General features: G+C 63.3%; 59 protein-coding genes and 5 tRNA genes (1 of these 64 running past the window's edge). 31 read left to right on the top strand and 33 right to left on the bottom strand.

Annotated features, from left to right (window positions below):
* The first annotated feature begins 104 nt into the window (after positions 1–104).
* From BLR19_RS03895 to BLR19_RS03885, 3 genes are all read left to right on the top strand, one after another.
* Positions 105–899: a 2-keto-4-pentenoate hydratase gene (locus tag BLR19_RS03895; protein WP_255366421.1), complete on the top strand. Its 795-nt coding sequence runs from the start codon at positions 105–107 to the stop codon at positions 897–899.
* A gap of 88 nt (positions 900–987) precedes the next feature.
* Positions 988–2,274, top strand: a complete 1,287-nt coding sequence (locus tag BLR19_RS03890; RefSeq protein ID WP_091747388.1) for an MFS transporter — start codon at positions 988–990, stop codon at positions 2,272–2,274.
* Positions 2,275–2,370: 96 nt separating this feature from the next.
* Positions 2,371–3,357, top strand: coding sequence for an alpha/beta hydrolase (locus BLR19_RS03885; RefSeq protein ID WP_091747385.1), 987 nt, complete (start codon positions 2,371–2,373; stop codon positions 3,355–3,357).
* Here BLR19_RS03885 and BLR19_RS03880 read toward each other — a convergent pair.
* Entirely contained in the window at positions 3,354–4,817 is a 1,464-nt protein-coding gene (locus BLR19_RS03880) for a carboxylesterase/lipase family protein (RefSeq protein ID WP_369818842.1), read from the bottom strand. The genes BLR19_RS03885 and BLR19_RS03880 overlap by 4 nt on opposite strands.
* Before the next feature lie 904 nt (positions 4,818–5,721).
* On the opposite strand from BLR19_RS03880, the gene BLR19_RS14580 reads away from it, so the two are divergent.
* The gene (locus BLR19_RS14580; protein WP_143007328.1) at positions 5,722–7,080 is read left to right on the top strand and encodes a hypothetical protein; all 1,359 of its coding nucleotides are present in this window, start codon (positions 5,722–5,724) and stop codon (positions 7,078–7,080) included.
* Positions 7,073–7,432: a HigA family addiction module antitoxin gene (locus BLR19_RS03870; RefSeq protein WP_091747376.1), complete on the top strand. Its 360-nt coding sequence runs from the start codon at positions 7,073–7,075 to the stop codon at positions 7,430–7,432. Before BLR19_RS14580 ends, BLR19_RS03870 begins: the two co-directional genes overlap by 8 nt.
* Before the next feature lie 375 nt (positions 7,433–7,807).
* Here BLR19_RS03870 and BLR19_RS03865 read toward each other — a convergent pair whose 3' ends face one another.
* Both BLR19_RS03865 and BLR19_RS03860 read right to left on the bottom strand, forming a co-directional pair.
* Entirely contained in the window at positions 7,808–8,389 is a 582-nt protein-coding gene (locus BLR19_RS03865) for a hypothetical protein (RefSeq protein WP_091747373.1), read from the bottom strand.
* A gap of 398 nt (positions 8,390–8,787) precedes the next feature.
* Positions 8,788–11,082 carry an AAA family ATPase gene (locus tag BLR19_RS03860; RefSeq protein ID WP_091747370.1) on the bottom strand — a complete coding sequence of 765 codons (2,295 nt, stop codon included), beginning with the start codon at positions 11,080–11,082 and terminating at the stop codon, positions 8,788–8,790.
* Positions 11,083–11,174: 92 nt separating this feature from the next.
* Between BLR19_RS03860 and BLR19_RS03855 the strand changes: the two genes are divergently transcribed.
* Positions 11,175–12,779: an ATP-binding protein gene (locus BLR19_RS03855; protein WP_091747366.1), complete on the top strand. Its 1,605-nt coding sequence runs from the start codon at positions 11,175–11,177 to the stop codon at positions 12,777–12,779.
* A gap of 380 nt (positions 12,780–13,159) precedes the next feature.
* Positions 13,160–13,516: a hypothetical protein gene (locus BLR19_RS03850; RefSeq protein ID WP_091747364.1), complete on the top strand. Its 357-nt coding sequence runs from the start codon at positions 13,160–13,162 to the stop codon at positions 13,514–13,516.
* A gap of 95 nt (positions 13,517–13,611) precedes the next feature.
* Here the strand turns inward: BLR19_RS03850 and BLR19_RS03845 are convergent, their stop codons facing one another.
* The 18 genes from BLR19_RS03845 to BLR19_RS03765 form a co-directional block, all read right to left on the bottom strand.
* Entirely contained in the window at positions 13,612–14,052 is a 441-nt protein-coding gene (locus tag BLR19_RS03845; RefSeq protein WP_091747360.1) for a hypothetical protein, read from the bottom strand.
* Positions 14,053–14,322: 270 nt separating this feature from the next.
* The gene (locus BLR19_RS03840; RefSeq protein WP_091747357.1) at positions 14,323–15,048 is read right to left on the bottom strand and encodes a GIY-YIG nuclease family protein; all 726 of its coding nucleotides are present in this window, start codon (positions 15,046–15,048) and stop codon (positions 14,323–14,325) included.
* Between the two features lie 3 nt (positions 15,049–15,051).
* Positions 15,052–16,212: a DNA cytosine methyltransferase gene (locus tag BLR19_RS03835; RefSeq protein ID WP_091747354.1), complete on the bottom strand. Its 1,161-nt coding sequence runs from the start codon at positions 16,210–16,212 to the stop codon at positions 15,052–15,054.
* A 113-nt stretch (positions 16,213–16,325) separates the two neighbouring features.
* Positions 16,326–18,134, bottom strand: a complete 1,809-nt coding sequence (locus tag BLR19_RS03830) for a DNA/RNA helicase domain-containing protein (protein ID WP_143007327.1) — start codon at positions 18,132–18,134, stop codon at positions 16,326–16,328.
* A 361-nt stretch (positions 18,135–18,495) separates the two neighbouring features.
* Positions 18,496–19,443 carry a MobQ family relaxase gene (gene mobQ, locus BLR19_RS03825; protein WP_176758262.1) on the bottom strand — a complete coding sequence of 316 codons (948 nt, stop codon included), beginning with the start codon at positions 19,441–19,443 and terminating at the stop codon, positions 18,496–18,498.
* A 4-nt stretch (positions 19,444–19,447) separates the two neighbouring features.
* Complete coding sequence (gene traD, locus BLR19_RS03820) at positions 19,448–19,723, bottom strand: conjugal transfer protein TraD (protein ID WP_091747345.1); 276 nt, start codon at positions 19,721–19,723, stop codon at positions 19,448–19,450.
* Positions 19,724–19,943: 220 nt separating this feature from the next.
* Positions 19,944–20,651 (bottom strand): hypothetical protein, encoded by a 708-nt coding sequence (locus BLR19_RS03815; RefSeq protein ID WP_143007326.1) that lies wholly within the window; start codon positions 20,649–20,651, stop codon positions 19,944–19,946.
* Positions 20,644–21,147, bottom strand: coding sequence for a helix-turn-helix domain-containing protein (locus BLR19_RS14575; RefSeq protein ID WP_176758261.1), 504 nt, complete (start codon positions 21,145–21,147; stop codon positions 20,644–20,646). The genes BLR19_RS03815 and BLR19_RS14575 overlap by 8 nt, the downstream gene beginning before the upstream one ends.
* Positions 21,148–21,245: 98 nt before the next feature.
* A complete protein-coding gene (locus tag BLR19_RS03810) occupies positions 21,246–21,437 on the bottom strand; it encodes a MerR family transcriptional regulator (protein ID WP_091747337.1) in 192 nt (63 codons plus the stop codon).
* 71 nt (positions 21,438–21,508) lie between these two features.
* Positions 21,509–22,132 carry a hypothetical protein gene (locus BLR19_RS03805; protein ID WP_091747332.1) on the bottom strand — a complete coding sequence of 208 codons (624 nt, stop codon included), beginning with the start codon at positions 22,130–22,132 and terminating at the stop codon, positions 21,509–21,511.
* A gap of 37 nt (positions 22,133–22,169) precedes the next feature.
* Positions 22,170–23,351 carry a tyrosine-type recombinase/integrase gene (locus BLR19_RS03800; protein ID WP_091749077.1) on the bottom strand — a complete coding sequence of 394 codons (1,182 nt, stop codon included), beginning with the start codon at positions 23,349–23,351 and terminating at the stop codon, positions 22,170–22,172.
* A gap of 153 nt (positions 23,352–23,504) precedes the next feature.
* Positions 23,505–23,594 (bottom strand) — tRNA-Ser (locus tag BLR19_RS03795).
* 87 nt (positions 23,595–23,681) lie between these two features.
* Entirely contained in the window at positions 23,682–24,614 is a 933-nt protein-coding gene (locus BLR19_RS03790; protein WP_091747329.1) for an NUDIX hydrolase, read from the bottom strand.
* 4 nt (positions 24,615–24,618) lie between these two features.
* Complete coding sequence (locus BLR19_RS03785; RefSeq protein ID WP_017505221.1) at positions 24,619–25,260, bottom strand: YfbR-like 5'-deoxynucleotidase; 642 nt, start codon at positions 25,258–25,260, stop codon at positions 24,619–24,621.
* A gap of 94 nt (positions 25,261–25,354) precedes the next feature.
* Complete coding sequence (locus BLR19_RS03780) at positions 25,355–26,158, bottom strand: methyltransferase type 11 (protein ID WP_066551818.1); 804 nt, start codon at positions 26,156–26,158, stop codon at positions 25,355–25,357.
* 73 nt (positions 26,159–26,231) lie between these two features.
* Positions 26,232–27,092: an AAA family ATPase gene (locus BLR19_RS03775; RefSeq protein WP_017505219.1), complete on the bottom strand. Its 861-nt coding sequence runs from the start codon at positions 27,090–27,092 to the stop codon at positions 26,232–26,234.
* Positions 27,093–27,155: 63 nt separating this feature from the next.
* The gene (locus BLR19_RS03770) at positions 27,156–27,350 is read right to left on the bottom strand and encodes a hypothetical protein (RefSeq protein WP_066551817.1); all 195 of its coding nucleotides are present in this window, start codon (positions 27,348–27,350) and stop codon (positions 27,156–27,158) included.
* Positions 27,351–27,362: 12 nt separating this feature from the next.
* Positions 27,363–27,806: a hypothetical protein gene (locus tag BLR19_RS03765; RefSeq protein ID WP_066551816.1), complete on the bottom strand. Its 444-nt coding sequence runs from the start codon at positions 27,804–27,806 to the stop codon at positions 27,363–27,365.
* A 156-nt stretch (positions 27,807–27,962) separates the two neighbouring features.
* Here BLR19_RS03765 and flbT point away from each other — a divergent pair, with 156 nt between their 5' ends.
* A complete protein-coding gene (flbT, locus tag BLR19_RS03760) occupies positions 27,963–28,385 on the top strand; it encodes a flagellar biosynthesis repressor FlbT (RefSeq protein WP_045811316.1) in 423 nt (140 codons plus the stop codon).
* A complete protein-coding gene (flaF, locus tag BLR19_RS03755; protein ID WP_055808591.1) occupies positions 28,345–28,710 on the top strand; it encodes a flagellar biosynthesis regulator FlaF in 366 nt (121 codons plus the stop codon). Before flbT ends, flaF begins: the two co-directional genes overlap by 41 nt.
* A gap of 251 nt (positions 28,711–28,961) precedes the next feature.
* Here the strand turns inward: flaF and BLR19_RS03750 are convergent, their stop codons facing one another.
* From BLR19_RS03750 to BLR19_RS03720, 7 genes are all read right to left on the bottom strand, one after another.
* Complete coding sequence (locus BLR19_RS03750) at positions 28,962–29,726, bottom strand: exopolysaccharide biosynthesis protein (protein WP_218119310.1); 765 nt, start codon at positions 29,724–29,726, stop codon at positions 28,962–28,964.
* Positions 29,727–29,825: 99 nt separating this feature from the next.
* Positions 29,826–30,011 (bottom strand): DUF3008 family protein, encoded by a 186-nt coding sequence (locus tag BLR19_RS03745; RefSeq protein WP_039247297.1) that lies wholly within the window; start codon positions 30,009–30,011, stop codon positions 29,826–29,828.
* Between the two features lie 30 nt (positions 30,012–30,041).
* Positions 30,042–31,211, bottom strand: a complete 1,170-nt coding sequence (locus BLR19_RS03740; protein ID WP_091747322.1) for an isovaleryl-CoA dehydrogenase — start codon at positions 31,209–31,211, stop codon at positions 30,042–30,044.
* A gap of 43 nt (positions 31,212–31,254) precedes the next feature.
* Positions 31,255–32,400 (bottom strand): glycoside hydrolase family protein, encoded by a 1,146-nt coding sequence (locus tag BLR19_RS03735; RefSeq protein ID WP_091747319.1) that lies wholly within the window; start codon positions 32,398–32,400, stop codon positions 31,255–31,257.
* Between the two features lie 78 nt (positions 32,401–32,478).
* Positions 32,479–33,897 carry a magnesium transporter gene (mgtE, locus tag BLR19_RS03730; protein ID WP_091747315.1) on the bottom strand — a complete coding sequence of 473 codons (1,419 nt, stop codon included), beginning with the start codon at positions 33,895–33,897 and terminating at the stop codon, positions 32,479–32,481.
* A 64-nt stretch (positions 33,898–33,961) separates the two neighbouring features.
* Positions 33,962–34,046 (bottom strand) — tRNA-Leu (locus tag BLR19_RS03725).
* A gap of 86 nt (positions 34,047–34,132) precedes the next feature.
* Positions 34,133–34,384 (bottom strand): FliM/FliN family flagellar motor switch protein, encoded by a 252-nt coding sequence (locus BLR19_RS03720; RefSeq protein ID WP_017505209.1) that lies wholly within the window; start codon positions 34,382–34,384, stop codon positions 34,133–34,135.
* Between the two features lie 65 nt (positions 34,385–34,449).
* Between BLR19_RS03720 and lipB the strand changes: the two genes are divergently transcribed.
* The 4 genes from lipB (at position 34,450) to BLR19_RS03700 (ending at position 37,985) form a co-directional block, all read left to right on the top strand.
* A complete protein-coding gene (lipB, locus tag BLR19_RS03715) occupies positions 34,450–35,166 on the top strand; it encodes a lipoyl(octanoyl) transferase LipB (protein WP_091747312.1) in 717 nt (238 codons plus the stop codon).
* Between the two features lie 127 nt (positions 35,167–35,293).
* Entirely contained in the window at positions 35,294–36,778 is a 1,485-nt protein-coding gene (locus BLR19_RS03710) for a hypothetical protein (RefSeq protein WP_091747309.1), read from the top strand.
* 76 nt (positions 36,779–36,854) lie between these two features.
* The gene (gene msrB, locus BLR19_RS03705; protein ID WP_045811309.1) at positions 36,855–37,349 is read left to right on the top strand and encodes a peptide-methionine (R)-S-oxide reductase MsrB; all 495 of its coding nucleotides are present in this window, start codon (positions 36,855–36,857) and stop codon (positions 37,347–37,349) included.
* Between the two features lie 48 nt (positions 37,350–37,397).
* Entirely contained in the window at positions 37,398–37,985 is a 588-nt protein-coding gene (locus BLR19_RS03700) for a hypothetical protein (protein ID WP_218119309.1), read from the top strand.
* 66 nt (positions 37,986–38,051) lie between these two features.
* Here the strand turns inward: BLR19_RS03700 and BLR19_RS03695 are convergent.
* Positions 38,052–38,126: transfer RNA gene (locus BLR19_RS03695), tRNA-Thr, on the bottom strand.
* A 110-nt stretch (positions 38,127–38,236) separates the two neighbouring features.
* Between BLR19_RS03695 and BLR19_RS03690 the strand changes: the two genes are divergently transcribed.
* The 14 genes from BLR19_RS03690 (at position 38,237) to BLR19_RS03625 (ending at position 46,934) form a co-directional block, all read left to right on the top strand.
* Positions 38,237–38,449 (top strand): hypothetical protein, encoded by a 213-nt coding sequence (locus BLR19_RS03690; RefSeq protein WP_091747305.1) that lies wholly within the window; start codon positions 38,237–38,239, stop codon positions 38,447–38,449.
* Positions 38,450–38,551: 102 nt separating this feature from the next.
* Complete coding sequence (murA, locus tag BLR19_RS03685; RefSeq protein WP_091747302.1) at positions 38,552–39,841, top strand: UDP-N-acetylglucosamine 1-carboxyvinyltransferase; 1,290 nt, start codon at positions 38,552–38,554, stop codon at positions 39,839–39,841.
* Positions 39,831–40,316: a DUF2948 family protein gene (locus tag BLR19_RS03680; RefSeq protein ID WP_091747299.1), complete on the top strand. Its 486-nt coding sequence runs from the start codon at positions 39,831–39,833 to the stop codon at positions 40,314–40,316. Before murA ends, BLR19_RS03680 begins: the two co-directional genes overlap by 11 nt.
* Positions 40,313–40,780, top strand: coding sequence for a UPF0262 family protein (locus tag BLR19_RS03675; RefSeq protein WP_091747296.1), 468 nt, complete (start codon positions 40,313–40,315; stop codon positions 40,778–40,780). The genes BLR19_RS03680 and BLR19_RS03675 overlap by 4 nt, the downstream gene beginning before the upstream one ends.
* Before the next feature lie 103 nt (positions 40,781–40,883).
* Complete coding sequence (infA, locus tag BLR19_RS03670) at positions 40,884–41,102, top strand: translation initiation factor IF-1 (protein ID WP_008261544.1); 219 nt, start codon at positions 40,884–40,886, stop codon at positions 41,100–41,102.
* Positions 41,103–41,684, top strand: a complete 582-nt coding sequence (locus tag BLR19_RS03665) for a Maf family protein (RefSeq protein ID WP_091747293.1) — start codon at positions 41,103–41,105, stop codon at positions 41,682–41,684.
* Entirely contained in the window at positions 41,681–42,715 is a 1,035-nt protein-coding gene (locus BLR19_RS03660; protein ID WP_091747290.1) for a ribonuclease E/G, read from the top strand. Before BLR19_RS03665 ends, BLR19_RS03660 begins: the two co-directional genes overlap by 4 nt.
* A gap of 3 nt (positions 42,716–42,718) precedes the next feature.
* Entirely contained in the window at positions 42,719–42,919 is a 201-nt protein-coding gene (locus BLR19_RS03655) for a DNA gyrase inhibitor YacG (RefSeq protein WP_045811300.1), read from the top strand.
* Between the two features lie 27 nt (positions 42,920–42,946).
* Positions 42,947–43,022: transfer RNA gene (locus tag BLR19_RS03650), tRNA-Phe, on the top strand.
* A 532-nt stretch (positions 43,023–43,554) separates the two neighbouring features.
* Positions 43,555–44,436 carry a MotA/TolQ/ExbB proton channel family protein gene (locus BLR19_RS03645; RefSeq protein ID WP_091747287.1) on the top strand — a complete coding sequence of 294 codons (882 nt, stop codon included), beginning with the start codon at positions 43,555–43,557 and terminating at the stop codon, positions 44,434–44,436.
* Positions 44,437–44,441: 5 nt separating this feature from the next.
* A complete protein-coding gene (locus tag BLR19_RS03640) occupies positions 44,442–44,876 on the top strand; it encodes an ExbD/TolR family protein (RefSeq protein WP_017505196.1) in 435 nt (144 codons plus the stop codon).
* A gap of 14 nt (positions 44,877–44,890) precedes the next feature.
* Positions 44,891–45,610, top strand: a complete 720-nt coding sequence (locus BLR19_RS15045; protein ID WP_017505195.1) for an energy transducer TonB — start codon at positions 44,891–44,893, stop codon at positions 45,608–45,610.
* A 150-nt stretch (positions 45,611–45,760) separates the two neighbouring features.
* Positions 45,761–45,837: transfer RNA gene (locus BLR19_RS03630), tRNA-His, on the top strand.
* Positions 45,838–45,947: 110 nt separating this feature from the next.
* The gene (locus BLR19_RS03625; RefSeq protein WP_091747284.1) at positions 45,948–46,934 is read left to right on the top strand and encodes an aldo/keto reductase; all 987 of its coding nucleotides are present in this window, start codon (positions 45,948–45,950) and stop codon (positions 46,932–46,934) included.
* Between the two features lie 73 nt (positions 46,935–47,007).
* Here the strand turns inward: BLR19_RS03625 and BLR19_RS03620 are convergent, their stop codons facing one another.
* Both BLR19_RS03620 and ligA read right to left on the bottom strand, forming a co-directional pair.
* Positions 47,008–47,430: a DUF2147 domain-containing protein gene (locus BLR19_RS03620; protein ID WP_091747281.1), complete on the bottom strand. Its 423-nt coding sequence runs from the start codon at positions 47,428–47,430 to the stop codon at positions 47,008–47,010.
* Between the two features lie 122 nt (positions 47,431–47,552).
* A complete protein-coding gene (ligA, locus tag BLR19_RS03615; RefSeq protein ID WP_218119308.1) occupies positions 47,553–49,886 on the bottom strand; it encodes an NAD-dependent DNA ligase LigA in 2,334 nt (777 codons plus the stop codon).
* A 120-nt stretch (positions 49,887–50,006) separates the two neighbouring features.
* On the opposite strand from ligA, the gene BLR19_RS03610 reads away from it, so the two are divergent.
* From BLR19_RS03610 to BLR19_RS03600, 3 genes are all read left to right on the top strand, one after another.
* Positions 50,007–50,963, top strand: a complete 957-nt coding sequence (locus BLR19_RS03610) for a M28 family peptidase (protein ID WP_091747276.1) — start codon at positions 50,007–50,009, stop codon at positions 50,961–50,963.
* Entirely contained in the window at positions 50,960–51,457 is a 498-nt protein-coding gene (locus tag BLR19_RS03605) for a hypothetical protein (RefSeq protein ID WP_091747273.1), read from the top strand. Before BLR19_RS03610 ends, BLR19_RS03605 begins: the two co-directional genes overlap by 4 nt.
* Positions 51,458–51,536: 79 nt before the next feature.
* On the top strand, positions 51,537–52,199 hold the full coding sequence (locus BLR19_RS03600; RefSeq protein ID WP_218119307.1) for a sugar transferase: 663 nt from the start codon (positions 51,537–51,539) through the stop codon (positions 52,197–52,199).
* On the opposite strand, the gene rpiA is transcribed toward BLR19_RS03600, so the two are convergent.
* Positions 52,196–52,879 (bottom strand): ribose-5-phosphate isomerase RpiA, encoded by a 684-nt coding sequence (rpiA, locus tag BLR19_RS03595; RefSeq protein ID WP_091747266.1) that lies wholly within the window; start codon positions 52,877–52,879, stop codon positions 52,196–52,198. The two genes, BLR19_RS03600 and rpiA, sit on opposite strands and share 4 nt — an antisense overlap.
* Positions 52,876–54,228, bottom strand: a complete 1,353-nt coding sequence (gene glmU / locus BLR19_RS03590) for a bifunctional UDP-N-acetylglucosamine diphosphorylase/glucosamine-1-phosphate N-acetyltransferase GlmU (RefSeq protein ID WP_091747264.1) — start codon at positions 54,226–54,228, stop codon at positions 52,876–52,878. The genes rpiA and glmU overlap by 4 nt, the downstream gene beginning before the upstream one ends.
* Positions 54,229–54,292: 64 nt before the next feature.
* Here glmU and BLR19_RS03585 point away from each other — a divergent pair, with 64 nt between their 5' ends.
* Positions 54,293–54,376: the beginning of an HAD-IA family hydrolase gene (locus tag BLR19_RS03585; protein WP_091749071.1), read on the top strand. 630 nt of this gene lie beyond the right edge of the window; only the first 84 of its 714 coding nucleotides appear in the window; the start codon lies at positions 54,293–54,295; the stop codon falls past the right edge of the window.

The raw sequence follows: 54,376 nt of genomic DNA, 5'->3' as shown, positions 1-54,376 counted from the left end.
AAGCGCATTGACACCGGTTTCCTTCGTCGCTCTTATCGCAGCCTATTCACGAGGCGACACCTTTGACTTCGACCCCCTCTCTTGCGAGCCAGGACGACGCGCTGTTGGCCGATCCGGCGGCGATCGCACAGCAGTTCGTCGCCGCGCGTCTGGCGGCGCGCAGCACGCCAGACTATCCGGGCGTGATTCCCCAGAGCATGGCCGAATCCTACGCCATCCAGGACGCCGCCATCGGTCTGTTTCCCGATGAGGTCGTGGGCTGGAAGGTGGGCGGTGTCCCGCCCGAGCAGCAGCCGAAGCTGGGGATCCATCGTCTGGCCGGCGCCATTTTCGCGCGCAATGTCTGGCCGGCGCCCGGCGACACGGTCGTGCCTTTGCCCGAAATCGAGGGCGGGTTTGCAGCGGTTGAAGCCGAGTTCATTGCTCGGATCGGCGTCGACGCGGATCCCGCCAAGACAGATTGGACTATCGAAGACGCCATGGGCGTCGTGGACAAGGTCTTCATCGGCGTCGAACTGGCCGGCAGCCCGCTTTCGACGATCAACGACCTGGGATCAGCCGTGGTCGCCTCCGATTTCGGCAACAATGGCGGACTGATGATCGGTCCCGAGGTCGAGAACTGGCGCGAGCGTCTGGACGGCATCACGGTCGAGACGGTGATAAATGGCGCCAGCGTCGGCACCGGAGGGTCGCAGTCCCTTGCGGGCGGCGCGATGGAATCCGTGCGGTTTTTGCTGGAACATTGCGCGCGCTGGGGCCGTCCGCTGAAGGCGGGCACGCTGGTTTCGACCGGCGCTGTCACTGGCGTCCACCGTGTTCGCGCGGGCGACGAGGCCGTGTGCATCTTCAAGGGTATCGCAGAACTTCACTGTTCGGTCGTCAGGGCCGAAGCCCAGTAACATCATCGGACGCCTACCCCGCCGCCGTTCAGGGACGGAAAAGAGCAGGGACGTGTCGAGGAATATTCAGGAACGGGTTTTCATAACCATGTCAGACGCCTCCGTCGCGCCACCGATCCAGATCAAGGCGCCATCCCCCGGCAAGTATCGCTGGATCATCATGTGGCTGCTGTTCGCGGCCATGGTCATCAACTACGTCGATCGTCAGATGATCGGCTTCCTCAAGCCGACGCTGTCAGCCGAGTTCGGCTGGTCCGAAACGGACTATGCCGACATCGTCTTCTGGTTCCAGGCGTCCTACGCCGTGGCCTACCTGTTGTGGGGCCGGATCATGGACCGAATCGGCGCGCGCTGGGGGCTGGGGATCGCCTTCGGCATTTGGCAGATCGGCCATATCATGCACGGTGCGGCGCGAGACCTGTCACACTTCATGATGGCGCGGATGGTCCTTGGCGTCGGTGAGGCCGGCGGTTTCCCTGGCGGGATCAAGGCGGTCGCAGAGTGGTTTCCCAAGAAGGAACGCGCCTTCGCGACGGGCCTGTTCAACGCCGGCACCAATATCGGCGCCATTGTCACCCCTCTGATCGTTCCGGGCCTCGTGCTGGCCTTCGGCTGGCAGATGGCCTTCGTTATCACCGGGGCCTTGGGCCTGATCTGGCTGCCGATCTGGCTCTTGGTCTATCGCAAGCCGCGCGAGCAGAAGAAGCTGTCCGCGGCTGAGCTGGCCTATATCGAGCAGGACCCGGCCGACGTTGTCGAAAAGGTCAAATGGACCAAACTGCTGACGGTCAAGGAAACCTGGGCCTATGCTCTGGGCAAGTTCCTGATCGATCCGATCTGGTGGATGTTCCTGTTCTGGCTGCCGGACTTCTTGGGCAAGACCTATGGGCTGGATCTGAAGACCTTCGGCCCGCCGCTGGTCGCCATCTATCTCCTGTCCGACATCGGCTCGGTTGGCGGGGGCTGGCTGTCGTCGCGCTTCATGCACAGGGGCATGAGCATCAACAAGGCCCGCAAGATCACCATGTTGATCTGCGCCCTGTGCGCCGTGCCGGTGGCCTTCGCGGCCGAAGCGTCAAACCTTTGGCTCGCGGTCGGCATCATCGGACTGGCGACGGCCGCGCACCAGGGCTTTTCGGCCAATCTCTATGCGCTGCCGGGCGATGTCTTCCCCCGCTCGGCGGTGGGGTCGGTCGTCGGCATCGGCGGCATGCTGGGCGCCATCGGCGGCATGGCGATGGCCAAATACGCCGGCTACGTCCTGGAGAAGATCGGCACCTATACGCCCATCTTCATCGTGGCGGCCTCGGCCTATTTGATCGCGCTTCTGGTCATTCACCTGATCACGCCGAAATACGAACTGGCCAAGGTCTGACGAACGACTGAGTGGCTCAGCGCCGCGAAGTCATCAAGGATTGCGGCCGGGCGAGCGATCGTCCGGCCGTCGTCTTTTCAGGAAGAGAGAACCGTGATGGATTTGGAACGCAGGACGCTTTTGGGTCTGGCGATGGGGGCCTTGGTTGGCGCATCCGGGGCGAGAGCGCAGACAGTGGCGGACGGCGGCCGCGCCGGTCCGGCCGACCCAACCGAGATCATCCGCCTATGGCCCGACGGCGCGCCGGGCGGGCAGGGTGTGACCGTCACGCCGGTTGTGCCTGAGCGCTCGACCGATCCCGCCTTTCACGACCGCTACGCCCAGTACACGACCGACCCCATCCTGACCGTCTTTCTTCCCGAGCGGCCGCACGGTTCGGCGATGCTTCTTATCCCCGGCGGCGGCTATCGCTGGGCTGTGCTGGACAAGGAGGGGTATGACGTTGCGCGCGTCTTCGCGGCCAGCGGCACGACCTGTTTCGTTCTGCGCTATCGCCTGCCGGCTGACGGCTGGGCGGCCGGAGCCGATGCGCCCCTTCAAGACGCCCAGCGTGCGATCCGGCTGATCCGCAGCCGCGCCGCTGACTATGGCATTGATCCACATAAGATCGCCGTGCTGGGTGCCTCGGCTGGCGGCCATCTGGCGGGGCTGGCCAGCGCCCGGACGGACGCGACCTACGAACCGATCGACGTGGCCGACACGGTTTCATTGCGACCCGATTTGACCGTTCTGATGTATCCGGTCGCGACCATGGCGGACCCATACGTCCACGCCGGATCGCGGACGCATCTGCTGGGCGAGACGCCGTCGGCCGAGCGGATCGCGGCCTATTCTCTGGAGCAGATGGAGTGGCGCAATGCAGCGCCCGTCTTCCTGCTGCACGCCATGGACGACGCGGCCGTGCCGGTCGAGAACAGCCTGCAACTGCTGACCGCGCTCAAATCCGCCGCCGTCCCGACCGAGGCGCATCTGTTCCAAGAAGGCGGCCACGGTTTCGGCGTCCGCCTGATCCAGGGCAAACCCGCCCAGGTCTGGCCCGATCTGGTGCGCGCCTGGGCCGCCCGGCTGGATTTTCCGCTCTAGGTTCCCGGTTGGATATAGGGAATGGCCGCGAAGAAGGCCCGCTCGTCGCCGCGCGGATCGTCCACCATGCGCGGCTGGATATCCATCAACATTGTCTGGCGGCGAGGCAGTTCATAGCGGTCCCAGCGCGGCAGTCCGGTATGGTTCGGATCGCCGTCGCGGGCCAGTGCGATGAAGGCGTCGCTCATCCGGTCCGACATGATTTGCGCATCCGGCCCACGCGTCCGTGAGCCCGTCGCCTCGACATTGTCGAACACCAACGGAATGTCGGCGGTATGGAAGGCGCCCTTGCGACCCGAGGCCAGTTCGCCAGGGAAGTCGAGTTGATAGACCCAGGCTGGCGCCCCGGCCTTGGCCCGCTCCTCGGCCTCGATCACCGCGCCTCGCCAGGACCGCCCAGCCGTCGTCGCGGCGATCAGCACCTGGTCGGGCGACCATTCAGGATGCATGGCGCGATAGCCGGCGATCACGGCTTCGGGCGTGATGTCGATGCGCATGACGCCGGGCGACAGCCGCGCCGCCAAGGTGTCCCACGTCAGGCCGACGTTTTTCGGATCGTTGCCCATAAATCCTAGCGTTTCTTCGCGCGTGTTGCCGATGATCATGGGGATCGATCGGCCCAGCGGCGCCGCATCGGGATAGAAGGGGTGGCGGGGCAGGGTGCGGAAATCCAGCACCGGCCCGAAATACAGGCCGCCAAAGCCCAGGATCGGATCCTCGGCGCTCTGCGCCTCGAGCAGCCGCTCGACCGGCATCGTCGCCGCCTCGGCCGCCCGATCCGGCGTCAGGCCCAAGGCTTTCAGCCAGGTCGTCGCCCGCGTCGTGGCGTTGATCGGCCCGGACGCCGTTACCTGCTGACCGCTCATGGTCGCGGCGCGGTGGAACAGACCTTGCGCCGCCGGCGTCGCCATAAGGGTGGCGATCTTGGCGCCCCCGCCGGACTGACCGAACAGCATCACCCTGGACGGATCGCCGCCGAACGCGGCAATATTGTCCCGTACCCATTGCAGCGCCAGAATCAGATCCAGCTGGCCGACGTTGCCCGAATCTTCGAACCCCGGGGCCAGCCGCGCCAGATAGGCATAGCCGAAAACATTCAGCCGGTGGTTCAGCGTCACCACCACGACATCGCCGCGCGTCGCCAGACGCGTGCCGTCATACAGCGGATCCGATCCTGATCCGCTCGAATAGGCGCCGCCGTGGATATAGACCATCACCGGTCGCCGACCCGCGTCGGTCCCCGGCGTCCAGACGTTCAAGAACAGGCAGTCTTCGCTTTGATTCGGCTCATCGCCGCGCTGCGGACTGGCCGCGGCATAACGTGTTGCACGAACCGGGTCGCGCCATGGCGTCGGCTTCTCCGGCGGCCGGAACCGTCGCGTCGGCGCCCCATATCGCACTCCTTTGAAGACGCTAATCCCGTCCTGCCGCAGACCGATGACCGGCCCGGCTGTGGTCATCACGTGATTCGGCGCCGTGGCCGCAAGCACGCTGGAGGATGCCGAAAGCAGACCTGCGGTCGCCATGCTGTTCAGCAGCGCCTTACGTCGCGTGATCATCGATCGCCGTCCATCTGATATCCGACGAGACTAATACTGACACCGGTATCATAATCATTCAATGCGCAATGCCTGCGAGGCCGAGTTGCAGGCGCAGACACCCGATGAGAAAGGCCGAAGCCTCATTTCGATAATGTTGGAACTAGGCCTAGGCCTTCGTCAGGCCGGTGGCGGAGAGGGTGTCCGCTCGCGGCTGAAAATAACGCCATGGAAACAATGCGTTGCGGAGCTCTACTTCTGCTACCCACGAATTCACCCCCGGCCGACCATGTGAGGGTGCGCACGGAAACCTTATTCTAAAGGCCGTCCGCCACCTCGTCTAAAATCGGATTAGTGCCTCTCAGCAAGGTGCAATGTATTTGACACTTATTCGGCTGAATGGTCCTCCACTGACTGCGGGTTGGTGGAAGGCTGCAGCTACGGGGATATGTCGCCTTGTGACCAGCTGTCGATCGCGCTCTCGTAGAAGGCAAACTGTGTGTGCCGCTGGTCGATCGAACCCCGCGAGCGACAGGCGGTAAAAAACTGAGTGCTCATCCCCCGAGTGATCGTCGAGCTGGCTCGAGGCTATCGGCGCAATGGTCTCCGGTCTGGCCGAGTCTGCTGGTGCCAAGAAAATATGAGGAGTCGCTTTCACGCATGAGTCATTGCGGCGTCGACGTGCCTACGGTCCATCATTTCTGGATTTAGGGTGGTGCAAACTTTGACCTTAAGCCTCTCAACAAACTGGTCGATCTTGCTTCAGCGGCAACAAGTTTGAAACCTCTGTTTGACGCGTGTTGTGTTATGGACTACAGCAATCCACATGGTCGATCAGTTCGACATCGCTGTTCCGGCCTTATGCGCGTCCCGCTCCGCTGAGAGCGCGCCAATAGCGGCTGCTTGCTCGGCTCACTCTCGCGATGCCGTCGCGATCAACCTAAGGGCTGCTTTAGAGATCAATGTGTCGGAGCGCATTAGGGAGGCGGGAGCGACTTTGGCTGCACGGAAGGCCGTGGTTGATTCAGACAGCTTCGATTGCGCGCTGTTTTGGACCGGCTTAAGCAGTTCGTTGGGCGAGGTTGCGGTTGCTGCGTCGGGCGACGGGGATGCCGCGCAAAGTATTGCCGCCGGATCCGACCACGAAGTGGTAAATTATTGGGAACAGATCAACCAGTGTCTGGCCGTGGGCTACGATCGGCGTTCGCTGTTCGACCTTGATACGCCCTTTGGGCGTTGTGGCCTTGATGGATCTCCCTACCTGCATCGCACGCAAGCGCTCTTTTGGCGCAACTGCATACGATCGGCCCAGCCGCCCGTGCGACGTCGGTCGACTGTTGCGATCTCCCGCACGTGGTCGAGGATCGTTGAGCCCAAGGAACTCTGCTATCTCAGCGTGGATCCCAAGCCCAGCAGTTGGGATCTCGACTGGTTGTGGCCGTCGTCGTACGCGATAAGTGCGGCCCAGACGCGCGAAACGGACGCGTGGTTGAACAAAGTCCAAGCGTGGTCGCTGCTGGATGAGTTGTCGACAGACAAATCCAGCTTCTGGAGCGCCGCGAGTCGAATTGGGTCGGTAGAACGATCTTCGCGCTTCATCGTCGATGGACAGCATCGTCTGTCCGCAGTCATGGGGCTACAGCTATCGGCCGCCGCCATCGACCGGATCGTCGAGCGCCTCCGTGACATGGTGGTTGACCGGGCGGATGTAACGGTCAGCCTTCTCAAGCGAGCCCTAGACGACCTCATCCTCGCCAATGTCTGCCGACAGCCGCTCACCCTTACCCGGCCGTCGCTCAGGGTCGCCAGTCTAGTCCACGACCAGATTCTCAGTCATCAGCTCAGCACCGGAGTTCCTCCGCCGATGAGGGGACAGCTTTCGCTCTCCCCTATTTGGAATTTAAAGGAACACGCGCGTGCGCATCTCCGATCCCCGCGTCCAAGATATCTTGGATACCAATGCCTGCGCGGCCTTGCCAAAGGCCGTCGTAGGACCCGCTTATCGCCTCATCCGCCTTCTGCTCAACTGTCGTTGCTGGGCCGATGTGGCAACCTTCACCGCTGTCGCCCCATGGGCCGACGGCCGCTACATTGCGCCTGTCTGCGGCAAGTGGGGCCTGTCCTTCGAGTGGACCGGTTCCAGCGCCTGGCGACTCGCTCTCGAAAGGGTCTGACCAATGCCTGACCGCCCCTCCACGTGGACCCCTGCGACACCCGCCGAACTGTTACGCGGCAAGCTCGAGGGGCGGGATAGCCTGACCCAGGACCAACTGGCTCAGGCTCTCGGCGTAACGCGCTACAGCGTCAATCAGATTCTTAACGACAAGCGCAACATCACTGCGGAGATGGCGCTCCGGCTGGAACGGGTCTTCGGCGAGACCGCCGAGTTTTGGATGGACGTGCAGCGGGACGTCGATCTACATCGCGCTCGTCACCGGCTGGGTAAGACGCTCGATGCATTGCCGGTTGTGAAGATCGACTCCGGACCGCCGATCGCATCGCTCGACAGCCTGTTCCCTAAGGACGATGCAGCCTGACCTGGGACCGGTGCCCGCAGCGCCGCAACCCAGGGGGCTGGAAAGTGCAGCGTAAAAGGCCGACCAGTTCGTCAACATCGATGTAAGTTCGTTCGGATCAAACCTATCGTGAAGACGCACTACGCTGGTCGTCGCCTTGTCCAATGTCGCTTTCGTTGTGGCGTAGACACTCGGCTGCCTTTGGGCGTGGGGGCGGCGTGGATGTCATCGATCCAGCCAGGTTTCAATGTTTGGTGATGGGGTCTTCGACATCACCAGACGAAGGAAGGAAAAGTTGGTCCCCATGCAACTGCGCAGTTGCGGGGCGACACTCTTTCTATGCCGGCGCCGATCGTATTAGCGAAGCGCAGTCGAAGCGTTCTGAATAAACCCGCATCAGCGTGCCCTCCGACGAAACTCGACCAAATACGCATTGGCGATCGCCGAGAACGGCGCTCGCGGATCTGCCATTGATGTCATCTCGGCAAGGACCTTGCCTTGCAGGTGGCGAAGCCCGGCGACGGCCTCTGTAACCTCGTGATGACTGCCGAGATGCGGCTTGTCCAAGCCAGCGGCGATGCGACCGAGATCGCGTAACAGGGCCTCCAGGAACTGAAGCCGGCGCACGATGCCGGCGCGCTCTTGAACAAGGCGAAGGCGATTCAAGCCATAAACTTGGATTGAAACGGCACCTCTAGTGCTCAGGCCCGCCCGTGCAGCTCGTTCGGCCACAACAACCTGACTCTCGCTCAAGGCAGGGAGGTGTGTCGGCTCCATCGCTCCAGAAGCGACCGGATAAACGATCCCCGCTCCCTGCCCATTACCGGTGTAGAAGGCGATATGCTCGCTAGGATCGTCCCGCGTAGGGTCCAGAAGCAATGGCAGTTCGCCCACGAGATCCGAGACGTCATCCCTCGCGCGGACGCCGTTGATCGGGAACGCGTCCTGCTTACCCGTCTTCATCGTCTGCGCGAGCACGCGAAGGTCCGAAACAACCGAAGGCGTCTGCTGACGTCTCCGTCGATTACAGTCGATGCAACTCGGTAGGAGGTTTTCCCAGTCCGCAGCAAGCCACCAATACCCGCTGTGTCCAGGGTCACCCTCTACACTGCCTTTTGGACGGTAGTGTTCGACATCGACCGGCGCCTGTGAGGCGTAATTGCTTTCGCAGTAAGCGCACTTCCCGTGAAACAAACTTTCCAAGCGAAGTTTGACGTCGTCTGCCTTGTATGCGGCGTATTTGAAGGCTGGCCGCGTACCGTTCGGTGGAAGCGGCTTGCTGCGATGGATCCGCACTCGATCAAGCTCGGTGTGACCGTCTTTGTTCCGTCTGCTCAACGATGCGGGAGGGGGCTTAGCGCCTCGAGAGACCTGCCTCATGGAAGGTACGAGCCCAAGGCGTCCGCTATAAGCCGCTTTGTTCCCTCTTCCAGCTCATCACTGTCAGCTGACTGGCGCCCCGATCTTTCGTCTAGGTAAATCGCGACTGCGTCCAAAATCATGCTTTGCACCTTGCTGGTCCCCAACGGTAACGCGGATAGGACCTCACGCTCAAGCGACTGCAAACGAGCTTTCTCGGCTGGCGTGAGCGGCCCTCCTGTCGCGCGTAGAGCCAAAAGGCTGCTCAACTCGGCAGTGCTGGTTTCCATCTGCACGGAGTCCGTAGAGAACATGTCGAATAGGTCGGAGGTCAGCAGCTGCTCGATCGTCAACGTGTCGATGTTTGGAAGGTCGGTTATACTTTCGATGAAGACCGGCAGATGGTCTCCCCGTTCGTCGTCGCCACTGACCGCCTGACGAAGGACGGCGACTTCGCCGTCGTGCATCCCTCTGAGACAGAGCGGATCGTGCGACGTGAAAATGAATGTCGCTGAGGGGAGGATCTGCCTAAGCGCAGTGATGATGCGCATCTTCCATCGAGGGTGAAGATGGGCCTCGATCTCGTCGATTAGGATGACGGGCTGCGCGTCGGAAAGAGGGACAAAGGCCTTTCCTTTGCCCATAATGCCTTCAAAAACGTCGCACAGCATTGCTAGGATTGACCGGAAACCTGAGGACGCGACGGTTAGAGGAGTTCGGGTCAGAACGGCGTCAGCGCCTTCGCCAACCTGTCGTCGGATGAGGCATCGACTGTTCGCAGCGTCGGCTTCTATGAATTCGAACTCTCCCTCCAGTTCGAACACTTTGCTCAGCGTCCGCGCGACAAGAGAAAACCGGACCTTGTCTAAGCTCAGAAGCCATTCTTCGGGATTGCGCAACACGAGATCGGACCTGAATAGCGTCCCAACGGTGCCGCCTCCATGGAAACGTTCGCCGCGATCGGAGTACTGCCGAAATGCGCCATATGCGAAAACGCTCGGAAGGTTTTCAGTGTCTCCTGAATCCTGAAATCCATCGCTCACTGTAAGCGTGGTGGCTCCGCCATCGGCATAAGACAGTCGTACGGTGGCTTGTCGATGCCGAGCCTGTCGCCGCCCCCCGAGCATAGAGGGATCAATAGTAAAGCTTCGCCACGGCCGATTAATCCCCGAGCGGCCATCTGCGCCAATTAGGGCCAGCGCCACACCTTCCAAAACCGAGCTTTTACCAGCTGCGTTTTCGCCAAGTAGTAGCAGGGCTGAAGCTTCGCCAAGGGGGCGGCCATTGTCTGGGTCGGGCGAGATTGGAGGCGCGATATCGACTGTCAGTGCCTCCAGCGATTTGAAGTTTACGAAACTGGCGCGAACTAGCTGCCGACCTTGCAAGTTAAGGGAGCGTCCTTGCGAGGGCGGCGCTTTCGCAACTTCCGGATTGCGCAAGTCTTCGACTGCTTCATCCAAGACTTCGTGCCCGACCGGCATCGACAGAATTCGTTCAAGCGAAGTGTGGATGCGCGTCCGCCCCGCATTGAGGTTCAAATTCAGTCTTTCGTTTAGATACTTCACTAGCCGACGAAGCAGGATGTACCATCCGCCCCCGAACGCCATTGAAGCGAAATCAAAGGCATCTCTTGGCAGGCCGTTCCCAGCGCTGGCTTTAATCATGCCGATATAGGCGGAAAAGGCAGCCGCGCGCTCTTCGACGAGTTCCGGTCGATCTAGGCCAAATACTGATATCGTCTCATGTCCTGCCGCCTCCAGAGCCGAGATCCCGCCAGCGAAGTCGAACGAGAGAAATCGCGGAAATGCGCGTGTCCGACAGGGGTCAAGGACGAGAGGGCGATCTCGATGCGGCCACCGCCAGACGCCAGAGTTTTCGCTGGCGAATAGTTCAAGCTCATCGAGAGGCGGTAGGGCACCGCGCCCCGAACCGCCAACGGGGAAGAGGTTTTTAGGGCGGCGATCACAAGCGGCACAAATGCTGTAGAGATTTCCCCAGTCCGTCCCGAGCCAGCAGTAATAAAGGTGAGCCTGCGAGACCTGCGCGAGCGGCAGTGCCTCCTGGAGTGGGCGGAACCGATGCGGAAATACGTAGGTCCGACGTTCGCAGAAAGCGCACTTTCCGTTGAAAAGCCGAATGAGCGCATCCTGCACCTCATCGTCCAACCGCAGTTCCTGTGACGGTGGGAACGACTGAGCGCGACGCGGCCTGGCTTGCTTCATGAACTCCATAAGTTCGCGGCGCATAACAGCAGCTTCGCCGCTTCGGAACGCCGAGGGAACCGGCAGGAGATTCCGCTCGAAATATTGCATTTATTGCCTCCCCACACCGCAACTCGGACGCTACCTCAGCGGGCCGAATCACGATCCATGATAGAAAAGAACTGGCAGATCGAGGGAGCGTGATGAAGCGCTACGATGGCGATGTGGATGCGGTGCCATCCAAGAGGCTCTTCCTCTCAATCATCGCTGACTATGACCTAAACCGTTCGATTTGCGAGCTGGTTGATAACGGTCTCGATGTTTGGACGCGCGGCGGGAAAGCGCGGGAGATCATGATTGACATTTGGCTCGATCAGGACGAGCGCACGATCGTCGTTGAAGACAATGCTGGAGGTCTTGCCCGCGGCGAGCTCAGCTACATCGTCGGGCCAGGTCAGTCTGGATCTGCGGCTCCGAATGCCGTGGCCATAGGACAGACTGCTTCAACAGATGAGACGATAGGAATTTTCGGGGTCGGAACGAAGCGGGCTGTTGTCGCCCTCTCCAAGGATATCGCCATCACGACCCGGCATGGCAGCGCCGGCGCGTTCCAGATCGCCTTTGATGAGTCTTGGCTGAACCGAGAGAGTTGGCTGCTGCAGGTCCACGAGGTCGATGGCCTCGCGCCTGGCGTTACGCGCGTCGAGCTTCAGAAGCTGAGGCTGGAGCTGACGGACGAGCTTGAGAGTAACCTGCGGCATCATCTTGGCGCTACGTACGGCCGCTTCCTTAACAAGCCGGGGGTAACGCTTCGGCTGAATGACGAAAAGATCGAACCCCGGTTCTTTGAGCAGTGGTCATATCCGCCTCAGCACGGGCCGAGACGCTTCTCAGGGCAACTCACTGCGCCGTCTGGCCGAGTGCTGACCATCGACATACTGGCTGGCCTGAGCAACGAGTCTAGCCCGGCAACAGGAGAGTACGGCGTCTATTTCTACTGCAATGATCGCCTTGTGGCCCCCGCCATGAAGAGCTTTGAAGTAGGCTTTACAAAAGGCCAAGCGGGCGTCCCGCACCCAAAGTTATCGCTGACAAAAATCATCGTCTCGATCTCCGGGCATGCCGACGAAATGCCTTGGAACAGCAGTAAGTCGGACATCAACTCAAAACACCACGTTTTTGTGGAAATTCGCGAGTGGCTCGTAGACGTTGTTAAACACTACGCCGCCTACTCGCGTGGTTACATGGGCGACTGGGTTGAAAAGGTTTTCCCGTACACAAAGGGCACCATCGAGACACACGAGGTCGGCGATTTTCTCAAAGCCAAGAAGGCGACTCTGCCGGCGGCACCGAAATCGCGCCCTCGCTATGCGGAGCGCGTGAACTCAGCCAACCATGCTGTGGCAAAGTCTAAGCCTCACGTCATCTCGCTTTTTGAAGGTGTGGTAGCCTCAAAAGCAGTTTCTGGGCAGACGCTTGTCTACAGAAACTGGTTTGCCCTATCTCTGCTTGAGACGACTATGATTGCGGCGTTCAAAGCGTACTTGGTCAATCATACCAGACACGATTTTTCAGATAAAGAGTTGCATGGTTTGCTTGTATGGAAACGTTCGGCACCTGCCACACTGCAGGCAACGATCAAACTGCCAAGCGATCTGTGGACCCGCTTGGGCAGCATCGCGCGACTGAAATACGATCTCATGTTCTCTAAAGCCGAACCTCGGGTCTCCGATAAAGAACTATCTGAGGCTGAAGCTGCGGTTGAGGAGTTGCTTAAGCGCCTGTTCAAGTTGGATCTCGACGCCTAGAAACTCAGATCCAGAGAAGAGTCTTAACTAATTGATAATCTTGCGCGCCCCAAAATGTGTGGATGAAAAAAGCCATCTAATGACCGCACATGGCGCTTCAAAGTATAACGCTCGACTATTATTGGCGAGATAATTCTGACTGGGAAATTTCCAGAATTGATAGAGTTGGTTATTTTAGATGTAAAATTGGTCTACGCCGTAACGGCTTCAAATAATGAATTCCGTATGTCGCGATGCCAATACCCGGGGTAAAATCAAACGTCGATCCATATACTCGCGAAAAACCAAAAAAATTTGACATTACTACGCTAGCGCTGGTCTAGGGCTGGGCATTTAGCAATATGTATACACTTTAGCATTGATTATGGGTGGCACCAAGAATGTCAGAAACTAGCGGTCCGAATGACGACATCAAAACGACAGTTTCTATCTTATCGCTGGAGGTGACGCCGGAGATGGCACAGCCAATCCAGGCGCAGATGGCAATTGCGACGGGAAGGCCCATGCAGCTGCTGAGTGTCATTGTGGTGAGCATAGTGACGGCCGTTTTCACCGTCGTCATTCTCGGGATCGTCGGTTTTCTGATCGTCGCAGGTATCCAATATGAGAACCCGATTTTGTTCGCCGGTGTGGGGCTGCTGCTACTTTTGGCGATCCCATACTTCGTGCTCTATCACCGGGTGATGCTCTTCAAAGCGACTAAACCTAGCCCCAAGCGAAGTTTCCGGCGGGCATAAATCGTTCGCCCGAGCAAACGATCGGCCGTCACTCGGTCTGTGGCGAACGCAACTGGTCCCTCGAGGACGGATTAATGGCCGATGAAAATCTCGCTTTAGGAGGTGGCAGTTCGGGCTAAGATTCTGGCGGCTGTTTCTGAAGCTTGAACTAGGTCACCGATCCGGGCGCCAGCAACATACAAATCTCGTTCGGCCGCGAAGGTGAGGTCGACAATGTCGCCGTTGTCGCACCGTTTGACCGCAAAGCCTCGGTTTCCCTCACGGTATGAGTGAAGCCACCCTTGGAATTCTCCCAAACTCGGTTCTTCGGGGGCATATATCTTTGTTTGAGCGTACGATCGGTCATCGTCCGGTCCTTGGAAAGCATGAGTATTTGCCTGAGCAAATGAGTTTGCAAGTTCGCTCAGCGTCCTAAAATAGGTGTTCAGCGCCTGGATACGTTGTTCATCAGTCAGCTCCAGGATGTCTAGAGCAGCTATCATCGCGTCGGCGTAGGGTGCGCGGGGCAAGCCCGCGATATCGTTGCTCAGATCCATCTGTTCGCGACGCCAGGCGCGAGAGGTCGGGTCAGATCCCGAAAAACTTGTCATCGTAGTCTCCGCAAAAGTCAGAATGAACCGGTGCAGCAAGTAACAAGGCCGGGCATTGATCTTGTAACGCCCGCCGCAAAACCGGCGTGGCGGTGATGTGGTAAATGCCGATCGAGATCGGCCTGCGATCACGGTCAGGTATACCTCAGAAGCCTACCCTGATCTGCATTGGCGTCTCAGATAGATCAATGTGCCGTCGCCATCCGCGTCGTCCTGCTACGTAGAGACTTCGGATGAATCATCCTCTTCGACTGAGGCAGCGCCACCAAGCGCCTCGTAGCGACGCTCAGCCAGCCACTGCAGCCGACGGGCTTGGGTCTTGAGCACTCTGCGCAAACCGCCTTGAACCTTACGCTCTGAAATCACCTGGGCGAGCCGAGAAATGACAAGCGCCCGCCGGGCGATGCGGAAGTCGGGGTGAGACCGAAGCTCGAAGACCCGGTCTGAGACGATCCTGCCCCTAAACGAGGCTGGTGCATGAACCGCCAGAACGCCCGGCGGCGGATCCTTCTCATTGAGGATGGCCTTGAAGGTCGAGCGTTGAACCGCCTGTTCTGTGATCAGACGCTCAAGCGCGTCCAGACGCCGACGCGCCTCCAAGTCCTTGCCGCTGATAGTCTGCAACTCTGGCAAAGGCCAAACCTCGATCTCATAGACCTCGAATGGATCCAAGACCGACATAGCGACCGCATCGGTGCGTTGATTGGTCAGGTGCCGACGGATGCGGGTGCGCAGCATCTCGTTAGTTTGGCCGACATAGATCGGTTCGCCGTCATAGTCGAAAAAGGCGTAAACGCCCCATTTGTAATTGCCGACCCTAACCGTCGTGCCCGAAGGATCAGCGAAGCCGGCGTCGAGGAAGGCTGCGAGATTGGCCCGCAGGTCTTCCGTCTCGAACGGGGGAAGGTGAGACCCGTCCTGAAGCTGAAGCGGACCGGCCACAGGCTAGGCGACTTGGCGCAGCGCGGGAGCCTTCAACAGAGGCTCCAGGATGTGCTGAGCCAGGTGGCGTACGACCGGGGCTGCGACCCCATCACCCGTCAAGTGATAGGCCTCATTGTAGCGGCTCGGGAGCACGTAGCTGTCATCCAGCCCCATCAATCGCGCCGTTTCGCGCGCTGAGATCAGCCGCGAGCGCACCCGGGGGCCATCCACCACCAGAATGATCTGACGGCTTGACCCGCCGGCAGGCGTCCTCAGACACCCTGCGACGTCGTCAAACCGTACTTCGGCGCGCTGGACCTTGGCGCCGTCGACATCGAAACGCGTCCGCCGATAGACGCCTCCAACCATGCGCCGTCCGGCGCGCTTTGCAGCCTCGACCTTGGCCAGGTTGACTGGAGACATCATGTCCAAAAGCTTCTTCGTCTCAGCCTGATTGTGCCAGGTCACGCTCGTGGGCGCCTCTTCGATCATGTCGGCGAAGGTGCTTTGACGCCGTTCCGGCGTCGGCACATTCCACCAGATCAGGTGTTCGCGAACCTCTGGCGGCAAGCCCGCCATAGCCCTTCCAAGTGCGCGGGTGTGAAAGGGCTCGATCGGCTCCGGCGACAGCAGCTCAGGCGGAATCACGACATCAGCGCGCACGCCGATGACGAACAGTCTCGGCCGAGACTGAGGCACGAACAGATCGGCGTTGATCACCAAAGCGCCGTAGCGATAGCCGGCGTCCGAGAAGGTTTGGCAGATAGCCCGGAAGTCTGCGCCGCCGTGCGAGGTGAGGGCGCCGCAAACGTTCTCAACCGCCACCAGCTCAGGGGCGCGGCCTTCGTCGGCCAGGCCGCGGATCAAATTCCAGAAAGGGTAGAAGGTCCCCGACCGCTCTCCGGCAAGGCCTGCGCCGACGCCCGCCAGGGAAAGATCCTGACACGGAAAGCTGCCCCAGACGAGATTGGGCGCGCCCGGCAGAGCTCCCGGCTTGAGCGCGCGGATGTCGCCAACCGTCAGCTCGCCCCCGGTGCCCCAGTTGGCCTGGTAGGCGAAGCCCTTCTTGGCGTCGAAATCGTTCGCGAACAGGCAGGACCAGTCATTGCCCAACCCTGCACGGGCCATGCCCCCGCCTGCAAAAAACTCGTAGAAAAATCTTTGCCCGTCGCGCGCAGCCATCGGCGTCTCCGTGCCGAGCTGAGTTCGAGATTCGGCAGTCCTACAAACTGCCGGCTCATCCCGCGGACGTCCAGTTCTTTGTTTGTTCGCGATCTTACGAGGCTGTGGGCTTCTCAAACGGGCGCGCAGCCGGCCGCCAGGAGGATCTGCGCCACCGCTTCAGCTTCGTGAGGCGGGCGAGTCGGGTCGTTCTGGTCCCCACGCGGCACATAGAGGATCGAACCGGCCCGCCCACGGGTTAGCAGGACCCGATAGCCGTTCAATCGGAAACGCTGTTTGTCCGCAGCGTGCACCATCTGCCAGCGCGGCGCGCGCATCATCCGCGGCGTCCACGCTGACCCGGACCAAATCAGATCGCCGCCCCAGCACAGCCCGACATAGTCCAACTCCAAACCCTGACACCCGAACTCGCTCATAGGCGTTTCGAGGGCACCAGAGCTGCGGAAGTCAGTCCAGGGCTTCAAGAACCAATGTCCGATCGGCCCCAGTTCGTTGGAGCGGGGGGCCGGCGGAACGCCATCGCCAATCAGACGCACAGCCCCGGAGCTTGTCAGGAGCCCCACGGAGCGACCACCCCGACGCCGTTGTCGAAGCCACTCTTTGGCGACGTCCAGATAACGCGTCAAATAGGCGGGGGGCTCAGGCATGGCGTCAGCCAGTGCGCGGGCCGCCGCGATGTCGCCGTTGAGCAGGGTCGCGACCCAACGCCCGTGCATGGGATTGCGATAGGCGCGGATCGCGTTGGCGAGGTGCAGGCGCGGTTCGCGCTGGACTAAATCGGGCTGGATCTTGTTGGCGGATAGAAGTCCTGGACCGGCGACATCCGGTCCGCCGTCAAGCGCTTGGGGCGCCGCCACGATCGTCCACGATCGTCCCGCCTGGGCCGCACGCGCAAGGGCTTCGCCCCAGAGCGGAAGTCCGCCTTCGCCCCGGTTGATCTCCTGACCCGGCCCCACCAGACACACCAGACATGCCCAGTCGAGCCGATCGAGGATGTTCAAGAAGAGTTCGGGCTCTGAGTTGGGTCGCCCCATCAGTTCCTGGCCGACGTCCTCGTCCCATGCTCTCTGCGCTTCATCGAACACGATCACATGCTCAGGGGGCGGCGCGCCGTCGGTATGCTCCTTGAGATAGGCCAGGAGGTTTTGGATGGCGGCGTCGGCCTCATAGCGGGCTTTGGCCTTGGCCTCGCCTGTCCGCTTCGCATGGTCGGCTGCGAGCGACTCGGTCAGAACATGAACCAGCGGGCGGTTTCCGGACAGCAGGGCGGCAGGCCTCGTGCCCGAGCGGCTGCGCAGCGCTAGGTCGAGCCCCAGCAGCGTCTTGCCGGCGCCAGGTGCTCCAGTGACAAAACAGATGACCTTGGCCCGCTTGGCTTCGGCGTCCGCCGCGATCTGCTGAAGACGGCTTCCGGCAGCTTGAAGCTCTGTGTCGGCGGCGTCGCCACGACCTATGTCCGCGATCTGATGCCCTGCGTAAAGGGCTTGCGCCGCCTCGACGATGGTCGGGGTCGGGCGATAGGGCGACAGGGCGAAAGCTGCGGCGTCGACGGAAACGGCGGCCGGGTCAGTCTGGGCGGCGGCCAGCCCCAGAGCCTCACCTAGCGTAGCCGCATTGGCGAGCATGAGGTCTGCGACGCCGTCGGTGAACGAAAGACGTACGGGCGCTTTGGGGGCGAGCTCAGCGCACAGGATCGGGACAATGAGGCGTGACTGGCTCACCTCGTGGAAATCGCGAAGCGACTGACCATAGCGCTCGGTTTGAAGCCGATCGGGCGCTGCGAAGGATCCGGCACCAGTCTTGAACTCAATAATGATGACCAGCCCGGGGCCGAGAAGAACCGCGTCCAGGCGCTTGGCCAGCCGCAGCAGCGGAACCTCCAGAAGGATTGACCACGCTCCGCTGGCGTAGGGCGCGAGCACATCCTTCAGGATCTCGATCTCGCGCTCCCAAGCGCGGATCTGCTCAGCCTCAGCCGAGGCATGGAAAGCGACGTGGCGGCTGGAGAGTTGGCCAACGATCGCGGTGGGATCAGCAATGAGGAAGTCGCCGACCGAGCTTGCAAAGAAGGCGCGGCTGGCAGGGCTGGAGCTCGGCGATAGGGCAGGCGAGGGGCTGGACAAAGCTTGAGCTCTTAGGAGGGATTTTTAGCGATCCTAATGAGCGTCGCAATCCTGGGCCAACCCCATCTTCGATCTGACCGCCGACGACATTTCCACCGTTTGAGACTGAAGTTCCTGGTGAAACAGTTTACAGTAAAACCCAAGAAAACAACTTTCACCGCTAACGTTCTAGCTTGCGGTCGCGCTTGGGTTCGGCATCGACACAGTCCGGAATTTCTCGGGCAATGTTACCAGCGGTTCGTCGAAGTGTGGCGAGGTTTGCCAAGCGTTTTGCGCCGGCCGCGAAGTCTTTCGTCGCAGCGACGAGCTTCATGGTCTCCGATTCTATAAAGGCGCGACCTCGCTCAATATAAATTGCTAGCGCACGTATTTCCTTAATCGTAGTGTTTAGCTGACCGCGTGCCGTCACTGGTTGAAGGGCTTGGTCTGGATGGCTGCTGCGCAGCGCGCGCCGTTCGACGGCGGTATTGACTGGCCCCATCTTCACGGTGGGCTCGGTTAGCGTGCCCTGACGTTCGAAGCTTCGATGGTCAACTTTGTCGGGAATCTGAGCCCTCTCCAAAGCTGAGTTAATCATCGCCGCCCATGAGGCGCGCAAATTTTCTACCTCGACTGATGCCGTGCTCGAAACGTCAAGCTGGCGAGTTTTGGAGCCGAGTCCGTCGGGCGTCATCGCTCTAGTCGTTGTCAACAAGTGAGCATGGTAATTGCGCTGGTCGCCGTCGACATCCGGTGGGTGGAGGGCGACGTCGACGGCGACGCCGTAGCGTTCGATCAGCAGTTCGGCAAAGTTGACCGTGAGTGATCGGCGCGCTGGAGCCTCTAGTTCGGCCGGGAGGGCAAGCTCGTATTCGCGCGCCACCTTGGCGTCCTTGCGTTTCTCAGTGGCCTCGACCCCGTTCCAGAGCTGGCTTCGATCTGCCGCCCAGGACGGTGCCGCGTCTGGAGTCATGATGAAGGCTTCGAGCACAGGCTTTGCAGTGTAGTCGTGAACGCGACCGTCCCTGGCATTGATAAGACGCTCACCCGCCCGGTAGGCCGCAGCGGCGACTGCGCTGCGGCCTGATGCACGCGAGACCGACCTTACGGTGAGGTGGAAGATCGACATGGCGCTAATCGATCGTAGTCGGCTTGGACGGCTCCCAGCCGTCGAAGGGGCGGCGATCGGCCTCGCGGCTGATCCGCTGCAATAAGGCATCGAGGATGCCTTTGTAGCGCGTGTCCTTGCTTGCCGCGTCGAGCAGAAGGCCCCCGAGGATGATCTTCCTTCTGGTGTCGGCCTTCCGCTCGTGGGCAGCGGCGCGGGCGCTCAAAGCTTCCAGCCTGGCCTGAGCTTGGGAGACCTTGAGCCGGGCCTTCTTGATACGTTCCTGAGCGTGGGAGGTCATGGCTGAAACTCCCTGATCCAGCACTTCCGATCCCTGACACCCGAAGCGCCGAAAGGAGCAAGGGCGCACTTTAGCATTGGTTCCCAATGCGCGCGGCAAGGGCGAAGCCCCTGCACCCAGCCACGTTGTGGCGATGGGGCCACGCGCCCCAAGCCTGCGATGGCACCGCGACGCAACGGAAACGAAGATGGCGCTAGCCCGCCGTGCTTGGCCATCCGGGTCATGGCAGATACCACCCGGTTTCAGTGAAGCAGGCGGCGCGGCCCTGGTGCTTCCTACGAGTGAAGCCCTCAGCGTCGCAGGTGCGCATCCTGTCGAGCACACCGTTCTTGTCCAACTCCAGGGCAAAGCGACCGGACGAGGTCATGGCCCAGGAGGCGGCGGCTTTTTCGTCGCGGGCGGCGGCATAGCCCTCCTTGGCCCCGCTGTCTGAGCCGATGAAGTAGCCGATCGTACCGGCAGCGAGGATTGCTACAGCGGCGGCGCAGGCTGCGTACATGGTGGCTTCAACCCAAATGCGACGTTCTGAACGTTCCTCCTTGGCGTTCTCGATCAGCCATCTCGCCACGGACTCGACCTGTTGTGCCGTGTCAGAGACCTTTTGAATGTCAGCGCCATGTTGCTGCTGAATGCCGGCTGCGGCTCCACTGTAGGCCGCATGGGCAATGTCCTCCGGGGCAACCACGATCTTGGACAATGCGGCGACATGCCGGCTGTCTTCACGCGCGCGTTCGGCCAACTGAACTTCGAAGCGGCGGAAACCGGCCAGCACCTGGTGATTGCCGCCTATGATTTGAGCCAAAGCAGCATCGAGTTGGGCGGCATTGGCGTCGGCTTCGGTCGAGGCGACATCGGCGTCGAAGTCGTATGAGGTGCCGGCGTCAAGGTCGCGCCGCTCGTCTCGGTCATCAGGAAGTCGGCTACGCATCGGCACCGCTCCGCGATGAGCGTCCGCTCAATTGTCTGGCCAGGGTCGACATTTCACGGCCTAGGCGCTGCCGTTCCGCTTCGTCGAGCACCTTCTTTAAAGGAGTCTCTAGGAGTCGTGCGAAGCTGGTTTCGTAGGTTTTGGAACTGGAGTTCGCCAGTCCGGAGCGATCCGGCGAACTGTCATTCGTCGGTCTAATAAGCGGCTGATAGCGGTTGGCTAGGCCGCGTTGCCGGCGCACTTTCAGATGACCGCCAGAAATCAGTTTTTGAAGGGCGTACTGTATTGCCCTGGGCGTGACGCCTGCAGCTTCAGCCAGGCGCGCCTGAGAGGGCCAGGCTTCACCTGTGGAGCGGTTGATATGGTCAATCAGAAGACCGGCGACACGGCAGGCCAGATGGCCGGTGGCGGGGTCGGTGAGGACCTGTCGCAGCCAAAGAAACTTGGACCGTGCGGCTTGTTTGGGGTCGTTTTTAACAGCGGTTAAGGCGCGCATCATCGCATCCTCGCCATTGTGAGCGAGAACTCCCTAAGTGAATGATGATAGAGGTTTGGGGGGAGGGGGGCGGCTGGCCGCCGATGTCGCTTAGCGGCTCAAGCGGCGCTCAAGCTGTTCAGCCAACGGTGGGCTTCTGTCGCGGCGATCAAGGTTCTTTTGCCGGCCTTGAGTGTCAGGATGCGGCCGGCTTTGACCTCTTGATAGAAGAGGCTGCGGCTGATCGAGCAAGTGTCGCAGAACTCGCTCACGGAGAGCGCCAGTCGAGCGGAAGGGGGCTTCGGATCCATTTCAACTCCTATGAATGGCTTGATGTCCAAGCGTATCCAGAAGTTGGATCGACGAAATAACGGTTTTCGCGCTAGCTCAGCGATTGGCGCGTTTTCGCCAGTTTGGGCCACTTTTTGCCAAACAGCGCCTTTCCTTCTCTGGAAACCAACTTGTTCATGGCGTCGTTGTTTTCGTGGGGCGCGAGCACGGGGTCCAAAGCTCTTATTGCATTTGACCATGGATCCAGCTTCCGGGCCTGGAATCCTTCAGACGTTAGTTTGTTCAACGCGGACCTGATGCCTTTAGCGCGTTCTTCGCTGGCCTTCTGTGATGCTTTGGTACCTTTTTGCCGACCGAGAAACGCTCTCAGCTCGTCGGATTTGAACTTGGTGACCATGGGGCTGATAAGTGCAGCCGTAGTTGCAGCCATGGCCGCATGGTAAGCGACGCGATAAATTGTGTCGGCTGAACCTTTACCCTTGTCAGTCTCGTCAGCCGCCCAACCTTTAACCAAGCGAATCGATACGTAGGCGTGCATCGCAATGATGCCGCGCTCCGAGTATTCTCGGAGGGCATCATCAGTGGACTGCATGGAAACACTACTAAGTGAAATATTCTCCGCCGCGAGGATGCGAACCGCAATCTCTTCTAGGTCGTTGAACAGCTCTTTGTAGTCTGCCTCGGCGGGTGACAGCTCCGCCATGATGCGATCCATCTGAACGAATGGTCCGGATCGTCTTTCCAGCATATGATCACCTCGGTGTTGCGGCCTGATCCCAGTCGCGCATCAAACCTTTCCGTTTCTCAAACAGGTCGCCACGCCGGTAGGCAGCTTCCACCTTATTAGCGACCACATGGGCCAGCGCCATCTCGACGACTTCGGACGGATAGTCCGTCGTCTCGGCCGCCCAATCTCTGAAGGTGCTGCGGAAGCCATGCGTCGTGAGATCTTTCCGGTTCATCCGTTTCAGTGTGGAGAGCATGGCCATGTTGCTAAGAGGCTTGTTGGGCAGGTTTCCGGGAAAGACGAAATCTGATCTCGCTGCGGCTTTCAGGGGGCGTAGGATCGCAAGCGCGCGGTCACCCAAGAACACCTTGTGCTCTCTTTTGGCTTTCATCCGCTCTTTGGGGACCGTCCAGGTGGCGGCATCGAGGTCCATCTCGTCCCAAGTGGCCGCGATCACCTCACCCGTGCGCCCGGCGGTCAGGATGGCGAATTCCAAAGCGAGAGCGCCAATACCAGGCTGGACGCGAAGGGACGACATGAAGGCCGGAAGGTCGCGATAGGGTAGGGCGGCATGGTGTTGGACGGCCTGCACCTTCGCGCGGGCGGGGAGCATCTTGTCGAGATGGCCGCGCCACCTCGCTGGGTTCTCTCCAGTGCGATATCCACGCGCCGTGGCCCAATCCAGCACGGACTCGATCCGCCCACGTAGCCGGCTGGCCGTCTCTGGCTTTTCGGACCAGATGGCCTCCAGCGCTTTCATAACCAGTGCCGTGTCGATAGCGGCAACGGGTAGGTCGCCGAAAATGGGGTCGGCATATGCGGTCAGCGTGGATTCCCACTGTGCGGCGTGCTTGGGGTTTTTCCAGGCCGCCCTGTTTGCCTTGATGTAGGCGATCGATGCTTGGTTGAAAGTGATCGCCCTGGCGTCTTCGAGCCTCTTAGCTTGACGCTGAGACTTCCGGGCATCAATCGGGTCGATTCCTGACAGCTTCATCCGGCGCGCTTCCGTCGCCATGACTCGGGCATCGGCCAGTGTGATCGTATGCTGGGGGCCGAGCCCCATTTCGCGTTCGCGGCCATTGAGCGAGTACCGGAAGATCCAGGATTTCGTGCCGGATCGACTGACCTGGAGATACAGGCCGCCCCCATCAGCATACATCCCTGGTTCCTTTACACGCCCGACGAAAAGGGCGCTCAATCTGGACATGCTCCGCACTCTACCCTCGTCGCTACCCACGTTTCAGGCCTGGATTGTGACGTGCAGTTGCGGACCTGTCCACACGGCGGTGGATCTAGGTGTAAGACTTCGTTTGATTATTTGGACGGCCCTGCACCTGGATGAACGTCCAGGAGCAGGCGATGGCGGAGAGGGTGGGATTCGAACCCACGGTACCCTTCCAGGCACGCCGCATTTCGAGTGCGGTACATTCGACCACTCTGCCACCTCTCCGCGGCGCCGATATCGCTTGGTCGAGCGAGGGGCTTCTCTAGTCGGAGCCGCAGCGCTTCGCAACCCGTCTGTGAAAGAAATCCGACGCTATCTTTGCGCGGGCAAGGACAGGCCCGGCGCGGCGCCGGTCTGAGCGTCCACGCCCTTGAATCGAAACAGTTCGGCGGGTCGGCCGCCCGTGGTGGAAGAGAGCTGTCCGGTGGGTTCGACCAGCCCTGTCCGCTCCACGCCGCGCCGGAAATTCTGCTTGTGCAGGCTGAGGCCCGAGACGGCCTCGGCGCCCGCCTGGAGTTCGGACAGGGTGAAGACGCCAGGGGTCAGATCGAACAGGACCGGACGATATTTCAGCTTGCTGCGCAGGCGGCCGAGCGCCGTCGCCAGGATGCGCCGGTGATCCGAGGACATGATGCGGCCCGGCATGGGCTGCGTGGGCGACAGGTCGGCGTCGCGCCACGCCTCGGCGACCAGACGTGCTTCGTAGAGCAGTTCATATCGCTCCAGCACCCGCTCCTCGTTCCAGCGGTGATCGGCCGTCAGGGCGAAAAGGGCGCGGGCCCGGGCCAGGCGGTGCTCGTCGCCATCGGCCCAGGCGTGCAGGCCTTCCGTGATCTGAGTGTCTTGGCCGCCGCGCCGATCTTCCCAGGGAAAGAACTCGAACACGGCGTCCCAGCGGGCGTCGTGGGTTTGGCCTTCCGCCGCGTCGGGCGTCAAGGCCAGATAGCCGACGGAGACCTCTCTGTAGCGGCCGGGGCCGGGCGTCGCGCGCGGCGAGGCGCGGCCCGCGTCGCCGAAGGTGTAGAGCTGTTCGACGAAGCCGAGCCGAAACCCGGTCTGGGCGGTCACGAAGTCCCGCAGGGCGCGTTCGAAGGTGCGGTCGCGCACGGGATCAAACGGCCCGAAGGGCAGGGCCCGCGAACCGTCCTCGGTCGGCGTGGTCAGGACGACGGCCTGTCGGTCTTTCAAGGTCATCACAACCGCCGACAGACCGATGCGAACGCCGTCCTCCGCCCCTTGGGTCATCGTGTTATTCTGTATGCCAGGCGTCGTCGGCGGGGATCAGGCCGACGGCGCCAGCCAGGACACGGTAGCGTTCCAGATAGCGGGCCTGGGCGACCGGCGCGGGTTGAGGTTCGATCGTCAGGCTGTAGCCCTCAGGCGGGCTGCCGAAGAAGCCCAGCGATTCCTTTTCGGTGAAACCCGCCAACTGAGTCGCCTCGAAGAAGGCGCAGGCCTTGTCGGCCTTCTTGATCAGGGTCTTGATTGTTTGTGGAGTTTTGGGCGGCAGGCCGTATCGCAGATGGATCGCGGCTTCCAGCTTGGCCTCGAAGTCCTTGTAACCGGCTCCGAGCGCCGCTTTGAACGGCGAGATCATGTCGCCGATGACGTACTCCGAGGCGTCGTGCAGCAGGGCGGCTAGACGCCATTTCGGATCCAGGCCGGGCTTGATGTGGGCGGCGATCTCTTCGACCACGCACGAGTGCTGGGCGACGGAGAAGGCGTGCTCGCCGATGGTCTGACCGTTCCAGCGGGCGACGCGCGCCAGGCCGTGAGCGATGTCCTCGATCTCGATGTCGAACGGCGACGGGTCCAGCAGATCCAGGCGACGACCGGACAGCATGCGCTGCCAGGCGCGGGGGGCGTTCTTCTTGGTGGGGCGCTCGGCCAAATCGCGTGTCCTGATCGCTTGTCGGCTGGTCAGGTGACGCAAAGATACGCCGGGATCAAGCGGGAGGGACCAGACGGCGCAGGAAATCGCCGCGTTAGCGTCCGACGTTCAGCGTGACCAGTTCCTTGGCGTCGTCGAAAATGCCGTCGTTGCGGCGATCCTTGGACCTGACCACGGCGATCACGATCGGGCCGCCGCTGGGCCCGCGCGCCTCGAAGCCCACCTGGCGCCAACCCGCATCGCCGGGCTGATCGTCAGCCAGGATATAGGTCATGCGCGTCGCCGCGCCCGGCGCACGGGTGCGCACGCGAGTGGAGTTGTCGTTGGCGTCCACGCTGACCGTCGAGGTTTCGGTGCGGACGTTTTGTCCGTCCTTGGACTGGATGTTGATGCCGCCGATACGGACGCTGGCGTTATCGCCCTGGGTCTCGATCTTCAGGCCGGGCAGGCGGACCGAGGCGTCCTCGCCGCGCGTCTTGATGTCGACCCCAGGCGCCTGGACGGAAGTCGTATCGCCTGCCTCGATCGATGGCGGAGGCGGCGGCGCATCTCCGGCCCCGGGAGCAAGGCGCGCGACCGTATGGGGCAGATCGGCGCTGGCGCGCGCTTCGAAGTCCCGCAGGACGTCATCGACGGAACGCCCGTCCAGCTTGACCAGATGCAGCACGACGTCGGCGCCCTTGGGGCCGCCATAGACGCAGTTCGCGCCGCCCGCCGCCGCCAAGCCCTTTCGTGTCAGGACGCCAAGATTGTCTGGGCATTGCAGGGCGTCGATCACCTTCAATACGCCCGCGCCCTGATCGTCGCTGGAGGAGGTGGTGGTGATGCGGACCGAGTTGTCGCCGTCGCAGGCGGCCAGGCTGGCGCTGAGGGCTAGATAAAGCAGGACATGACGCATGGTCGAACCTCTCTTGGCCCGCATTCTGCGCGCTGCGGCCGCGTGATCCAGTGAAATCGCGGTAATCACCGCGTCAGCCGCCGGGGCGCGAGCCTTCGCGGCGGTTCAGGAAGGCCAGGCGTTCGAACAGATGCACGTCCTGCTCGTTCTTGAGCAGCGCGCCATGCAGCGGCGGGATGAGCTTGTTCGGCGTCTTCTCACGCAGGGTCTCAGCATCGATATCCTCGACCAGCAGCAGCTTCAGCCAATCCAGAAGCTCCGAGGTTGACGGCTTCTTCTTCAGGCCCGGCGTGTCGCGGATTTCGTAGAAGGTCTTCAGCGCCTCGGACACCAGGCGCGGTTTGATGCCGGGGAAGTGCACATCGACGATGGCCGACAGAGTCTCGGCGTCGGGGAAGCGAATGAAGTGGAAGAAGCAGCGGCGCAGGAAGGCGTCGGGCAGCTCTTTTTCATTGTTGGAGGTGATAATCACGATGGGGCGCACTTCGGCGCGGATCGTCTCGTCCGTTTCCTGAACGTAGAACTCCATCCGGTCGAGTTCCTGCAGCAGGTCGTTGGGGAACTCGATGTCGGCCTTGTCGATCTCGTCGATCAGCAGGACGGGGCGGGCAGGGGCGGTGAAGGCTTCCCACAGCTTGCCTTTTTTCAGATAGTTGCGGACGTCGTGGACGCGCTCCTCGCCCAACTGGCTGTCGCGCAGTCGGCTGACCGCGTCATACTCATACAAGCCGTTGTGGGCCTTGGTCGTGGATTTGACGTGCCAAGTGATCAGCGGTGCGTCGAAGGCCTTGGCGATCTCATAGGCCAAGACCGTCTTGCCTGTGCCGGGCTCGCCCTTGATCAGCAGGGGACGCTCTAACGCGACCGCAGCGTTCACCGCGACCTTGAGGTCGCTCGTGGCGATATAACGGTCCGTGCCTTCGAAACGGCTCATAGAAAAACCCACTCCGTGTTTCCACGAAGTGGGTTAGCGGATCGCCTGCGTCGTGAACAGCGATCAGGTGATGCGCTTGGCCGAGACCGGATCACTGGCGGGGAAGGTTTCTTCCAGACCCTCATCCACGAGCGCCTCCTGGCGGCTTTCGGACTTTTCGATCTTGTCGAGCTGGTCCGGCACACCGTCCTGCGAGGTCGTGCGCTTGGCGTGCGGGGCGTCGGTGGACGCGTCGTGACGGGCTTTATCGTCGGTCATGTCATTGTCTCCTTATCGCGCCGGAGCGTCTTGATCACCGTCCGGGCCGTATCCCAGGTCCGTGATGTCGTCATCCGAGAGCCGTTTGGCTTCCCAGTGGGCGGCGCTGGCCTGTGCGCCGCGTTCGTTTTCCATCAGGCCCGAATAGACGAGCTCGACTTCATCTGGTGCTGACGCAGGCCCGCCTTCGGCGTCGATCTGATCGCGGTTTTCGCCATCGACGCCCAACAGGGCGTCGGCTTCGCGTTCGATGCCGTCGAGAGCTAGCTGGTCGTCGAGATCGACCTCGGCGTCCTCGTCGAACTCCTCTTCGTCGGCGTCGCCGTCAGCCTGGGTCACGTCCAGCACCTGGTCGGCTTCATCCAGCAGAAATTCGCCGTCGCCCTCGTCGTCCAGATGGGTTTCGTCGAACGTCTCAGACTGTTCCTGATCGTCCTGATAGTCGTTGTCCGGCATGGTCGTCTCCTCTTCGACAAGCCAACGCAACGGCGACGATACGCGTTCCAGCGGATCGATCTCACAAGGGATGGTTAACTGATGCCGGGGTAGAGTCTGATTCACTCGGAGCTGTCGTGCGCGACCGGCTCGATCACGACTGGAGTACGGTCCTCAATGGCCTTGAAGCTGTCGCTGAAACCCGGCGAGAAGTTCGTTCTGAATGGCGCCGTGGTCCAGAACGGCGATCGTCGCGGCGTGCTGATCCTCCAAAACCGCGCCAGCGTCCTGCGCGAGAAGGACATCATGCAGGCCGAGGACGTCACCACGCCCGCACGCCGCATCTATTTCCCGATCATGATGATGTATCTGGACGAGAGTTCGGCGTCGAAGTTCTTCGACGAACTCGCTCTGCGGATCACCGAATTCATGGGCGCGACGCAGAACCCGGACATCCTGGCCGAATGCGTCTCGGCCTCGCGTCATGTGCTGGCGCGCGAATACTATAAGGCCCTGATGTCGGCGCGTAAGATTGTCGAGTATGAAGAGAGAGTGCTGAATGTCGCTTCAGGCCTACACAGCGGCGACAGCGAGGGCTGAGAGCCCGCGCGACCTGGAGTACCGTCTGTTCGGTCAGGTCACGCGCGCTCTGGTTCACGCCTCGACCGTCGACGAGTCCGACATCGCCACACGTATCGACGCGCTGGACTGGAATCGGCGCCTCTGGTCGACGCTGGCCGGCGAGTGCAGCGATGCAGGCAACGCCCTGGGCGCTCCGATGCGCGCGCAGATCATTTCCCTGAGCCTGTTCATCAATCGCCATTCCTCGGCGATCATGCGGGGCGAAGAGAGCTTTCAGGATCTGATCGATATCAATCGCATGATCATGCAGGGCCTGTCCGGCGGGGCGTCGCCGACGCAGTAAATCGGCACGCGTTCACGAAAGCGCGAAGCCCATTGGCGCAAGGCGTTGATTCGTCTTATGTTTCACCTCCCTGTTCAACAGTCGAAAGGAGGTGATCCAGTGTCTCATTGTCATCAATCGCGAGCGGCGACCGCGACCCTGGCCCTCGGAGAGGGTCTGGTCTGAGCCTTTCAGACTGAGTTGCGGCCGGACCGTTCGCGGTCAGGCAATGAAGGGTCGTCGGGGAAACCCGGCGGCCCTTTTTGTCGCCGTCAGTGCAGCAGTTTGGCGAACCAGCCGGTCAAGTGCTGCGCCACCTCGACCACCGTCGCCCAGATCAAAAATAGATAGAGGGCGCTGGCGGCGGTCGCGACGACGCCGAGAAGTATGGCGACCCCGTCGCGCTGCATCATGCCCAGGGCGAACAGAACCAGAGCGATACCGGGCAGGGCGTCTCCAAACGGAATGGGCAAGGCCATGATCAGGGCCAGCACGACGCAGACTAGGCCGGTGAAAGTGTCGGCGACATCGCCGGTCAGCAGCGGCAGGCGTGGGCGGGTCAAGCGTTCGATGGCGCGGACCATCTTCAGGACACTCACGCCGTTCGGCCGTCTGCGAACGGCGCGCCTCACGCCGTCGGAAAAGATGTAGCGGCGCCCGGCGATCCGCACCCTTGCCGACAGGACCCAGCGGCGTAGCCAGGCCGGGGCTGCGAACGGCGTGGCGATCAAGGACGTGTAGGCGGCGCGGGACACCGAGGCCTTCAACATCCAGCGCGGCAGCCACACGCTCTGTCTCTGGAAGGCCAGTTCCAGGGACATCAGGATGATCGGCACGGCGAAGACCGCCTTGCCGCCGGGCGGCCAGGGCAGGAGCGCCAGTAGAGACAGGATCAGAATCATGGCCCCGAAGCCGCGCTCGCCGAACGACGCGACCAGTTCGGCCATGGTCAGCTTGGGTTCAGGGGCGTGGCCGAGGTCTTCAAGGACGTCGGAAAACCGCCGCAGGTCGTCATTCGGAGGCGGTTGGGCGGGCATCAGGCGGGGCGCTCGGCTGGAGATTGCGCCCATCTAGGCGGTCGGCGCGCGGATCGCCACTTACAGAACGGACAGGCGATCAGATAAATCGACTGTGTCTCAGTCCTGCACGTGTTCGGGTTTGCCCTTGCGCTTGGTTTCGGCAAGGTCTTCCAGCTGCTTTTCCGTCATGGACTCAACCATGGACTTGGACGCGCCCTTCAGCTTCGACTTCGGCGTGTCCCCGCGCTTGGCCGACAGGGCGGCGCCGGCGGCCTTTTGCTGAGCGGCGGATTTTGCGGGCATGGTCTGTCTCCCTTGTGCGGAGACAAGCCGTCAGCCGCCCAGCAGTTCCCGTCCGATCAGGAAGCGGCGAATCTCGTTGGTGCCGGCGCCGATGTCATAGAGTTTGGCGTCACGGACCAGTCGTTCAACCGGCCATTCCTTGGTGTAGCCGGCGCCGCCCAAGGCCTGAACGGCCTCCATCGTGACCTTCACCGCATTTTCGGACGCCAGTAGGATCGCACCCGCCGCGTCGTAGCGCGTTGTCAGGCCGGCGTCGCAGGCCCGGGCGACCGAATAGACATAGGCGCGGGCGCTGTTCAGGGCGACATACATGTCGGCGATCTTGCCCTGCATCAGTTGGAACGAGCCGATCGGCTTGCCGAACTGTTTGCGGTCGCGGACGTAGGGCAGGACCACGTCCAGCGCGGCCTGCATGATGCCGAGCGGGCCAGCGGCCAGAACGGCGCGCTCATAATCCAGGCCGCTCATCAGCACGCCGGCGCCGCTGCCCAGCGGACCCATGATGTTGTCTTCCGGCACTTCGCAATCTTCGAAAACCAGTTCGGCGGTGTCCGAGCCGCGCATGCCCATCTTGTCCAGCTTCTTGGAGACGCTGAAACCCTTCATGCCCTTTTCGATCAGGAAGGCGGTGCAACCCTTTGATCCCGCGTCCGGATCGGTCTTGGCATAGACGACGAGGGTGTCGGCGTGGGGCGCGTTGGTGATCCAGAACTTGGTGCCGTTCAGAACGTAGCGATCACCCTTCTTTTCGGCGCGGGTGCGCATCGACATGACGTCGGAGCCCGAGCCCGCTTCGGACATGGCCAGCGAGCCGACATGCTCGCCGCTGATCAGCTTGGGCAGATATTTCTGCTTCTGCTCGGGCGTGCCCCAGCGGCGAATCTGATTGACGCACAGGTTGGAGTGGGCGCCGTAGCTCAGGCCGATCGAGGCCGAGGCGCGCGACACTTCCTCCATCGCGACGACGTGTTCGAGATAGCCCAGGCCGAGGCCGCCGAACTCTTCCTCGACGGTGATTCCGTGCAGGCCCAGTTCGCCCATCTCGGGCCAGAGCTCGCGTTTGAACGCGTTCTTTTCGTCGATCTCGGCGGCCAGCGGCGCCAGGCGATCGGCGGCCCAGCGGGCGGTGGTGTCGCGGATGGCGTCGGCGTTATCGCCAAGGCCGAATTCCATGGATTGGGGCGCGAAGGGAATGCTCATGCGCTAGGGCGTAGCATCGCGCACGGCCTTTCGCCAAGCGCTGTCAGGCGCGGTCAGCCCGTCCCCAGCGCCGATAGCAGTTGTAGCCCGATACCCCCAGGCAGGCGGCGGCGACCAGGATCAGGACCCAGGCGACCGTGGCGGTGTCGCTGCTGTTCGATAGCGACGCGCGGCGAAAGGCGGCCATGGCGACGCCGAGGCACAGGGCGCCCAGGCCGCCCATGATGACGAAGGTCAGGGTTTCACCAAGGCCCGAGCGCCGCCTGGCCCGAGCGCGGGCCACGACCTCGCGCGTGCTCAGCACGTCTTCGCTGGATGCCGTGTCACCCTCGGTAGTTGGCGCGGCAGCGCTGTCGGCTGGCGTGGTTTCGGCCAGCCCCGGCGCGGTCAGCACCACGCTGGTCTTTTGTGCGTCGACGAAGCCCGACGGCGTCTCCGGCTGTTGGGTTTCAACCGGGGCGTGGATGTCGTTGGCGGCGATGATCGGCGCAGCGACGGAGACGGTCTCCGATTGCCCGGTCAACGGCACGACGTCCCCGACCGGACCGACAGCCGCCGCGGCATAGACGGCGTGGGGCTGGGGCGCGGTGGTTGCTTGAGCCAGCGCTGCGCCGTCTTGCGATGGGAAGGGAGCGACGGCTTCATCCAGGGCGCCGTCGACGGCGGGGAGGGTCGGTTCATCCGTCTCGAAAGGAGACGGCAGGGGCGCGGCCAGAAGGTCCGCCAATGTGACCGGCGCGCCGGGCGCGGCATTGAACAGCGCGTGTTCAGCCGAGCGCCGGCGGGTTGGCGTCTCTGCGGCGGCTTCATCGGCCCAGGCGCTCATGGAGGCGGACGCCTGACGCGCAGACCCCGCGTTCAGCTGTTCGACCACATCCGAGGCGGCGAACCTGTCTGCGCCGATGGAAAAGGCGAAACTGGCCAGGGCGTCGAACTGATGTTGGTTCAGCGGCGCGCGGACATGATCGATCACAGCCTTCACGACCGGGATCAGGTCGTATTGCATCAGCAGTTCGGCCTCGGCCTCGGACACTCTCGCGCCCTCGCGAGCCGACCGGGTGTGGCCATAGCCGATGACCCAGCGACCGTCGCTGCGTTGCATGGCCCGAGGCCGGAAGCCTTCGAAACTCTTGATCAGCAGGACGCCCTCTCGGGACACCTTGCTGGGTTTGGGGAGGACGTCAGACACAGTTGACCCAATTGGAAACAGGCGCGCGGCGCTCGCACCGCTCCCAGCAAGGGCCGCGCCGGATCGTCCGCGTGGTGTCTAGAGCAGCACCAGTGTGGCCAGACCAAGGAAGATCAGGAAGCCGAAGAAGTCCGTGGTCGCTGTGACGAACACGGCCGAGGACACGGCCGGGTCGAACTTGAGCTTGGAGAGGGTCAGGGGCGTCAGGACGCCGATCGACGCGGCGACCAGCAGGTTCAGGATCATGGCCGCGCCGATCACCAGGCCGATCTTCCAGTCTTCGTCCCGGAACCAGAAGCCGGCCGCGATGCCGATCAGGGGCGCCAGGATCAGGCCGTTGGCCAGGCCCACCACCATCTCGCGCCAGAAGGTGCGCGGAGCGTTCGAACTGTTCAACTCGCGTGTCGCCAGGGCGCGCACGGTCACGGTCAGGGCCTGGGTGCCCGCATTGCCGCCGATGGCCGAGACGATCGGCATCAGGACGGCGAGAGCGACGATCTGCTGGATGGTGGCCTCGAACAGGCCGATGACGCTGGCGCCCAACGCCGCCGTCGCCAGATTGATCGCCAGCCAGGGCACGCGACCGCGCACGATCTCGGGCACGGACGAACCGCGGTCCTCGTCGGCGACACCGGCCAGACGCAGGATGTCCTCGCGGTTCTCTTCCTGAATGATGTTGACGATGTCATCGACGGTGATCTGACCCACCAGGCGACCGGCCGCGTCCACGACGGGCGCCGAGATCAGGTGGTATTTTTCGAAGATGTAGGCGACTTCTTCCTGGTCCTGATCGACGGCGATCTCGTTGATCGGCTCCATCAGATCGGTCAGGGCGATGGTGCGGGCGGCGCGGAGAAGGCCGCTGATCGGCACGCCGCCGACCGGGCGGTTCAGCGGATCGACCACATAGATGTCGAAAAACAGCTCGGGCAGGTCGTCGCCCTGTTTGCGGATGTGGTCGATGGTGTCGCCCACGCTCCAGAACTGGGGCGCGGCCATCACCTCGCGCTGCATCAGGCGCCCGGCGGATTCTTCCGCATAGCCCAGGCTGCTTTCGATGGCGGCGCGATCGACCTCGGGCATGGCGGCCAGAACGCGTTCGCGCTGGTCGTCTTCCAGGTCTTCGACGACGGCGGCGGCGTCGTCGGAATCTAGTTCCTGTAGCGCCTCGGCCAGGGTGCCGTGCGGCACGCGCTCCAGCACCTCCTCGCGGATATTGTCGTCCAGCTCGGGCAGGGTTTCGGCCAGAAGCTCCGGCGGCAACCACAGCACGACGACGGCGCGGTGTTCCGCCGTCAGAAAGCCCATCAGGTCAGCGACGTCGGCCGGGTGCAGGTCTTCCAGCAGCGAGCGCAGCCGCATCCCGTCGCCGTCGTCGGCGGCGTCCACGACTTTCTCGACGAATTGCGGGGTGAGGACATAGTCCTCGTCCAGGGCGGCGTGGTCTTCGTTATCGAGCGTCTCGTCTGGAGCAAAGGCGGTGTCCGTGGTGCTCACGTGGTCGCCTCCCTTGGTAGATGTCCAGCCGTACTTAGCCGATGAATCGCCCTGTTTAGCCAGATGGTGCGGTCGAGAAGACTCGAACTTCCACGGGTTGCCCCACAGCGACCTCAACGCTGCGCGTCTACCAATTCCGCCACGACCGCTCGCATCGGAGCGGCGGCGAATAGACGAAGCCGTTGGAAAAGGAAAGGGCGAAATGAGCGACGCAAAGACGTCGCGGATCAAAGTCTCAGGCCGACCCGGCCATGAAGTCGTACACGTCCGCCTGGCGGGTGACGGTGATGGCGATACGGTCGTCTCGGATCTCGATTTCGCCGCGCGCGACCGGGTAGTTGTTGGCCAGGATCCAGACCTCGTCGCCCTCTGCGGCGTCCAGGGGAATCACCGCGCCGCGACCCATGCGCAGCAGTTGCGACATCGGCAGCACCGAGCGACCCAGAACCACGGAGATTTCGACATCGACGGCGTTAATCTGGGTCACGTAAAGCTCTCTTCACTAGAGGGCCGTCTCTTGCAGAAACGCCCTGGCGACCACATTGAAGCGTCATGCTTGCTGAGCCGTTAAGCCCATCCCTTCAGAAACTGCGTCTCGACGATGACCGACCGGTCGAATGGGCTGTGTCGAAAGGCTACGTCGACTATGCGGCCGCAGAGGTCTTCATGGAGGCGCGCGTCGCGGCCATTGCGGCGGGCGAGGCGAATGAGATGGTCTGGTTGCTGGAGCATCCGCCGCTCTACACCGCCGGCGTCTCGGCCAAGGACGACGACCTTCTGGATGCCGGACGGTTTCCGGTGCATCGCACAGGGCGGGGCGGGCAGTTCACCTATCACGGGCCGGGACAGCGCGTGGCCTATGTGATGCTGGACCTGAACCGGCGCGGCAAGGACGTCCGGTGTTTCGTGCGCGGGCTTGAGCTGTGGCTGATCGGCGCCCTGGAGACGTTCGGCGTAAAGGCCGACATCCGGCCGGGCCGCGTGGGCGTGTGGGTCGAGCGCAAGGGGGCGGGCTGGTCGCGTGAAGACAAGATCGCCGCCATCGGCGTCAAGGTCCGCAAATGGGTCAGCTTCCACGGCATCAGCCTGAACGTGGAGCCGGATCTGGATCATTTCGGCGGCATCGTCCCGTGCGGCATTCAGGAACACGGCGTCACCAGCCTGGTCGATCTCGGCGTTCTGGCGACGATGGACGAGGCGGACGAGGCCTTGAGGCGCAGCTTCGATCGGATCTTCGGCGCAGCGGTCGAGGCGCCGGCGCCGCTTTGATGCGCGCCGCATCGCCGCAGCCCATGTGACAATCGGGCGAAATCCCGCGCGGCGGGGTTGGCAAGCGCCGGACGCATGGGGTTTAACCTTTCCCACGAGCTTGAAATCAAAGGCCGCAGGAAACCCCATGAACCGAATGATCGCCGCCGCATCGGCCGCCGTTCTGTCGCTGACCGTCGCCGCCGGCGCCGCTGTCGCACAGGATTTTCGCGCCCTGGCGCAGCAAGACCTCCAAGCCGCGCATGACGCCCTGGCCGCCAACCACCCTGCCGCCGTGATTCCCGGCGCGCCCAGCGAAGCGTTTCGCAGCTGGATCAATGCCGGCCTGACCGATGCGCAAGGCAAGGTGGGACGCGTGAACAGCGGCGACAGCCACGCCTATCTGATGCGCTACTACGCCAACGGCTTCCGCGACTCGAACATCGCGATTCGCCCGACCTATGAAGGCCTTGGCCCCTTCTTCGCGACCAGCTGGCCGGGCGTGACCACGGCGTGGCGCAACGGCGAATATGTCGTCTCCTATGTGAAGCCCGGCGTTCGCAACGTGCCGCCGCTCGGCGCGACCCTGGTCAAGTGCGGCGACAAGACCGCCGCTCAGTTGGCCGAAGAGCGGCTGGACCGCTGGGAAGGCGACCTGACGACGGAAGCCGGACGTGTCCGCACCGCCCCCTATCTGCTGTGGAATCGCAATAACCCGTTCACCGGCGGCGTTCCGTCGCTGTGCACCTTCAAGGTCGGGCGTCGCGATCGTGACTTCCAGATGCAGCCCCAGCCGGCCGACGCCGCCAGCCTGGAAGCCGCCTATCGCGCCACCGTCTATACGCCGGGCGCCAATCCGTTGTCGGTCGAGACGGTCGACGGCCGTCCGTGGATCAACGTTCACACCCTGGCTGACGACGCCGGATGGGACGCCTTCTACGCCGCTGTCGAAGCCCAACTGCCCGCCATTCGCGGCACGCAGGGTCTGGTCATCGATCTGCGCGGCGCAAACGGCGCGTCGCTGAATGCGACGGGCAAGGGCTATGGCTTGGCCAACCGCATCTGGACGCCGGAGTTCACCGTCAGCCGTCAGCCTGAAGCCGGCTCGATCACCTACCGCGCCACGCCCGCCAACCGTCAGTGGTTCGCCGACACCTTGGCCCGCATGCAGGCCGACCCGCGCTTCGTCGCCGAATCCGGCCCGGTGATCGAACAGACCCAGGCCATCGTCGCCTCCTTCGATTCGGCCCTGGCCGCCAATCAGCCGACCTTCACCATGCCGGGCCGTCCTTCGGTGGCGGACACGGGCGCAGCAAACCCCGTGGCGGGCCCGGTCGTGGTCCTGGTCGACAGCGGCTGCACGAGTGGGTGCCTGGATACGCTGGACCTGCTGACACGCCTGCCGAACGTGCGCCTGGCCGGATCGGTCACCGCCGAGGACTCGATCTTCATCGAGCCGACCGTGCTTCGCCTGCCGTCGAACTATGCCGAGCTGACCTATGGTCATAAGGCCTGGACGACGCGTCAGCGCGGCAACGATGCGCCCTTCACCCCGGCGCAAGGCCTTGCCTACACTGGCTCGGCGACGGACGAAGCGGCCGTGCGCGCTTGGGTCGGGACGCTGTTCCAATAAGTAAGGACCGGTCGGTCGAATGAACGAGGGGCGGGCAGGGGTGGAACCCTTGGCCCGCCCTTCTTATTTGCAGTCCATGACCGATCTCGCCCAAACCTCCGAATCCCTCCGTTCGCCGTCGGGCTATGACCTGACCCCGCCGAACGCCGAAGAACGCGCCCGGCTTGAAGCCGATCTGAACCCAGAGGAAAAGCGCGTCCTGCTCTCCCATGGCACGGAGGCGCCCTTCTGCGGCACTCTGCTAGGCGAGAAGCGGGCCGGCGTCTTCTGCTGCCGCGAATGCGGCTTGCCGTTGTTCAAGAGTGGAACGAAGTTCGAAAGCGGCACCGGCTGGCCCAGCTTCACCCAGCCGGTCGATGAAGCGCACGTCCATGCAATCCGCGACACCAGCTACGGCATGATCCGGATCGAGACTCAATGCGCCCGGTGCGGCAGCCACCAGGGTCACGTCTTCCCCGACGGCCCGCCGCCCACCGGAAACCGCTATTGCATCAACTCGGTCGCGCTCAGTTTCGTAGCCGAGGGCGAGGCCTTGCCGGACCCCCTGAACCGCGGCGACGGCATCGCCTGACCTTGGCCTCAATAGCTGTGCTAGGATGATGTCGAACGGAGGTGGCCTATGCTGATCGCAAGTCTCTTGGCGGGTTTGGCGCTGGCGGCGTCGGACGGTGATCCGGATGGCGTGGTGACCACGGCGCCGACAAACGCGCCCACCCTGGCCCAGGCCTTGGCGGCGGTGCCTGAGGCGTCGTTGACCGCGCCGACAGCGCAGGACGCCGCCCCTCACGGCATGACCACCGAACAGCAGATCCAGAACTGGATCAGCGCGCGCACGCCTGGCGCAACCTTCGACGAAAGCGCAGAGCCGGGCGCGCCGGCCGAGCGCAAGATGCATGGCATGGTCGAGGCCGGGATCGGCACCGGGGGCTATCGCAGCTATGGCGCGGCCGTTTCCTTGCCCGTCGGCGAGAACGGCCGCCTGGACCTCGCCTACCGCGAAGGCCGCAACGAACCTTGGGGATACGGCTACGGCGGCTATGGTCTGCGCGGACCGGGCTTCTATTCGCCTTATGGCGGGGGCTGGCGCGGTCGAGGCTATGGGGCCGACACCACGACCAAGTCGATGTCGATGGGGTTCAGCTGGAGCAAGGACGGCGATGCGGATGATCGCGATCCCTATCGCCGCGGCCTCTACGGCTACGACTGAAGACTTTTCCGTCCGATCCGGAATTCAAAAAGGCCCGGCGAAAGCCGGGCCTTTTCAAGTCTCAGATGGTGCCGCCGGGGGGAATCGAACCCACGACCTCAGCCTTACCAAGGATGCGCTCTACCACTGAGCTACGGCGGCCCCGACTGAGGAAGCGGCCGTATAGCCAAACCCTTCCGGGGAGGGAAGCGGCTTTTTGACGATCTGAAAGAAAGTTTGGACATGGCCCGTGATCACGGCATCATCGCGCCATGACTCGCACGCCGCATGACGCCGATACGCCCTCCGCCGCCGCGCAGGCGACGCCGATCGTCGAATCGGGGCCCGGATTTGAAAAGGCCCAGTCCGAAAGGGAAAGGGCGAAGGCGGAAAAGGCCATGCGGCTGGCCTCCGCCCTTCGCGCCAACCTGCGACGCCGCAAGGTGCCCGCGCGGACGCCTGCTGCGCCGCGCGACAGCAACTGAAAGTCATCGGCTCGCGATCACGCAGCCCTTTGGCAAGCGCCCATCGGCTTGCTAGAGAACCTTCCCCCCGAGGCGTTGGCATCGGGCGCGCTTAAGGACGTCATGGACAGCATCGCCATTCAGGGCGGCGCCCAGCTTTTCGGGGACATTCCCGTCAGCGGCGCCAAGAACTCCGCCATCAAGCTGATGGCCGCCTCGATCCTGACGGATCAGCCCTTGCTGCTGACCAATATGCCGCGTCTGGCCGACACCCGGTTCCTGGGTCAGTTGCTGCGCCAGTTCGGCATCGAAGTGACCGAGCGTGACGGTGCGGACGGGCAGGAGAGTCTGTTCCACGCCAAGGATCTGACCTCGACCTTCGCCCCCTACGATCTGGTGCGGCAGATGCGGGCCTCGTTCAATGTGCTTGGGCCTTTGCTGGCGCGCACAGGCGAGGCCAAGGTCTCGCTGCCCGGCGGCTGCACCATCGGCGCGCGTCCGGTAGATCTGCACCTGCAGGCGCTGACGGCGCTGGGCGCCGAGATCGAGCTGGACGAAGGCTATGTCACCGCTCGCGCGCCGAAGGGCCTGAGGGGCGCTGAGATCGAGTTCCCCCTCGTCTCGGTCGGCGCCACCGAACATGCGCTTCTGGCCGCTGTGCTGGCTGAGGGCACGACCGTCCTCCGTCGTGCGGCGCGCGAACCCGAGATCGGCGATCTGGCCCACTGTCTGACGGCCATGGGCGCCAGGATCGAGGGAATCGACACCGATGTGCTGACCATCACCGGCGTCTCGTCGCTGAACGGAACGACCTGGTCTGTGATTCCCGACCGGATCGAGATGGGCTCCTACGCCGTCGCCGCCGCCATGGCGGGCGGCGAGGTGCGGCTGACCAAGGCGCGGGCTGAACTGATCGGTTCGCTGACCGACAAGATGGTCGAGGCGGGCGTCGAGGTGTCGCCGACCGCCGACGGCGTTCTGATCAAGCGCGACCCAAAGCAGCGCCTAAAGGCCGTGGATGTCGAGACGGCGATCTATCCGGGCTTCGCCACCGATCTCCAGGCCCAGTTCATGGCGCTGATGACGACGGCGGAAGGCGTCAGCACGGTTCGCGAGACGATCTTCGAAAACCGCTTTATGCATGTGCCGGAGTTGGCGCGACTTGGAGCCGACATTTCGGTTCACGCCGGAGAGGCGCACGTCAACGGCGTCGAAGTTCTGCACGGCGCACAGGTTATGGCCACGGATCTTCGGGCTTCGATGTGCCTGGTCATCGCGGGCCTCGTCGCCGAGGGCGAAACGACGGTCGGACGCGTCTATCATCTGGATCGCGGTTTCGAGCGTTTGGAAGAAAAGCTCGGCGCATGCGGAGCCGACATCCGCCGCATAAAGGGAACAGGTGATGAGCACTGAGATCGACGGCGTCATCCCCGAAGCCAAGGCGCCGGTCGAACCGCTGCGTCTGCTGGCCGAGGATGCCGACGATCTTCAGATCATCTCCGCCGCCCTTCAGGACGCGATTTTGCGGCCCGTCGACATCATCTGGGAAAAGGCGGCCCGGACCGTGACCATCCCCTTCAGCCGCTTCTGCTGGGAGTGCGGCGGGACGCGGGTGATGTGCGCGATGCAGTTCGGCGACGTTCTGGCGGTCAAGAGCCGCCGCCTGTCGCGCAGCCCCGACGCCTCGCTCGAACTGCTCGCGCTCGACTTCATTCCGACCGAGGATCTGAGCGGACGCGTCATCCTGATGTTCGCCGGCGGCGGTGATTTGCGAATCGACGTGGAATGTCTGGACGCCGTGGTCACAGATATTTCCGACCGCTGGCCTGCACGGATCGCGCCGACCCACCTGGACACGCCCGAACTCGACGAAGGGACTGCGGCATGAGCGCCGATCACAAGCTGGCCTCGGTCGAACTCGACGCCGCGACCCTGCCGGCGGCGACGGCCGAGATCGAGCACGAGCGTCGCGTCGCCATCTTTGATCTGGTCGAGAAGAACAGCTTCGAGCCCGTCGGCGCCGAGGGCGGGCCCTACAGGCTGAAGCTGTCGCTTCAGGAAAATCGTCTGGTGTTCGACATCGACGGCGAGAACTTCACGCGCACCTACGCCATCAGCCTGACGCCGCTGAAGGGCGTGATCAAAGACTATCTGATGATCTGCGACAGCTACTATGAGGCTCTGCGCGGATCCTCGGCCAGCCAGATCGAATCGGTCGATATGGGCCGGCGCGGCCTTCACAACGAGGGTGCCGAACAGCTGAAGACGCGGTTGGACGGCAAGATCGTGGTCGATCACGAGACGTCGCGGCGCCTGTTTACATTGCTCTGCGCCCTCTACCGTCGCGGCTGACCTCGACTATCTCTGTGTTTTCGGGCATTAGGCCCGTCCATTCCGCCCCTCGCGCCCGCCCGGCGTGGGGTCGAACGCATATTCAACGGGCGTGAGAGGCCGCATGGCTAAGGAAGAACTGCTCGAGTTTCCCGGCACCGTCAGCGAACTGCTGCCGAACGCCACCTTCCGCGTGACGCTCGAGAACGACCACGAGATCATCGCCCACACCGCCGGCAAGATGCGCAAGAACCGCATCCGCGTTCTGGCCGGCGACAAGGTGCTGGTCGAAATGACACCCTACGACCTGACCAAGGGTCGCATCACCTATCGCTTCAAGTAAGTGGCTGCGGGTCGCCCCGAACTGGTGCTGGCTTCGGCCAGCCCGCGCCGCATCGAATTGCTGGCGCAGGTCGGGATCACGGCCGACCATATCGATCCCGCCGATATCGACGAAACGCCTCTGAAGGGCGAGACTCCGCCGCGTCTGGCCGAACGGCTCGCCACCTCGAAAGCCCTGGTTGTCGCAGAACGCCGTCCCGACGCAGTCGTCATCGCCGCCGATACGGTTGTCGCTGTCGGGCGTCGCTTTCTGGAAAAGGCGGCGGACGAGGCCGAGGCGACGCGTTTTCTGAAACTGCTGTCCGGCCGCAATCACCGCGTCTTCACCGGCGTCGCCGTCTGGCGCGACGGAAAACTATCGTCGCGCGTCAACGAAACCCGCGTGACCTTCAAACCCTTGTCGGACCACGAGATCGCATCCTACGTCGCCACGGGCGACTGGCGCGGCAAGGCCGGGGGCTATGGCATCCAGGGCCCGGCGGCCGCCTTCATCCAGCGCATCGTCGGCAGCCATCCGTCCGTGATGGGCCTGCCCGTCTATGAGGCCGTCCAGCTTTTGCACGGCGTCGGCTGGCGTTCATGAGCGGCGCAGTCGAGGTCTTCCTCGACGAGACGCCTGGCGAGACGCGTGGCGCGATCATGCGCGACGGCCGCTACACTCATCTTCTGATCCACCGCGAGGATGATGCGGCGCAGACCCGGCTCGGCGCCCGCTCGGTGGGGCGTGTGATCGAGGTGAACCCTGGCTTACGCGGCGCCTTCGTCGATATTGCCGCACCGACCGCCGCCTTTCTGCCTTTCCCGAGAAATGACCGAATTACCCAAGGTCAGCGGCTGGAAGTCGTCGTCACCACCGAACCTCGTGCCGGGAAAGGGGCGGTGGTCCGTCGTCTGGGGCCGGGGGAGGGGACGCCTCGTCTGATTCAAGCCGCGCCCAGCATCGCCGAACAGTTGCGCGACCTCGCGCTGGGCGAGGAATCAGTCACCGGCATCGCCGCCATCGACGCCGTGGTCGAGGCGGAGGAGGAGGCTCTGGCTCAATCCATCGTTTTCGCCTCGCACGGAATCGATCTCGCCATAGAGCGCACCCGCGCCCTGGTGGCGGTGGACATCGACTTCGCCCCTACGCCCGGTCGTGATCCGAAACAGGCAAGGGCGGCTGCGAATCGCGAGGGGTTGAAACAGGCGGCGCGGCTGATCGGCCTGCGGAACTGGGGTGGTTTAGTCGTCATCGACATGGTCGGGGACGGTCAGGACGCCGAGGCGCAGGCCAAGGTTGCGCGGGCCGCGTTCGCCCACGACCCCCAGGCCGTCTTCGGACCCGTCAGTCGATTCGGCCTGTTGCAGATGTCGCTTCCCTGGCGTCGCACGCCGATCGCGGAGATTTTGTTCGATGACGGCGGACGCCTCTCGGTTCAGACGCGGGCCATATCTGTCGTACGCGCTTTGCGGCGGCAGCTTCTAGCCGATACCCTGTCGCCGCGCATCATCGCGCGTTGCGCGCCGGAAGAAGCCCTGATTGCTCATCCGTTGGCGGCTCGTCTGGGACCGCGAGCGGTGATCCAGGCCGATCTCGCGATCCCGGCTGGGCGCGGACGAATAGAAGAGGGTTGAGCCGTGGCTTCCTGTCCCATCTGCCGCAAGGCCGACGCCGATCCCAAGTACAAGCCCTTCTGCTCACGCCGCTGTTCCGACGTCGATCTGCAGCGCTGGTTCACTGGCGGCTACGCCATTCCGGTCGCCCTGGACGAGGGTGCGGAAGATGATGACGAAAAGGACGGATTGGGCGCTGGACAGGCGGAAAAGCCTCCCCTATAGACCCGCCTCTCGCGACGCCGCGTCGGCGCCTGGATAGCTCAGCTGGTAGAGCAGCGGATTGAAAATCCGCGTGTCGGTGGTTCGAACCCGCCTCCAGGCACCATCTTTTCCTGCCCCACAAAAATCGATTGCGCCGGCGCATTATATTGCGCTGCGGCCTTTGCGCCGTCCTTGGCTCTCAGGCGGGTTGCAGCGATCAGCCCTAGAATTTGCAGTATTGGGAAATGATCGCGCTCAGGACGGCCGTTTTGAACAAACTTGCTTCATCTGACGTCAGATCATCATCAAAATGTCGCGCGGCTGCACTCTAATGCGCCGGTTGGTGGAACTTTTCTCCATGTCTCTCGACGGGTTAAAAGCCCCTCTTGTCCCTTGACGCTCCGGTAAGGGTTCGTCAAAGGGTTGAGGCGCCTTCGCAAGAAGACGTTAATGCGGATCGCCGGAGACGTGTCTCCGAAGGTTCGACCAGCGGAGACGAGGCGGGCGACCGGTTCGATCTCCACCGAAGATTTCAGCGGGCTCTGATCCTCGAAAGGACGGGCGCGTTGAAGGAAACATTTCAGGTTGGGGGGCGGTCGCTGACTATGGCCGCACCTTTGGTTCCACGAGTCAGACCAAGCAGGAACTGGCGAATTATGCTGAACAGCAAAAAGACGAATATCCTTCTCGCCATGGCCGGCGCCGCCGCGCTGATGGCGAGCTCGCCGGTCCTGGCCCAGGCCCCGGCCGAGCCCACCCCGGCCGCCTCGACTGCGGCTCCCGCAGCCGCCGCTCCCGCTGCCGGCGAAGCTGATCCCGCAACGGTGAACGACGCCGTCGGCGGCGGTCACGGCGACATCACCCCGATCTCCATGTTCATGGAAGCCACGGTCGTCGTTAAGGTCGTGATGGCCGGCCTGCTGCTGGCCTCGATCCTGTCGTGGACCCTGCTGCTCATCAAGCTGTTCGAGTTCGGCGCTCTGAACCGTAAGACCGACAACTTCCTCGAGAACTTCCGCAGCGCCCGCACCATCGCTGACATGCGCGCTGTCTCGACTCAGGAAGAGTTCGACGGCAACCCGCTGGCCGACATGGCCGCCGCCGCCACCGAGGAAATCGAACTGTCGCGTCAATCGGGTCTGTCGGTCACCGGCGATCACCTCGACTCGGCCATGGCCCGCGCTCAGTCGGCTGTCGCCGCCGTGCAATCCGGTCTGGCCCTGCGCCTGTCGGGCGGCCAGCAGTTCCTGGCGTCGGTCGGCTCGATCGGTCCGTTCGTCGGTCTGTTCGGCACCGTTTACGGCATCATGAACTCCTTCATCGGTATCGCCCAGTCGAACACGACCAACCTGGCCGTCGTGGCTCCGGGTATCGCTGAGGCTCTGCTGGCCACCGGTATCGGTCTGTTCGCCGCTATCCCGGCCGTTGTGTTCTACAACTACTTCAACACCCGCATCGCTGCTTACGGCACGCGCGCCGACGGCTTCGCCGCTGAGCTGCTGAACGGCATCTCGCGTCAGCTCGACAAGGGGGCGTAAGACGGATGGCCGCCAAGATTAAATCGGGCGGCGCTGGCAACCTGCCTCAGGCCAACAGTGATATCAACGTTACGCCTTTCGTTGATATCATGCTGGTTCTGCTCATCATCTTCATGGTGGCGGCTCCGCTAGCCTCCGTGTCGGTGCCTGTTGAGTTGCCAATCGCCGTCGCCAAGGCGGCCCCGAACCCGCCCAAGCCGGTCTATATTTCGATCCAGAATGACGGCGACGTCTATGTGGGCGATTTCCGGACCGACGTCGGAGCCCTGGGTGAAGATCTGAAAAAACAGATCGGATCCCGGAACCCGGCCGATGAGCGGATCTTCATTCGGGGCGACCAGAACACCCGTTACGGCGACTTTATGCAGGTCATGAATGCGCTGCAGGATAACGGCTTCTATAGCGTTGCGCTGGTCGGCGAAGACCAGGCGACGAGTTAGGATGCGGAGATAGTATGACAGACGTCGAATATCATCGCAGTCGCTACGACGTACCCAAGAAGAAGGGCTTCATGGGGGTGTCCTACCCCGTGCTGATCGTCTGCCTGATGGTGGTCAGCATCTTGTTTGCGTTGCTGATCTTCTTTGTTCAGCAGTCCAAGTTCAAGCTGAAGGAGTTCAACTACGTCGACGAGTCCGTCGAGGTCGAGTTGGTCGAGCCGGTTCCGCCGCCTCCGCCGCCTCCGCCCCCGCCGCCTCCGCCGACGGATACGCCTCCGCCGCCGAAGCTTCAGGTGCGCGTGCCGGCTCCGGTCCCGAACATCGTTCCCCCTCCGCCGGTCAACATCACGCCGACGAAGAAGGAAGATCGGGTTGAATACACGGGTCCGCCCGTCAATATTCCTGGACCTCCGCCTCCGCCCGCACCCCCGGCTCCGCCGCGTCCGTCGACGATCACGAACGTTCAGTGGTCGCGCCAACCGCGCCCGACAGCTGATGACTTCCCGGCGCGTGCGCTGGAGCGTGAAATCAGCGGTTCGGCTACGGTCGAGTGCACGGCGCGCTCCAACGGATCTCCGGCGAACTGCCGCGTTGTGTCCGAAGAGCCTGCCGGAATGGGCTTCGGCCGCGCCGCCATTCGGGTGGTTCAGCGTGGACAACTGTCTCCGCGGACCGTCGATGGCGCCGCTCAAGACGCGACCTTCCGCGTCCGGGTGCCCTTCACCCTCGGGTGATCGTCACGGCAACAGACAAGACGCCTCGGAGACCAATCTCCGGGGCGTTTTTGTTTGGGCTGTCACCTGCGAAATCTCCTGACGAAATATGAGGAAGGCGCTTGATCGCCTGCCGCAGGCCCGGTAGAGAACGCGCCTCGCGATGAGCGGGCCGCCTTAGCTCAGTTGGTTAGAGCGCCGGTTTGTGGAACCGGAGGTCCTCAGTTCAAGCCTGAGAGGCGGTACCATCGCAAAGCACGGCCGGGCTTGTAGCCCGCCGTCGCCGCGACCATCTCCTGATCGTCGGCCATCCTATCTGTTTTTAGGCCGATCCCCACATCGACAGGAGAAGGCCCCCATGAAGACGCGCAAGCTGGGTGCGAACGGCCCCGAGGTTTCGGCCATTGGCCTAGGCTGCATGGGCATGAGCGCCTTCTACGGCGGCTCTGACGAGGCTCAGTCCATCTCCGTCATCCATCGCGCGCTCGACCTGGGCGTCACCCTGTTCGACACCGCCGAGATGTATGGTCCTCACAGCAACGAGGTGTTGGTCGGCAAGGCGTTGAAGGACCGGCGCGACCAGGCCTTCATCGCCACCAAATTCGGCATCAACTACAATGCCGACCGCACCAGGCTGATGACCGACGGCAGCCCGGCCAACGTTCGTCACGCCATCGAAGGCAGCCTGCGACGCCTCGGCGTCGATCACGTCGATCTCTACTATCTGCACCGCGTCGATCCGGACACGCCGATCGAGGACACGGTCGGGGCGATGGCGGAACTGGTCAAGGAGGGCAAGGTCCGCTTCTTGGGTCTGTCCGAGGCCGCGCCCGACACCCTGCGCAAGGCGCATGCGACCCATCCGATCACGGCGCTGCAGACGGAATACTCACTGTGGAGCCGCGAACCGGAGGACGAACTGTTCTCGGTCGTGCGCGAACTGGGCATCGGTTTCGTGCCCTACAGCCCGCTGGGCCGCGGCTTCCTGTCGGGCGACATCACCTCGATCGATGACCTGGACGCGGACGACTTCCGCCGCACCAATCCGCGTTTCATGGGCGAGAACTTCCAGAAGAACCTGGATCTGGTCGAGGCCGTGAAGGCCATTGCGTCGGACAAGGGCATAACCGCCGCTCAACTGGCGCTGGCCTGGGTGCTGGCGCAAGGCGAGGATCTGATCCCGATCCCCGGCACACGTCGGATCGCGACTCTTGAGCAGAATGCGGCGGCCGTGGACGTCGTTCTGACGCCTGAGGACCTCGACCGGATCGAGGACGTCTTCCCCAAGGGCGCAGCGACAGGGCATCGCTACGCCGAGGCGGCGCGGGCGGCGCTGAATCGCTGAGCTACAAGCCAAATTAAAAAGGCCCGGTCGGATCGCTCCGGCCGGGCCTTTGGCATGTGGGGCGTCCCTGATCCTACTGGATGCGGGTCCAGGTCTGGGTCTTGCAGAGCGGAGCCACGATGCAGCCGCGCAGACGCAGGCTGTTGTCGTTTGTCATGGTGATGGTGCCGCGATAGGTGCCGCCGTCGGCCGGGTTATAGACCGAGCCGTTGCGCCATTCCGTCGGACCGCCGGTGAAGCCCGTAAGCATGGGCAGATTGCGCAAGGTGCGGTTCCGCAGCGAGGCGTCGCGATTGTTGGCATCGCGCGCGTTCGCGTCCCGGCGAATGTGGTCCGAGGTCACCAGCGTGCCGCACAGCGCTTGGCCGCAGCGCGCGATCCGTACCTGACCACCATTCGTCGGCGTCTGCCACAGGCCGGTCGGGTCGCCCGCCAGGGCCGGAGAGGCGAGGGCGCCCGCCAGGGCCGCCGCGGCCAGCATGATCTTGATCTTCATAGTCGTTCCCTTTCGTCGGGTCGGTCGCGCCGCCCGTTGAAGCGGACGTTGATCGCGGTTTCGGTTGAAAACAAGGCCAAAACCCCAGCGATCACCAACGAAAACCGACCCTTAGGTCAACTTCAGCCGCCGATCAGGGCCAGCCATTCGTCCTCGGTCAGCACCTGGACGCCATGTTTTTCGGCGTCCTTGAGCTTGGAGCCGGCTCCAGGGCCGGCGACGAGATAGTCGGTCTTTTTCGACACCGAACCCGACACCTTGGCGCCCAGGCTTTCAGCGCGGGCCTTGGCCTCGTCGCGGGTGAAGCGCTCCAGGGCGCCGGTGAAGACGACGGTCTTGCCGGCGACCGCCGTGTCGGACTTGGGGCGTTCGGCGTCGAGGATCTGGGTCAGTTCGGCTTCCAAAGCCTCTACGACCCTTAGATTGTGCGGCTCGTGGAAGAAGTGGGCCAGGGCCTCCGCCGCGACGGGGCCGACCCCGGTGACGCCGGCGATCTGGTTCAGGATTTCGGACGGGCCGTCCTCGCGCGCGACTCGGGCCAGTTCGACCAGGCCGGACCAGTCGTGAACCATCGTCGCCAACGACCGGCGGGCGGGGGCGGCCATACCCGGAAAGGCCTGGCTGATCTTCATGTCCATCGTCGCCTCGGGCCAGGGATCGGCGGCGGGCGGCGTGGCCTCGGCTATCAGAGCCAAGACGCGGGGCGATATGGCGTGGGCGGCGGCCAGTTCGGTCCAGGCGTCGGACGGCACACCCGAAGCGGCCTGGAGGCAGGCGGCCTTCAGCGCGGGCCAGCTCTCGAAGGCGCGGGCCAGGACGATGGACGTCTGTTCGCCGATGTCGCGGATTCCCAGGCCGAACAGGAACCTGTCAAGCGAAATGACGCGGCGGGCGTCGATGCCGGCGACCAGGTTGCGGATGCTGGTCTCGCCATAACCGTCGTCGCGCTCCAACTCCTTCAGCCGCGCCTCGTCGCGCGCCAGTCTGAAGATGTCGGCCGGCTCCTTGATCCAGCCGCGCGCATGGAAGGCGACCAACTGCTTTTCGCCCAATCCCTCTATGTCGAAGGCGCGGCGGCCGACGAAATGCTTGAGTCGTTCGACGATCTGGGCGTCGCAGATCAGACCGCCGGTGCAGCGGCGCTTGACCTCGTCGCCCTCGCGCACGGCTTCCGAGCCGCAGACGGGGCAGTGTTCAGGGAAGGTATAGGGGACGGCGTCGGCCGGACGTAACTCCGGGACCACGCCCAGGATCTGGGGGATGACGTCGCCGGCGCGCTGCAGGCGGACGGTGTCGCCGATGCGGACATCCAGACGTTCGATCTCGTCTTCATTGTGCAGGGTGGCGTTGCGCACCACGACACCGCCGACGGTGACGGGATGCAGCCGGGCGACGGGGGTCAGGGAGCCCGTGCGGCCGACCTGGATATCGATGCCCTCCAGCACTGTGGTCGCCTGCTGGGCCGGGAATTTATGGGCGATAGCCCAGCGGGGGCTGCGGGCGACGAAGCCCAGCCGGCGTTGCCAGTCGATGCGATCCACCTTGTAGACCACGCCGTCGATGTCATAGCCCAGGGTGGCGCGGTCGCGTTCCAGGTCGCGATAGACGGCGATAAGCCCCTCGGCGCCCGCGACCCGGCGCGAGCGGGCATTGACGGGGAAGCCCCAGGCCCTGAGCTTTTGCAGGGCTTCCCACTGGGTCTCGGCGAAGTCGCTGGAGTGTTCGCCCCACGCATAGGCGAAGAAGTTCAGCGGACGTCTGGCGGTGATCCGGGCGTCCTTCTGGCGCAGGGAACCGGCTGCGAAGTTGCGGGGGTTGGCGTAGGTCCGGCGGCCTTCCGCCTCGGCGGCGGCGTTGAAGGCGGCAAAGGCGTCGTTTGGAGCATAGACCTCGCCCCGGATCTCGATCCGGTCGGGCCAGCCGTCGCCGGCCAGGGTCTGCTGCACATCGGCGATGGTGTTCAGATTGGCGGTGACGTCCTCGCCCGCGCGGCCGTCGCCGCGCGTGGCGCCGATCGTCAGCTTGCCGTCGACATAGAGAAGATTCGCGGACAGGCCGTCGATCTTGGGCTCGGCGACGAAGGCGATCGGTTCGTCGGCGGGCAGTTTCAGGAAGCGTGTGATCCGAGCCACGAAGTCGCGCACCTCGCCCTCGTCGAAGGCGTTGTCCAGCGACAGCATGGGCACGCCGTGGCGCACCTCGGCGAACTGGGTTGAGGCGGCGGCGCCGACCTTGTTCGACGGAGAGTCAGGCCGGATCAAATCGGGGAAGGCGGTTTCGATGGCCAGGTTGCGCGCGCGCAGGGCGTCGTATTCCGCGTCGGAAATCTCGGGCGTCGCCTCGTTGTAGAGCGCGTCGTGGCGGGCCATTTCGGCGGCCAGCCAGGCCAGGGCCTCGGCGGCCGTCTCGGCGGTGAGGTCTTCGACGGGGACTTCAAGAGGAATCGCAGTGGCCATGGCCGCCGTCATATCATCTGACGCGCCGCCCGTGCATCGCGCAAAGCCGATGATGACAGAACCGTAGGCTGACGCGCCGTCCGCGCTTCGCTAGGTTCGCGCGTCATTATCGGAGCCTGTATGACTCGTTCGACCCTCTGCCTTTTCGTCGCCGGCGCCGCCCTGATCGTCAGCGGTTGCGCCGCCGTTCCCGCGACAGCTCCGCGTGCGCCGAGCGCCGTCGCGACCGGTCCGAGCCAACTGCTGGAGGACGTTCGCATCCTGTCGGCCGACGACATGCAGGGCCGCGACACGGGCTCTGAAGGCGGCGAACGGGCGCGCGCCTACATCGTCTCGCGATTGGAGGCCATGGGCGTTCAGGCGCCGCCGTTCGGGCGTTTGCAGCGGTTTGAGACGCCGGGCCGCACGCGCGAGGGCGTGAAGACCTTCAGCGGCGTCAACATCGTCGGCCTGATCCCCGGTACCCGCGTCGCTGACCGCTATATTGTGGTGACGGCCCATTATGACCACGTCGGCGTCAATGACGGCCAGATCTTCCATGGGGCTGACGACAACGCCTCGGGCGTGGCGACGATGCTGGAGCTGGCGGCGCGACTGAAGGCCCAACCGCCGGAACACAGCGTGCTGATCGTTGCGCTGGATGGCGAGGAGCGGGGGCTGCTGGGCGCTCGCGAGTTCGTCAAGGCGCCGCCGGTGCCCCTGTCGTCACTCAGCTTGAACCTGAACTTCGACATGACGGCGCGGGCGGAAACGGATGGCCATCTGTGGGTCACCGGGACCTATCAGCACCCCAATCTGCGCCCCGTGCTGGAGGCTGTGACGTCGAACGGGGCCGTGTCCTTCGCCTTCGGCAAGGACACCCCGCAGGATACGGGTGAGAACAACTGGGTCGACGCTTCCGATCATGGCGCCTTCCACGAGGCGGGCGTCCCCTTCCTGTACATGGGCGTCGATTATCACCCCGACTATCATCGACCGAGCGACACCTTCGACCGGATCACGCCATCGGTCTTCATCAGCGCGACCGAAATCGCCATCGCCGGGTTCCGTGCGCTGGACCGGGCGCTTGATCGATGAGGTTCTCATGGGTGATCGTCGCGGTCGCGGGCTTGGTGAGCCTGGCCGCATGCGAGCGGCGCGACGCTGCGACACCGACGTCGACGCCGGAAGCGGCGTTCCGGCATCGTCTGAGCGGCGATATCTCGGGCGACTATCGCCGGACAGGTGCGGGATCCATTCAACCCGTGGCATCGCTGTTCATCGGACAGGATGAGGCCTTCGCCGCCTGGGAAGGCGGGGTCCGCGCTTCGCCGCCGCTGATCCTGTCGCTGACCGGGCCGCAAGGCGAGGTCAGGGTTCTGCCGGACGCCTATGTCGTCACCGACGATCAGATCCAAATGAGCGGGTCTGCGCCTGGCATGGGCCCGGTCGAGATGTCGGCGCGGATTGACCAGGGCGCTTTGGCGACGGCGCGGCGCAATCTCGGCGATCAGACGCCTGTCGTTACCGGGACGATTTCGGTGAGCGGGCGTCGCACGCCCTTCACGCTGAGTTGGTGGGGCGGAGACTGATCTAAGCAATCTGTGCAGGCGACGCGCCAAGATTGCCAACTACGCAATCCCAAGTCATGGTGACGCTTGGGGGCGCTGAATGTCGATATCGGAATTGGCCGGCTGCGATGTGACGTCGACACGCGGCGTCGGTGCGTCTCGGCGCCATATCCGTCTTGACCCGACCCGCGCCATGGATATCGCCTTTGCCCTGATAGGCTTGCTTCTGACCTGGCCGCTCTTCGTTTTTATCGCCCTGGGCGTAACGGCGCAGGACGGAGGGGCCGCGATCTTTCGCCAGCAACGGATCGGGCGCGAAGGCCGAATGTTCGACTGTCTCAAGTTTCGCTCGATGAGGGTGGGCGCGGAGCAAGCCTTGCCCTCAGCCTCTGATCCGGAATGGCAGGCGATGCGAAAGCTGACGCACGATCCGCGCGTCACGTCGCTGGGCCGGCTGTTGCGAAGGTCCAGCCTGGATGAACTGCCTCAGTTGATCAATGTGTTGAGGGGGGAGATGTCGCTGGTCGGCCCCCGACCGATCGTGATCGACGAGGCTGGGCGATATGGCCGGCGACTGGCCGACTACTGCGCGGTCCGGCCGGGCCTGACGGGGCTGTGGCAGGTCTCGGGGCGCAACGCCGTGCCCTATCCGCGCCGCGTGGCGATGGATGTCTGGTTCGTCAGAAACCGCACCGTCGGCATCTATCTGGCGATCCTGGCGCGCACGGTTCCGGCGGTGCTGAGCCGCCGGGGCGTGTCCTAGGGAAGGCACTCCTCAACGCCCTCGTCCGTGCCGATGATGGCCAGGTCGGCGAGATCCAGAAACAGCCCGTGCTCCACCACGCCGGTAATCAGCTTCAGATCGTCGGCCAGACGGACCGGATCGTGGATTGCCTTGCAGCCCGCGTCATAGATCAGATTGCCGCCGTCGGTGCGAACCAGGCCGCGATCCGCCTGACGCACGCGCGCCGGCTGGTTGATGTCGTGATCGATCAGGACATCAGCGATGCGGTTGGCCGTCGTCTTGTGGCCAAAGGCGACGACCTCGATCGGCAGGGGGAAGGTTCCCAGCACAGGCACCACCTTGGCCGCGTCGGCGATGACGATGCAGCGGGCCGAGGCCTCCCACACCAGTTTCTCGCGCAGCAGAGCCGCGCCGCCGCCCTTGATCAACGCCAGACCCGGCCCGATCTCGTCGGCGCCGTCGACGGTCAGGTCGATGCGGGGCGTGTCCTCCAGCGTCGACAACGTCAGCCCAAGTTCGCGCGCCAGGTCTGCGGTCTTCTCCGATGTCGGCACGCAACGCAGGCCGGACAGGTTGCGCGCCGCCAGCGCCTTGACGAACCAGGCTGCGGTGGACCCGGTGCCCAGGCCGACGATCATACCGGCCTCCACATGGGCGGCGGCGGCCTCGCCGGCGTTCTTCTTCTGGAGGTCGCTCATTTGGATTTCGCAGCCTTCTTGGCCTTGGCTTCGACACGGAACGCCGCGGCCGCTTCGGGTTTGACGGTCTGCCGGGCACGGCCGAAGGCCATGGCGTCGGCGGGCACGTCCTCGGTGATGACAGAGCCGGAGGCGATCAGGGCGCCGTCGCCGATGACCAACGGGGCCACCAGGCTGGAGTTCGATCCGACGAAAGCGCCGGCGCCGACCTGGGTCTGCGCCTTGTTGAAGCCGTCGTAGTTGCAGAAGATGGTCCCTGCGCCGACGTTGGCGCCCGCACCGACCGACCCGTCGCCTAGGTAGGCCAGGTGATTGGCCTTTGCGCCTTCGGCCATCCTGACGTTCTTGACCTCGACGAAATTGCCGACCTTGACCCCGGTGGCCAGGTCCGCGCCGGGACGCAGGCGCGCATAGGGACCGACTTCGGCGCCGGCCGCGACTCGCGCGCCCTCGATATGGCTGAAGCTGCGAATGCGCGCGCCACCCTCGATGGCTGCCCCGGGACCGAAGACGACGAACGGCTCGATTACGGTTCCGGCGCCGATCTGGGTGTCCCAGGCGAAATGAACGGTGTCGGGCGCCACCATTGTCACGCCGGACGCCAGGAAGGTGTCGCGTTGCACGGTCTGGAACAGGGCCTCGGCCTGAGCCAGTTCGGCCTGGGAGTTGACGCCCATCACCGCGTCCTCTGCGGCGAAGACGGCGCGGGTCGGGTGGCCGCCCTTCCGCGCCAGAGCGACGATATCCGTCAGATAGTATTCGCCCTTGGCGTTTTCGTTCTTCACCTCGGCCAGCAGCGAGAAGAGCAGGGCCGCGGGCGCGGCCATGACGCCGGAGTTGCAAACGGTGATGGCGAGAACGTCTGGCGACGCCTCCTTGGCCTCGGTGATGGCGGTCAGGGTGTCGCCTTCGACGATCAGACGGCCGTAGGCGCCCGGATCGCGAGCCTCGAACCCGATGACGGTGACGCCGTCGGCATTAAAGACGGGCTCGATGTCGGCGGCCTTTAGCAACGGCACGTCGCCGTAGGTGACGACCACCTCGCCGTCGAAGCCGGCCAGCGCCTGTTCGGCGGCGCGCACGGCGTGGCCAGTGCCGAGCGGCGGGTCCTGGACCGCAATGGCGGTCTCGCCCAGCCGTTTCACCACATGGGCCCGGACCTCCGGCGAGTGATTGCCGACCACGACGACGATGCGTTCGCACCCCAGGCCTTCCGCCGCATCGATGGCGTGGTCCAGCATGGCGCGGTGGGCGACCGGGTGCAGCACCTTGGGCAGCGGCGATTTCATCCGCGTGCCCTGGCCGGCGGCGAGAATGATGGCGGCGCGGGCGCGCGTCTGGCTGGTCATGAATCGTCTCGCAGTCTAGTCGTCCTGCGATCTAGCCCATCATGCGGGCCAGCGGGAGATGTGGATGAGCGATCGAGACCTGGAAGGCTGGACCATCGCCTTCGACCTTGACGGCACGCTGGTCGATTCCGCCCCGGACCTGATCGGC

The organism is Brevundimonas sp. 374 (genome assembly GCF_900102995.1).
GTDB classification, from domain to species: domain Bacteria; phylum Pseudomonadota; class Alphaproteobacteria; order Caulobacterales; family Caulobacteraceae; genus Brevundimonas; species Brevundimonas vesicularis_C.
The sequence above is the reverse complement of the archived record's forward strand: the minus strand, read 5'-3'. Positions and strand labels throughout refer to the sequence as shown.

What these genes read in the sequence shown, in the direction of transcription:
- BLR19_RS03890 (WP_091747388.1), top strand. Translation starts at nt 988, where the DNA reads ATGTCAGACGCCTCCGTCGCGCCACCGATCCAGATCAAGGCGCCATCC.
- BLR19_RS03885 (WP_091747385.1), top strand. Translation starts at nt 2,371, where the DNA reads ATGGATTTGGAACGCAGGACGCTTTTGGGTCTGGCGATGGGGGCCTTG.
- BLR19_RS03880 (WP_369818842.1), bottom strand. Translation starts at nt 4,817, where the DNA reads ATGACCACAGCCGGGCCGGTCATCGGTCTGCGGCAGGACGGGATTAGC.
- BLR19_RS14580 (WP_143007328.1), top strand. Translation starts at nt 5,722, where the DNA reads ATGGTCGATCAGTTCGACATCGCTGTTCCGGCCTTATGCGCGTCCCGC.
- BLR19_RS03870 (WP_091747376.1), top strand. Translation starts at nt 7,073, where the DNA reads ATGCCTGACCGCCCCTCCACGTGGACCCCTGCGACACCCGCCGAACTG.
- BLR19_RS03860 (WP_091747370.1), bottom strand. Translation starts at nt 11,082, where the DNA reads ATGCAATATTTCGAGCGGAATCTCCTGCCGGTTCCCTCGGCGTTCCGA.
- BLR19_RS03855 (WP_091747366.1), top strand. Translation starts at nt 11,175, where the DNA reads ATGAAGCGCTACGATGGCGATGTGGATGCGGTGCCATCCAAGAGGCTC.
- BLR19_RS03850 (WP_091747364.1), top strand. Translation starts at nt 13,160, where the DNA reads ATGTCAGAAACTAGCGGTCCGAATGACGACATCAAAACGACAGTTTCT.
- BLR19_RS03845 (WP_091747360.1), bottom strand. Translation starts at nt 14,052, where the DNA reads ATGGATCTGAGCAACGATATCGCGGGCTTGCCCCGCGCACCCTACGCC.
- BLR19_RS03835 (WP_091747354.1), bottom strand. Translation starts at nt 16,212, where the DNA reads ATGGCTGCGCGCGACGGGCAAAGATTTTTCTACGAGTTTTTTGCAGGC.
- mobQ (WP_176758262.1), bottom strand. Translation starts at nt 19,443, where the DNA reads ATGTCGATCTTCCACCTCACCGTAAGGTCGGTCTCGCGTGCATCAGGC.
- traD (WP_091747345.1), bottom strand. Translation starts at nt 19,723, where the DNA reads ATGACCTCCCACGCTCAGGAACGTATCAAGAAGGCCCGGCTCAAGGTC.
- BLR19_RS03815 (WP_143007326.1), bottom strand. Translation starts at nt 20,651, where the DNA reads ATGCGTAGCCGACTTCCTGATGACCGAGACGAGCGGCGCGACCTTGAC.
- BLR19_RS14575 (WP_176758261.1), bottom strand. Translation starts at nt 21,147, where the DNA reads ATGCGCGCCTTAACCGCTGTTAAAAACGACCCCAAACAAGCCGCACGG.
- BLR19_RS03810 (WP_091747337.1), bottom strand. Translation starts at nt 21,437, where the DNA reads ATGGATCCGAAGCCCCCTTCCGCTCGACTGGCGCTCTCCGTGAGCGAG.
- BLR19_RS03805 (WP_091747332.1), bottom strand. Translation starts at nt 22,132, where the DNA reads ATGGATCGCATCATGGCGGAGCTGTCACCCGCCGAGGCAGACTACAAA.
- BLR19_RS03800 (WP_091749077.1), bottom strand. Translation starts at nt 23,351, where the DNA reads ATGTCCAGATTGAGCGCCCTTTTCGTCGGGCGTGTAAAGGAACCAGGG.
- BLR19_RS03790 (WP_091747329.1), bottom strand. Translation starts at nt 24,614, where the DNA reads ATGACCCAAGGGGCGGAGGACGGCGTTCGCATCGGTCTGTCGGCGGTT.
- BLR19_RS03780 (WP_066551818.1), bottom strand. Translation starts at nt 26,158, where the DNA reads ATGCGTCATGTCCTGCTTTATCTAGCCCTCAGCGCCAGCCTGGCCGCC.
- BLR19_RS03775 (WP_017505219.1), bottom strand. Translation starts at nt 27,092, where the DNA reads ATGAGCCGTTTCGAAGGCACGGACCGTTATATCGCCACGAGCGACCTC.
- BLR19_RS03770 (WP_066551817.1), bottom strand. Translation starts at nt 27,350, where the DNA reads ATGACCGACGATAAAGCCCGTCACGACGCGTCCACCGACGCCCCGCAC.
- BLR19_RS03765 (WP_066551816.1), bottom strand. Translation starts at nt 27,806, where the DNA reads ATGCCGGACAACGACTATCAGGACGATCAGGAACAGTCTGAGACGTTC.
- flbT (WP_045811316.1), top strand. Translation starts at nt 27,963, where the DNA reads ATGGCCTTGAAGCTGTCGCTGAAACCCGGCGAGAAGTTCGTTCTGAAT.
- flaF (WP_055808591.1), top strand. Translation starts at nt 28,345, where the DNA reads ATGTCGCTTCAGGCCTACACAGCGGCGACAGCGAGGGCTGAGAGCCCG.
- BLR19_RS03750 (WP_218119310.1), bottom strand. Translation starts at nt 29,726, where the DNA reads ATGCCCGCCCAACCGCCTCCGAATGACGACCTGCGGCGGTTTTCCGAC.
- BLR19_RS03745 (WP_039247297.1), bottom strand. Translation starts at nt 30,011, where the DNA reads ATGCCCGCAAAATCCGCCGCTCAGCAAAAGGCCGCCGGCGCCGCCCTG.
- BLR19_RS03740 (WP_091747322.1), bottom strand. Translation starts at nt 31,211, where the DNA reads ATGAGCATTCCCTTCGCGCCCCAATCCATGGAATTCGGCCTTGGCGAT.
- lipB (WP_091747312.1), top strand. Translation starts at nt 34,450, where the DNA reads ATGCTTGCTGAGCCGTTAAGCCCATCCCTTCAGAAACTGCGTCTCGAC.
- BLR19_RS03710 (WP_091747309.1), top strand. Translation starts at nt 35,294, where the DNA reads ATGAACCGAATGATCGCCGCCGCATCGGCCGCCGTTCTGTCGCTGACC.
- msrB (WP_045811309.1), top strand. Translation starts at nt 36,855, where the DNA reads ATGACCGATCTCGCCCAAACCTCCGAATCCCTCCGTTCGCCGTCGGGC.
- BLR19_RS03700 (WP_218119309.1), top strand. Translation starts at nt 37,398, where the DNA reads ATGCTGATCGCAAGTCTCTTGGCGGGTTTGGCGCTGGCGGCGTCGGAC.
- BLR19_RS03690 (WP_091747305.1), top strand. Translation starts at nt 38,237, where the DNA reads ATGACTCGCACGCCGCATGACGCCGATACGCCCTCCGCCGCCGCGCAG.
- murA (WP_091747302.1), top strand. Translation starts at nt 38,552, where the DNA reads ATGGACAGCATCGCCATTCAGGGCGGCGCCCAGCTTTTCGGGGACATT.
- BLR19_RS03680 (WP_091747299.1), top strand. Translation starts at nt 39,831, where the DNA reads ATGAGCACTGAGATCGACGGCGTCATCCCCGAAGCCAAGGCGCCGGTC.
- BLR19_RS03675 (WP_091747296.1), top strand. Translation starts at nt 40,313, where the DNA reads ATGAGCGCCGATCACAAGCTGGCCTCGGTCGAACTCGACGCCGCGACC.
- infA (WP_008261544.1), top strand. Translation starts at nt 40,884, where the DNA reads ATGGCTAAGGAAGAACTGCTCGAGTTTCCCGGCACCGTCAGCGAACTG.
- BLR19_RS03660 (WP_091747290.1), top strand. Translation starts at nt 41,681, where the DNA reads ATGAGCGGCGCAGTCGAGGTCTTCCTCGACGAGACGCCTGGCGAGACG.
- BLR19_RS03645 (WP_091747287.1), top strand. Translation starts at nt 43,555, where the DNA reads ATGCTGAACAGCAAAAAGACGAATATCCTTCTCGCCATGGCCGGCGCC.
- BLR19_RS03640 (WP_017505196.1), top strand. Translation starts at nt 44,442, where the DNA reads ATGGCCGCCAAGATTAAATCGGGCGGCGCTGGCAACCTGCCTCAGGCC.
- BLR19_RS15045 (WP_017505195.1), top strand. Translation starts at nt 44,891, where the DNA reads ATGACAGACGTCGAATATCATCGCAGTCGCTACGACGTACCCAAGAAG.
- BLR19_RS03625 (WP_091747284.1), top strand. Translation starts at nt 45,948, where the DNA reads ATGAAGACGCGCAAGCTGGGTGCGAACGGCCCCGAGGTTTCGGCCATT.
- BLR19_RS03620 (WP_091747281.1), bottom strand. Translation starts at nt 47,430, where the DNA reads ATGAAGATCAAGATCATGCTGGCCGCGGCGGCCCTGGCGGGCGCCCTC.
- ligA (WP_218119308.1), bottom strand. Translation starts at nt 49,886, where the DNA reads ATGGCCACTGCGATTCCTCTTGAAGTCCCCGTCGAAGACCTCACCGCC.
- BLR19_RS03610 (WP_091747276.1), top strand. Translation starts at nt 50,007, where the DNA reads ATGACTCGTTCGACCCTCTGCCTTTTCGTCGCCGGCGCCGCCCTGATC.
- BLR19_RS03605 (WP_091747273.1), top strand. Translation starts at nt 50,960, where the DNA reads ATGAGGTTCTCATGGGTGATCGTCGCGGTCGCGGGCTTGGTGAGCCTG.
- BLR19_RS03600 (WP_218119307.1), top strand. Translation starts at nt 51,537, where the DNA reads ATGTCGATATCGGAATTGGCCGGCTGCGATGTGACGTCGACACGCGGC.
- rpiA (WP_091747266.1), bottom strand. Translation starts at nt 52,879, where the DNA reads ATGAGCGACCTCCAGAAGAAGAACGCCGGCGAGGCCGCCGCCGCCCAT.
- glmU (WP_091747264.1), bottom strand. Translation starts at nt 54,228, where the DNA reads ATGACCAGCCAGACGCGCGCCCGCGCCGCCATCATTCTCGCCGCCGGC.